This window comes from Pararhizobium sp. A13, assembly GCF_040126305.1.
Classification (GTDB): Bacteria; Pseudomonadota; Alphaproteobacteria; order Rhizobiales; family Rhizobiaceae; genus Pararhizobium.
In genome coordinates, this window is the sequence record NZ_CP149511.1 from 1148756 (window position 1) to 1206426 (window position 57671).

Annotated in this window: 47 protein-coding genes and 4 pseudogenes (1 of these 51 cut by a window edge); 27 read left to right on the top strand and 24 right to left on the bottom strand. The window is 55.5% G+C overall.

Translation table 11 applies throughout. The features are described from left to right. Positions 1 to 383: 383 nt before the first annotated feature. Entirely contained in the window at positions 384 to 734 is a 351-nt protein-coding gene (locus tag WI754_RS27040) for a hypothetical protein (RefSeq protein WP_349438002.1), read from the top strand. A 212-nt stretch (positions 735 to 946) separates the two neighbouring features. Here the strand turns inward: WI754_RS27040 and rfbA are convergent, their stop codons facing one another. From rfbA to rfbC, 4 genes are read right to left on the bottom strand one after another with little or no spacing between them, the layout of a single operon-like run. Beyond that, positions 947 to 1831: a glucose-1-phosphate thymidylyltransferase RfbA gene (gene rfbA, locus WI754_RS27045; protein ID WP_341487065.1), complete on the bottom strand. Its 885-nt coding sequence runs from the start codon at positions 1829 to 1831 to the stop codon at positions 947 to 949. Next, the gene (gene rfbD, locus WI754_RS27050) at positions 1828 to 2760 is read right to left on the bottom strand and encodes a dTDP-4-dehydrorhamnose reductase (RefSeq protein WP_341487066.1); all 933 of its coding nucleotides are present in this window, start codon (positions 2758 to 2760) and stop codon (positions 1828 to 1830) included. The genes rfbA and rfbD overlap by 4 nt, the downstream gene beginning before the upstream one ends. Next, complete coding sequence (rfbB, locus tag WI754_RS27055; protein WP_341487067.1) at positions 2760 to 3824, bottom strand: dTDP-glucose 4,6-dehydratase; 1065 nt, start codon at positions 3822 to 3824, stop codon at positions 2760 to 2762. The genes rfbD and rfbB overlap by 1 nt, the downstream gene beginning before the upstream one ends. A 56-nt stretch (positions 3825 to 3880) precedes the next feature. Continuing rightward, complete coding sequence (gene rfbC, locus WI754_RS27060) at positions 3881 to 4450, bottom strand: dTDP-4-dehydrorhamnose 3,5-epimerase (RefSeq protein ID WP_341487068.1); 570 nt, start codon at positions 4448 to 4450, stop codon at positions 3881 to 3883. Between the two features lie 134 nt (positions 4451 to 4584). On the opposite strand from rfbC, the gene WI754_RS27065 reads away from it, so the two are divergent. From WI754_RS27065 to WI754_RS27115, 11 genes and pseudogenes are all read left to right on the top strand, one after another. Beyond that, positions 4585 to 5412 (top strand): hypothetical protein, encoded by an 828-nt coding sequence (locus tag WI754_RS27065; protein WP_349438005.1) that lies wholly within the window; start codon positions 4585 to 4587, stop codon positions 5410 to 5412. Positions 5413 to 5511: 99 nt separating this feature from the next. Then, positions 5512 to 6519 carry a GSCFA domain-containing protein gene (locus WI754_RS27070; protein WP_349438007.1) on the top strand — a complete coding sequence of 336 codons (1008 nt, stop codon included), beginning with the start codon at positions 5512 to 5514 and terminating at the stop codon, positions 6517 to 6519. A 183-nt stretch (positions 6520 to 6702) separates the two neighbouring features. Continuing rightward, on the top strand, positions 6703 to 7431 hold the full coding sequence (locus WI754_RS27075; RefSeq protein ID WP_341487071.1) for a hypothetical protein: 729 nt from the start codon (positions 6703 to 6705) through the stop codon (positions 7429 to 7431). A 109-nt stretch (positions 7432 to 7540) separates the two neighbouring features. Beyond that, positions 7541 to 8203 carry a class I SAM-dependent methyltransferase gene (locus tag WI754_RS27080; RefSeq protein ID WP_349438009.1) on the top strand — a complete coding sequence of 221 codons (663 nt, stop codon included), beginning with the start codon at positions 7541 to 7543 and terminating at the stop codon, positions 8201 to 8203. A gap of 499 nt (positions 8204 to 8702) precedes the next feature. Next, positions 8703 to 9305, top strand: a pseudogene (gene cysC, locus WI754_RS27085) (adenylyl-sulfate kinase); the annotation flags it as partial. A 383-nt stretch (positions 9306 to 9688) separates the two neighbouring features. Further along, complete coding sequence (locus tag WI754_RS27090) at positions 9689 to 10504, top strand: sulfotransferase domain-containing protein (RefSeq protein ID WP_341487073.1); 816 nt, start codon at positions 9689 to 9691, stop codon at positions 10502 to 10504. A 250-nt stretch (positions 10505 to 10754) separates the two neighbouring features. Further along, positions 10755 to 10922 carry a hypothetical protein gene (locus WI754_RS27095; RefSeq protein ID WP_341488063.1) on the top strand — a complete coding sequence of 56 codons (168 nt, stop codon included), beginning with the start codon at positions 10755 to 10757 and terminating at the stop codon, positions 10920 to 10922. Positions 10923 to 11140: 218 nt separating this feature from the next. Then, positions 11141 to 11551 carry a transposase gene (locus WI754_RS27100; protein ID WP_341487075.1) on the top strand — a complete coding sequence of 137 codons (411 nt, stop codon included), beginning with the start codon at positions 11141 to 11143 and terminating at the stop codon, positions 11549 to 11551. Continuing rightward, positions 11548 to 11934: an IS66 family insertion sequence element accessory protein TnpB gene (gene tnpB, locus WI754_RS27105; protein ID WP_341487076.1), complete on the top strand. Its 387-nt coding sequence runs from the start codon at positions 11548 to 11550 to the stop codon at positions 11932 to 11934. Before WI754_RS27100 ends, tnpB begins: the two co-directional genes overlap by 4 nt. Beyond that, entirely contained in the window at positions 11931 to 13640 is a 1710-nt protein-coding gene (locus tag WI754_RS27110) for an IS66 family transposase (RefSeq protein WP_341486803.1), read from the top strand. Before tnpB ends, WI754_RS27110 begins: the two co-directional genes overlap by 4 nt. A gap of 22 nt (positions 13641 to 13662) precedes the next feature. Next, a complete protein-coding gene (locus WI754_RS27115; protein WP_341486804.1) occupies positions 13663 to 13917 on the top strand; it encodes a hypothetical protein in 255 nt (84 codons plus the stop codon). Between the two features lie 981 nt (positions 13918 to 14898). Here WI754_RS27115 and WI754_RS27120 read toward each other — a convergent pair. From WI754_RS27120 to WI754_RS27155, 8 genes are all read right to left on the bottom strand, one after another. Then, complete coding sequence (locus tag WI754_RS27120) at positions 14899 to 17112, bottom strand: glycosyltransferase (RefSeq protein WP_341487077.1); 2214 nt, start codon at positions 17110 to 17112, stop codon at positions 14899 to 14901. Then, positions 17112 to 18644, bottom strand: a complete 1533-nt coding sequence (locus WI754_RS27125; RefSeq protein WP_341487078.1) for a hypothetical protein — start codon at positions 18642 to 18644, stop codon at positions 17112 to 17114. Before WI754_RS27125 ends, WI754_RS27120 begins: the two co-directional genes overlap by 1 nt. Then, on the bottom strand, positions 18641 to 21133 hold the full coding sequence (locus WI754_RS27130; RefSeq protein ID WP_341487079.1) for a hypothetical protein: 2493 nt from the start codon (positions 21131 to 21133) through the stop codon (positions 18641 to 18643). The genes WI754_RS27125 and WI754_RS27130 overlap by 4 nt, the downstream gene beginning before the upstream one ends. 285 nt (positions 21134 to 21418) lie before the next feature. Then, positions 21419 to 22564 (bottom strand): NAD-dependent epimerase/dehydratase family protein, encoded by a 1146-nt coding sequence (locus WI754_RS27135; RefSeq protein ID WP_341487080.1) that lies wholly within the window; start codon positions 22562 to 22564, stop codon positions 21419 to 21421. Between the two features lie 19 nt (positions 22565 to 22583). Continuing rightward, positions 22584 to 23324 (bottom strand): glycosyltransferase, encoded by a 741-nt coding sequence (locus tag WI754_RS27140; RefSeq protein WP_349438010.1) that lies wholly within the window; start codon positions 23322 to 23324, stop codon positions 22584 to 22586. 265 nt (positions 23325 to 23589) lie between these two features. Then, positions 23590 to 26340 (bottom strand): glycosyltransferase, encoded by a 2751-nt coding sequence (locus WI754_RS27145; protein ID WP_349438011.1) that lies wholly within the window; start codon positions 26338 to 26340, stop codon positions 23590 to 23592. Positions 26341 to 26713: 373 nt separating this feature from the next. Continuing rightward, positions 26714 to 27430, bottom strand: a complete 717-nt coding sequence (locus WI754_RS27150; protein WP_341487083.1) for a hypothetical protein — start codon at positions 27428 to 27430, stop codon at positions 26714 to 26716. Next, positions 27427 to 28569, bottom strand: a complete 1143-nt coding sequence (locus WI754_RS27155) for a glycosyltransferase family 1 protein (RefSeq protein ID WP_349438012.1) — start codon at positions 28567 to 28569, stop codon at positions 27427 to 27429. The genes WI754_RS27150 and WI754_RS27155 overlap by 4 nt, the downstream gene beginning before the upstream one ends. A 251-nt stretch (positions 28570 to 28820) precedes the next feature. Between WI754_RS27155 and WI754_RS27160 the strand changes: the two genes are divergently transcribed. The 5 genes from WI754_RS27160 (at position 28821) to WI754_RS27180 (ending at position 34563) form a co-directional block, all read left to right on the top strand. Then, positions 28821 to 29894, top strand: coding sequence for a polysaccharide pyruvyl transferase family protein (locus WI754_RS27160; RefSeq protein WP_341487086.1), 1074 nt, complete (start codon positions 28821 to 28823; stop codon positions 29892 to 29894). Positions 29895 to 30077: 183 nt separating this feature from the next. Beyond that, positions 30078 to 30956: a polysaccharide pyruvyl transferase family protein gene (locus WI754_RS27165; RefSeq protein ID WP_349438013.1), complete on the top strand. Its 879-nt coding sequence runs from the start codon at positions 30078 to 30080 to the stop codon at positions 30954 to 30956. A gap of 166 nt (positions 30957 to 31122) precedes the next feature. Further along, positions 31123 to 32280 (top strand): polysaccharide biosynthesis/export family protein, encoded by a 1158-nt coding sequence (locus WI754_RS27170; protein ID WP_349438014.1) that lies wholly within the window; start codon positions 31123 to 31125, stop codon positions 32278 to 32280. A 162-nt stretch (positions 32281 to 32442) separates the two neighbouring features. After that, entirely contained in the window at positions 32443 to 33747 is a 1305-nt protein-coding gene (locus WI754_RS27175; protein WP_349438015.1) for a hypothetical protein, read from the top strand. Positions 33748 to 33777: 30 nt separating this feature from the next. Continuing rightward, positions 33778 to 34563: a hypothetical protein gene (locus tag WI754_RS27180; protein ID WP_341487090.1), complete on the top strand. Its 786-nt coding sequence runs from the start codon at positions 33778 to 33780 to the stop codon at positions 34561 to 34563. 131 nt (positions 34564 to 34694) lie between these two features. On the opposite strand, the gene WI754_RS27185 is transcribed toward WI754_RS27180, so the two are convergent. Then, positions 34695 to 36089: a hypothetical protein gene (locus tag WI754_RS27185; RefSeq protein ID WP_341487091.1), complete on the bottom strand. Its 1395-nt coding sequence runs from the start codon at positions 36087 to 36089 to the stop codon at positions 34695 to 34697. Positions 36090 to 36646: 557 nt separating this feature from the next. On the opposite strand from WI754_RS27185, the gene WI754_RS27190 reads away from it, so the two are divergent. Next, positions 36647 to 37978, top strand: coding sequence for a glycosyltransferase family 1 protein (locus WI754_RS27190; protein ID WP_341487092.1), 1332 nt, complete (start codon positions 36647 to 36649; stop codon positions 37976 to 37978). 53 nt (positions 37979 to 38031) lie between these two features. After that, complete coding sequence (locus WI754_RS27195; RefSeq protein WP_341487093.1) at positions 38032 to 38706, top strand: hypothetical protein; 675 nt, start codon at positions 38032 to 38034, stop codon at positions 38704 to 38706. 54 nt (positions 38707 to 38760) lie between these two features. Here the strand turns inward: WI754_RS27195 and WI754_RS27200 are convergent, their stop codons facing one another. The 5 genes and pseudogenes from WI754_RS27200 to WI754_RS27220 form a co-directional block, all read right to left on the bottom strand. Further along, positions 38761 to 39858 (bottom strand): polysaccharide pyruvyl transferase family protein, encoded by a 1098-nt coding sequence (locus tag WI754_RS27200; protein ID WP_341487094.1) that lies wholly within the window; start codon positions 39856 to 39858, stop codon positions 38761 to 38763. Positions 39859 to 40029: 171 nt separating this feature from the next. After that, positions 40030 to 41286 (bottom strand): GSCFA domain-containing protein, encoded by a 1257-nt coding sequence (locus WI754_RS27205; RefSeq protein ID WP_341487095.1) that lies wholly within the window; start codon positions 41284 to 41286, stop codon positions 40030 to 40032. Between the two features lie 303 nt (positions 41287 to 41589). Beyond that, entirely contained in the window at positions 41590 to 42600 is a 1011-nt protein-coding gene (locus WI754_RS27210) for a KpsF/GutQ family sugar-phosphate isomerase (protein WP_341488021.1), read from the bottom strand. A 294-nt stretch (positions 42601 to 42894) separates the two neighbouring features. Continuing rightward, positions 42895 to 44244, bottom strand: a pseudogene (locus WI754_RS27215) (IS701 family transposase). Between the two features lie 105 nt (positions 44245 to 44349). Next, complete coding sequence (locus WI754_RS27220; RefSeq protein WP_341487096.1) at positions 44350 to 44967, bottom strand: DUF4304 domain-containing protein; 618 nt, start codon at positions 44965 to 44967, stop codon at positions 44350 to 44352. 99 nt (positions 44968 to 45066) lie between these two features. Between WI754_RS27220 and WI754_RS27225 the strand changes: the two are divergent. After that, a pseudogene (locus WI754_RS27225) lies at positions 45067 to 45780 on the top strand (IS5 family transposase). On the opposite strand, the gene WI754_RS27230 reads toward WI754_RS27225, so the two are convergent. Both WI754_RS27230 and WI754_RS27235 read right to left on the bottom strand, forming a co-directional pair. Further along, positions 45755 to 46189 carry a hypothetical protein gene (locus tag WI754_RS27230; protein ID WP_341487097.1) on the bottom strand — a complete coding sequence of 145 codons (435 nt, stop codon included), beginning with the start codon at positions 46187 to 46189 and terminating at the stop codon, positions 45755 to 45757. The pseudogene WI754_RS27225 and the gene WI754_RS27230 overlap by 26 nt on opposite strands. 72 nt (positions 46190 to 46261) lie before the next feature. After that, positions 46262 to 47200, bottom strand: a complete 939-nt coding sequence (locus tag WI754_RS27235; RefSeq protein WP_341487098.1) for a LysR family transcriptional regulator — start codon at positions 47198 to 47200, stop codon at positions 46262 to 46264. A gap of 249 nt (positions 47201 to 47449) precedes the next feature. Between WI754_RS27235 and WI754_RS27240 the strand changes: the two genes are divergently transcribed. The 5 genes and pseudogenes from WI754_RS27240 to WI754_RS27260 all read left to right on the top strand — a co-directional run. Beyond that, complete coding sequence (locus tag WI754_RS27240; RefSeq protein WP_341487099.1) at positions 47450 to 48127, top strand: ABC transporter permease subunit; 678 nt, start codon at positions 47450 to 47452, stop codon at positions 48125 to 48127. Beyond that, a complete protein-coding gene (locus WI754_RS27245) occupies positions 48124 to 48906 on the top strand; it encodes an ABC transporter permease (RefSeq protein WP_341487100.1) in 783 nt (260 codons plus the stop codon). Before WI754_RS27240 ends, WI754_RS27245 begins: the two co-directional genes overlap by 4 nt. A gap of 11 nt (positions 48907 to 48917) precedes the next feature. Continuing rightward, positions 48918 to 49766 carry a transporter substrate-binding domain-containing protein gene (locus WI754_RS27250; protein ID WP_341487101.1) on the top strand — a complete coding sequence of 283 codons (849 nt, stop codon included), beginning with the start codon at positions 48918 to 48920 and terminating at the stop codon, positions 49764 to 49766. Between the two features lie 72 nt (positions 49767 to 49838). Further along, positions 49839 to 51122 (top strand): CapA family protein, encoded by a 1284-nt coding sequence (locus tag WI754_RS27255; protein ID WP_341487102.1) that lies wholly within the window; start codon positions 49839 to 49841, stop codon positions 51120 to 51122. A 66-nt stretch (positions 51123 to 51188) separates the two neighbouring features. Next, positions 51189 to 51688: pseudogene (locus WI754_RS27260) on the top strand (IS5 family transposase); the annotation flags it as partial. A gap of 53 nt (positions 51689 to 51741) precedes the next feature. Here the strand turns inward: WI754_RS27260 and WI754_RS27265 are convergent. Beyond that, positions 51742 to 52242: a helix-turn-helix transcriptional regulator gene (locus tag WI754_RS27265; RefSeq protein WP_349438016.1), complete on the bottom strand. Its 501-nt coding sequence runs from the start codon at positions 52240 to 52242 to the stop codon at positions 51742 to 51744. A 135-nt stretch (positions 52243 to 52377) separates the two neighbouring features. Between WI754_RS27265 and WI754_RS27270 the strand changes: the two genes are divergently transcribed. Beyond that, the gene (locus WI754_RS27270) at positions 52378 to 52584 is read left to right on the top strand and encodes a helix-turn-helix transcriptional regulator (RefSeq protein WP_341487104.1); all 207 of its coding nucleotides are present in this window, start codon (positions 52378 to 52380) and stop codon (positions 52582 to 52584) included. A gap of 220 nt (positions 52585 to 52804) precedes the next feature. On the opposite strand, the gene WI754_RS27275 is transcribed toward WI754_RS27270, so the two are convergent. From WI754_RS27275 to WI754_RS27285, 3 genes are all read right to left on the bottom strand, one after another. Beyond that, a complete protein-coding gene (locus tag WI754_RS27275) occupies positions 52805 to 54208 on the bottom strand; it encodes a hypothetical protein (protein ID WP_341487105.1) in 1404 nt (467 codons plus the stop codon). Continuing rightward, on the bottom strand, positions 54205 to 55437 hold the full coding sequence (locus WI754_RS27280; protein ID WP_341487106.1) for an MFS transporter: 1233 nt from the start codon (positions 55435 to 55437) through the stop codon (positions 54205 to 54207). The genes WI754_RS27275 and WI754_RS27280 overlap by 4 nt, the downstream gene beginning before the upstream one ends. 124 nt (positions 55438 to 55561) lie before the next feature. Further along, positions 55562 to 56308 carry an AraC family transcriptional regulator gene (locus WI754_RS27285; protein ID WP_341487107.1) on the bottom strand — a complete coding sequence of 249 codons (747 nt, stop codon included), beginning with the start codon at positions 56306 to 56308 and terminating at the stop codon, positions 55562 to 55564. A gap of 399 nt (positions 56309 to 56707) precedes the next feature. Between WI754_RS27285 and WI754_RS27290 the strand changes: the two genes are divergently transcribed. Continuing rightward, a protein-coding gene (locus WI754_RS27290) for a class I SAM-dependent methyltransferase (protein WP_341487108.1) crosses the window boundary here: on the top strand, positions 56708 to 57671 show its 5' portion. The gene runs 23 nt beyond the window's last position; the window shows 964 of its 987 coding nt (coding positions 1-964); it begins with the start codon at positions 56708 to 56710; the stop codon falls past the right edge of the window.

Consider the following 57671-nt stretch of genomic DNA (forward strand, 5'->3'; position numbering starts at 1 on the left):
GTTCCATCGAGTAATCGAGTAATCGATAGATATCATTTCGATGACCGCGTCGTTGAAGTAGTCGAAGCGACGCAAGAGTTCGTCGAATACGTCCATCATCTGAATGCTCCAATAGGTGTCATGGGCTCTATCCCGCGGGGCATCTGTCCCCAAGCAATCGGCAAGGCGTTGGGCCCAATTGTCGGTGCTATGCCTCTATTCCGCATCGGAAACTCAGGCAAGGAAGCTGAGCAGAGCTGTCCAGCACAAGGTCAACGCGAAAAAGAGGCGATGGTGGGCCCGGAGGGACTTTCCGGCTGTTCCCAACGATTCGCTTGTGCTTAAATTGTCGCGACCGCCCGAGAAGCGCGCGGCGATTTTTTGGGGGATTCATGAAAAGATATTTGCTCTCAGCCGTGGTGGTTGTAGCCGCGGCGACATCCGCAGGTGCCCAGACCGTCAACGCCGGGAAATATACGGTCGAAGGCACGAATTTGGATGGATCCAGTTACGCCGGAACAGCTGAAATTACGCTCGCAAGCGAAACCACCTGCGTTATCGAGTGGGATACGGCAGGCGTGAAATCGACGGGCGTCTGCATGCTCAATGGCAATGCCTTTGCGGCAGCTTATGTCCTGGGAGATGCACTCGGCCTGATCGTCTACAAAGTCAACGGTGATGGCTCGTTGGACGGGACATGGACAATTACAGGCAAGGACGGAAGCGGCACAGAAACGCTGACCGAAGCGAATTAGCGCTGCGAGTTGAAACGGGCCTGCTGTTTATAGCCGGTAGTTTAGAGATGTGGCTTGAGCCTGGGATGGCCAGACAGTGCCGAATAGTATCCTGGGCTCATGGCTCTCGGTTCCGATCCCTTATCTCGCGGTCCTATGCGAGTTCCCGCGCAGATCAGGGTTCAGGTGAAATAGCTGCGTCAGCGATACTGGGCATTCGGGCAGTCTGAACGTCATCCAATCTTAAGAGGTTGCGTATGTACCTTTTGCATTAGGTACTTTCCATAGTCACTTTTGCCATATTTCTTAGCAATTTCAATAAGCTCGTCTCGGGATATGAAGGCTTTATTGAATGCAACCTCCTCTGGGCAGGAAATTTTGAACCCTTGGCGACGCTCAAGAGTTGCAACAAAGTTTCCGGCCTCCATCAGACTATCAGGGGTGCCTGTATCGAGCCAGGCGTAACCACGACCCATGAGCTCGACGCTCAGTTTACCGCGCTCCAGATAAGCGCGGTTCACATCGGTAATCTCAAGTTCGCCGCGCGGCGACGGCTTCAGGTTGGCAGCGATCTCGACGACGTCGGAATCGTAGAAATAAAGGCCAGTTACTGCCCAGTTCGATTTCGGCACAGCAGGCTTTTCCTCAATGGAAACCGCCTTCATATCCTCATCGAAGTCGACCACGCCATATCGCTCCGGGTCGTTGACGTGATAGGCGAAGACCGTCGCGCCCTGCGTCCGGCCGACGGCGCTCTTAAACAGCTCGGTTATGCCATGTCCGTAAAAGATATTGTCGCCCAGAATCAGGCATGAGGGATCCGAGCCAACGAAATCGGCACCGATGATATAGGCCTGCGCCAAGCCGTCCGGCGAGGGCTGTTCGGCATAAGACAGTTCGATGCCCCATTGCGTGCCGTCACCCAAAAGCCGCTGGAAGTGCGGCAAGTCGTGCGGCGTCGAGATAATCAGGATCTGCCTGATCCCCGCCAGCATAAGCGTCGACAGCGGATAATAGATCATTGGCTTGTCATAGACGGGCATAAGTTGCTTGGATGTGACCAGTGTCATCGGATGAAGTCTGGTGCCACTGCCGCCTGCGAGGATGATACCCTTCATGACTGTGTGTCTCCGGTCAGGATTGAAGCAGGGAGCGGCTCTAGCACACGGCTCACCACCATTTTGGTCGACTGAGCCCAGTGCGGCAGTCTTACGCCGTGAACGGCAGCGAGCTTGCTACAATCGAGCTGCGAGTTGGCCGGGCGCCGGGCCGGGGTCGGATACTCCTTTGCAGGAATGCGTCCAACCGCCGCAACGGGTCCGCCAAGACCGGCAGAGACCTTAAAGATCTCCTCCGCGAAATCGGCCCAACTGGCTCTACCCGAATTTGTCAAGTGGAAGACGCCCCTGAGTGCCGGGTCACGGCTTGCCACGAGATTGCGGGCAACCGCAATCACCGCATCGGCGATATCGAGCGCCGATGTCGGCGTGCCGAACTGATCGGCAACGACATTCACCGTGTCGCGGCTTTCAGCCAATCGAAGCATGGTCTTCAGAAAATTCTTTCCGAACGGACTGTGCACCCAGGCAGTGCGCAAAATCACATGATCGCCTGTCGCACATGCGACAGCCTCCTCGCCTGCCAGCTTCGTGCGTCCATAGGCGCTGACCGGAGCGACGGGATCTGTCTCGACATAGGCCGACAGCTTGTTACCGTCGAACACGTAATCGGTGGAAATATGGATGACGGGGATCTGCAGCGCCTGGGCAGCCTCGGCAATCACACCAGCGGCCTGCGCGTTGATGACCCTCGCCAATTCCTCCTCGGTCTCGGCTTGATCGACAGCCGTATAGGCGGCAGCCGAGACGACGACATCGGGGCGGATGTCTTTAATGACAGCCGGGAGCGCTTCGGGAGCGCTTAAGTCAAATTCGGGTCGACCTAGGGCAAGAACCTCGATATCCGGTTGAAGGGCGGCGCGCTCCAGAAGCGAACGTACAACCTGACCTTCACGACCGGTCACCAAAAGCCGTTTTTGTACCGTCATCACGACCCCTTTTGCGCGGGCTGCAGCAGTCCAAGGCGCGATCCATCGTAACCATGGCGCAAGGGCTCCCACCACCAACGGTTTTCGAGATACCATTTCACCGTTTTTTCGATGCCGCTGTCAAAATCCTCCTCAGCCTTCCAGCCAAGTTCGCTTTCCAGCCGCGTCGCGTCGATCGCGTAGCGCGCATCGTGCCCGGGGCGGTCGGTAACGTAAGTGATCAGGCGGGCATGCGGCGCGCCTTGCGGATGATGAATATCCATCAGCTCGCAGATGCGTGCAACGACATCGATATTTCGCCGCTCATTGCGGCCGCCGACATTGTAGGTCTCGCCGATGACGCCGCGTTCGGCGATCAGATCCAGCGCCCTTGCATGGTCCTCGACATAGAGCCAATCGCGAATATTGGCGCCGTTGCCGTAGATCGGAAGCGGCTTGCCTTCGAGCGCGTTGAGGATGACGAGCGGGATGAGTTTTTCCGGGAAGTGATGCGGCCCGTAATTGTTCGAGCAGTTGGACACTACGACCGGCAGGCCATAGGTGCGCGCCCAGGCTTTGGCAAGATGGTCCGACGCGGCCTTCGATGCCGAATAGGGCGAGCTTGGATCATAAGGTGTGGTCTCGGTGAACAGCCCGTCGTCGCCGAGCGAGCCGTAGACCTCGTCGGTTGACACGTGAAGGAAACGAAATGCGTCTCTTTGCTGCCCTTCCAGAGATTGCCAGTAGAGGCGGGCGCAGTCCAACATCGTGAACGTCCCCATCACATTGGTTTGCACGAAATCGGCGGCGCCGGTGATCGACCGATCGACATGGCTTTCCGCCGCCAGATGCATCACACGGTCAGGGCGGAAGCTGTCAAACGCATCTGCGATCGCCTGGCGATCGCAGATGTCGGCCTTCAGGAAACGATGGCCGGATTGATTGTCGAGGCTCGAAAGCGAAGTCAACGTGCCGGCGTAGGTCAGCTTGTCGACCGTCAGGACATCGTAGCCTTTGTTCAAGACGAGATGGCGAACGACGGCTGAACCAATAAAACCAGCCCCTCCGGTAACAAGCACACGCATTTGATTGCCTATCTGGAAATTAAAAGATGTCTGCCAGCTTCTGCACCCGAAGAGGGCTAAATTCGCTTCTGGTAGGTAAAATACGCATCCAGACTGAGAAAATCAGGCTGAATTTTATCCTTGGCGGAGAGGGCCGCGCTTTCGGCGGCTACAGGCCAGGCAATAGCCAGTTCAGGGTCATCCCAGCGCAATCCACGATCATGCTCAGCGCTATAATAATCCGTAACCTTGTAGTTGACTTTCGTCATCGGCTCCAATGTGCAAAATCCGTGGGCAAAGCCTGGGGGAACCCACAGCTGATAGCCGTTCTCGTCTGTCAGTTCAGCGGAAACATGCTTGCCATATGTCGGTGAGCCGACGCGGATATCGACAGCAACGTCGAAAATGGCGCCCGCAACACAGCTTACCAACTTACCCTGCGCACAGGGTAACAGCTGGAAATGAAGACCACGAACGGTGCCGACATCGGCCGAAAGCGATTGGTTGTCCTGGACGAAACGAATCGGACCCGCTTGTTCTTCGAACAGCGATTGGCGGAACGTTTCCATGAAATATCCGCGCGCATCGCCAAATTTCTTAGGCTTGATGAGAAGCACATCTGGGATATCGAAACGTTCAAATATCAAGAGTTTCACCTTTCCAAGTCTGGTCCGCGCATGGTCTGTTACAGCCAGTCATTCTGCAAGGCAATAAAAACTTAGCCACCATCGCGTGCGCCTGGGGGCTTGGACCATGACGACAAAGTGCGGTAATTAGATCTTTGAAGTCTTACCGCTGTCGCAAAGTTTCGCTTGCCGAGCTTTGTCGGGGCGGCCTAAGACTCAGCCGAGCGTGCTGTTGGGAGTGGGAAATGACGAAGCGTAAGGTGTTGATCGTTGGGGACAGTCATGTCTACGCGATCAAGGCCGCCGTGGATAAAATTGCCGATCATAAATCCGAATTTGAATTTGTCGCCTTGCGATTGAGTACCGAAAAGAACGGCGAGAAAATCGGCGATATCGATTTGCCCGACCTGCTAGTTGCAGCCGCGGACCTGCGGAGGGACGATGCCTTGGTTACAACGCTGCGGGGCAACGAATACAACATTATGGGGCTCATGCGGCATCCGCGGCCATTCGATATCATGATCCCGGGCCTTGTCGATTTGCCAGCGGACACTTACGAAGAGCTGATCCCTTACGCAACGGCCTATTCATTCATGTTTGCCAGCCTTAAGCGAGGCCATGGCAAACAGCTTTTGAGGATTGCCAAAGCATCTGCTGCTCCGGTGTTCTGTCTTTCGGCGCCAGCGCCCAAGGAGGATGAAGCGCATATCCTGCGGGGTGCGGACACGTATTTCCGAAACGCCGGAATCTCGGAGATCGGCGTCTCGCCGGCGCCGTTGCGCCTGAAGCTTTGGGAGCTGCAAGACAGGGCTCTGGCAAAGTTCTGCGCCGAGGCGCAGGTAACCTTCCTGCCCAATCCGCCCGGAACGCGCGAGGCCGGCGGCTATCTCGAGCGCGCTTACTATGCCGGCGATGCCACCCACGCCAATGCCGCCTATGGCCGCCTCGTTCTGGACCAAATCGCAGTAACGCTGATGAATTGACCGCAAGTGCTGAGAAAGATAGTGATGACCAAATTCGAACACCCCTACCGCCAGCTCCCCGCCAAGGCCTTTTGGCGGCGCGCCGTTTCTTCGCCGGATATGGCGGATGTCGATCCGGTGGGCAGGTTTACGCTGAAAATCGGCCCGCAAACGCGCGTCGCCACAGCGGGCAGCTGTTTTGCCCAGCACATCGCCCGTCACCTCAAGGCTTCAGGTTTCAACTACTACGTGGGGGAAGCGGGGCACCCATTGATCTCTGAGGAAATCAGGACTGCGCACAATTACGGCACATTCTCAGGGCGATACGGAAATATCTATACCGCCAGACAATTGAGGCAGTTGATCGAGCGCGTCGAAGGACAATTCAGCCCGGTCGAGGCGCCGTGGATCGAAGCGGACGGCACCGTGCGTGACCCCTTTCGGCCTGCAGTCCAGCCGGGCAACTTCACCTCGGTTGCCGAAATGGAAGCAGACCGACGGATGCATCTCAAAGCAGTCAAGCGGATGTTTGAGACGCTGGACGTTTTCGTATTCACCCTCGGGCTGACGGAATGCTGGCGCTCCCGCGAAGACGGAGCCGTGTTTCCCCTCTGCCCAGGCGTCGAGGGCGGCACTTTCGATCCGGACCGTTATGAATTCTACAATCAATCGGTTAGTGAAGTGATTGCGGACATGGAAAGCGTGGTCGCCTATGTCGCCCGAGTCAATCCGAATGCACAAATCGTGTTGACCGTCTCGCCGGTGCCGCTGATGGCAACGGCCGCTGCCGACGAACATGTGTTGACGGCAACCACGTACTCGAAATCCGTGCTTCGCGTTGCGGCGCAGGCACTGAAGGATTCCCATCAGAGCGTTCACTATTTCCCGTCTTTTGAGATAATTACGGGCGCCTACAATCGCGGGCGCTACTACGCCGAGGACCTGCGCAACGTGACGGAGGAAGGTGTATCGCATGTGATGCGCCTGTTCCTGAAACATGCGGCCACTGTGGAGGCCGAAGCGCCGCGTCAGGCGGATGCTCTGGAACCCAATCCTTCGGCGTTCGAACTGGCGGCCGCCCGGTTTGTCGAAGTCGAATGCGAAGAAGCGGCGCTGGACCGGGGATAGCAACAGGCGTAACTGTTCATTCGGAAGAGGTGACTGGTCAGGTTGCTCCACGCCGTGATCTGCGAGAATTCGATTGGGTATTACGTCAATGACCGCGGGTTTTGCAGGCATAAGTGACGTGCCCCGACGGGCATTATCAAAGGCCGCCTGATAGCTGCGATTAGGTTCTATGGGGAACACGTAATGGAACGAAAGATACTTGTGGTCGGCTCAAGCCACACTGCTGTAATAGCCAAAGCGGCGGCTGGTGTGGACAATGTCAATGCACTATGGGTTAAAAATCCAAAACGCGACGACGGGCCGGGCGACATAACAATCCAGCAGGCAAGTGAAGCTGTTGCCGCGCTAACCCCGTCCGATATTCTCGCCATTACATGGGTCGGTACGTATCATAATATCTTCGGCCTGGCCCAGCACGAGCAGCCGTTTGATTTTTTTGAACCAGACAGCAGCGAAGAGCCGGATCTCACCAGGGAGCTAATCCCATACGGAACTCTGCACCGCCAGTTCGCCATGACAACAGGGAGAGACGTGGTTACGCGCAAGATTGGTGGCAACACAAAGGCGAAAGTCGTTTTGCTGGCAACACCTCCCGTCAAGGGAGACGATGATTTCATTCGGGCAAAGCTCAAGCTCAAAAACTACAGAGGGCAAAGCATTGATGAAGTCGGAGTAACGCCGGCTTCAATACGAGCAAAGCTTTGGCGCCTCGAAATGCGGTGCGTTGAGTCATATTGCATCGACATCAACGCGGAATTTCTTCCAGTCCCGGACGCGGCCTTCACAGATGAGGGGTTCTTGCGCACGGATCTGTACGGGAGCGACGCCACACACGCCAACGTCAAGTATGGCGCGATGGTCGTTGAGCAGCTACTTCACCTGAAACGCGGGCAGGCGATCCAATCTGCTTAATGTTGCTAGCCGCCGAATGGGGAAAAACATCCACGGAAGATATTTGACCTCCTCATTCCCGCAAGATAAGAACGCTTTTTTCGGTCGACATGCAGGGAGCAGTGCGTTTATGGACTACCCGACTTTTTACTCCAAGTTCAGCGGTTCATATCGAACTAAGCACCTGAATTCACCCTTCGATACGGTTTTCAAGAGGACGACGGCCAACAAGCGCTCCTACTTCTTGCATTCCAAGACGACAATTCCGGCCGAATTCATGCGGATGGAACCTTGGGAAGGCGAATATCTGTTCATGCTGGCGGCTCGCGCCAAGATTGGCATTGTCGAGGTCGGCCGCTTTAATGGGGGGAGCCTGTTTCTGATGGCGAGCGCCAACGACAAGGTGCCGCTTCATTCCGTCGATATTGCCCCTCAAAATGATAAACTGTTAAAATCCTTGCTCGCCGAAAACGCTATCGGGAGCAACGCAAACATCATTGTCGGAGACTCGCAGAATACAAAGTATGGCGAGATTGGTCCTATTGATCTCCTTTTCATCGATGGCGACCATAGTTACGAGGGTTGCACAAAAGATCTGGAGAACTGGTTCGAGAAGGTCGTTCCGGGCGGCCACATCGTTCTCCATGATTGCTACCACGGATGTCCCGTGCTGGACTCAGTGCTGGATTTTGCTGCAAACCATCCAGTGCGTTTCGTCAACTCTCCCTACATCGGAGCCCAACACTGGCTGGTACCAACGGGCTCGATGGTCCATCTCGTTAAGACGGCTTGAGCCGATAATCTGTTCTTCCCTAACGTTGATCGCTTCGTGATCCGGTCCTTTAAGTGGACCGGACTCTCTTATGTTCATTTGCAAGCTCTTTAGCGCACCTCTTCCTTGAGGGGTGGTTGCGACAGGCTGGACTTCTTCTCTAGCCGAATGCTTTGTGATCCGGCATGGAATCATGGAACGTTGGTACCCCTCCGGCTAACGACTTGGCCGTGTGGGTACGAATGTTGCCTGCCATGTGGAGTGCGCGCCCCTGAGGGTGGACAATGATCAGGGGCGCACTCCAGATATGGGGTCAAGGTTCGATGCTGATTGACAAAATGCTTCTTCTTCACCTTGGCGATCTTCGACTTCACCTTTATCTCGACGTCCATTTTGAAGCGCCTCTAGTGTTGACTACGGCAAAGACGGATACAATTAACGTTGCAGCACCCCAAGCAAGCATTGTAGGACGCGAGGCAGTGATATCAGCAGTGAGCGCTCCGGGTTGGCCCACGATAAAATTTACAGTCGAAGTTTTTCCGTAACTAGGGCCGATCGGGAACGTCTGAACGGTCATCCTAGCGGAGTAATCTGGCTCACGGGCCTCTCAGGTGCGGGGAAGTCCACACTCGCCGACAGTTTGGAACGCAAACTTCACAGGCTCGGTAAGCGTACATATGTGCTCGATGGTGATAATGTCAGGCATGGCCTAAGTAAGGATTTGGACTTTACGGAAGCTGGCCGAGACGAAAACATCCGACGCGTGACCGAGGTGGCCAAGCTGATGATGGATGCCGGGCTGATCGTGATAACCGCCTTCATATCGCCATTCCGCAATGAGCGTGAGATGGCGCGAACTTTGATCGGGCCGGAGAACTTCTTCGAAGTGTACCTCAGCGCGCCGCTTGCCGTATGCGAGGACCGGGATCCCAAGGGGTTATACAAATTGGCGCGCGCGGGGCGCATTCAACAGATGACGGGCATAACGAGTGCATACGAAATCCCGGAGCACCCCGCGTTTATCGCAGATAGCTCTTCCGAAACGGTTGACCACACCAGCGAGCGGTTGCTTGCCTCTCTTGGATGGATTTGTCAAGGCGGCGGCGCGGGACTGGACGACTGAAGTATCTTCCGGGAGATTGGCGCCTTCAACGGGAATTGGCGTGGCGCATATGATGCGCGCGAAAATGTGCTATGAAGGGCTCGCTCTACAAAGGATGATGCGTCTTTCAGCCATCCGTGCTTCACGCCTCGCACGACCAACCGATGGTAATACCGATCCATAATCGTGCAGGGAATCCGCTGCCAAACTCTCGCGCTCCCTCCGGTCGACTTTGACGACGAGTGGGAGCGGGACGAACTTAAACTTGACTCACAAGCGCAGGCGCTGTTGAACGGGGGCAGCTCCCAGCGAGGCGATGATATTGAGCCATGCCACCGAGCGACGGCAGGCAAAAAATCCCGAGATACCTGCAGGAAAATCGGATTTATCGAAAGGAGTAACGTTTGGAAATTACCACGGCCGCCCCTGTATTATTGGCCTCCTACCCAAAATCCGGAAATACATGGTTTAGATTCATCCTGTTTCATCTCTATCATCAACGTATGCCCGTGAACTCCATTGAGCTTGATGACTTCATCAATTCGAAGATCGGCGAAAGGAAACAGGTAAAATTTAAGAAGACGCACGCTTGCTTCACTCATACCGCTTCCCTCGGCATACCCATCAGCGGCGTCATTAATATCGTGCGCCATCCATTGGATGTACTTCAGTCTTCCCTAAATTATGCGCTATTGACCGGAGAAAAGCCTGACTCGATCGAACTGGATACGTGGAAGCGCGACTGGATTGAACGCTATGTGGACCATTTGGGACATCCGGCTTGGAGGGCAGAGCCATATTTCTCGGCGAGTTGGGCGGAAAACGTGACGGGCTGGTTAAAGCAAGACAGATTCCCGATCTTGATGCTGAAGTACGAGGATGCACTCGTAGATCCGAATGATTGCGTAGAAAAAATAGTTGAGTTTCTGGGACTTAAAATCGATTCTGAATTGATCGCGAGATGCGTCACCGAAACCAATTTCGAACGCCTAAAGGAATTCGAGAACGCAGAATTGAGGAAAGCCAAAGAAGAAGGGAAGTCCGTTGGCCGCTTTTCCAGCGGCGCCCGCCTCCAGATGTCGGAGCAAGGTGTGCGCTTCTTCAACAAGGGAAAAAACGGGAGCTACAGAGACGTTCTGCCATTGGACCTCCTTCAAAAGGCTGAAAGCGCATTTGCACCCGCGGCCAGCGCCGTTGGTTACTTCACCTGTCAAGTTTGAATTACCACCGATGAATGTCGGCTGCCCTAAGACGATCCGGCTCGGAACACACGTTCATTTGGCCGAGTGTCAGTGACGGCTTGATGACCTTGGGTCATGCTCAATTCGAGGCGCTGTTTGCGGGCCTCGATTGGCGTCGGGTCCGTGCTGTGGAGACGTGAGCGCCAGCAGCAATCGAATAGGTGGGTCACGATGACTCGGGCGGCAAATTCCGACGGTGAACCGACGCGGAGTTTGATAAACTTCAACCATGTTGGACGCCGCCAATTTTCCCGACGATATTGCTGCCCTGAAGGCGATGCGGATCGCGGCGCAAGCGCGTGAAGACCGCAAGTATGAGCGGATCGAGCGGCTGGAGAAGCTGGTCGCCGCTTTCAATCAGGCGGCTTCGGTCGCAAATCCGGTACCCATCCGGTGACGGCCCCGCCTTGCTGAGGCGGGCTGAAGGCTGCAAGTCAAACACTAGGAGTAGTCCTATGACAAAGCACCAGATTGAGGTGATCACATCGGTCGAGCGGCGTCGGCGCTGGTCTCGCGAGGAGAAGGTGCGTCTGATCGCGGCGACATTCGAGCCGGAGGTACGCATACGCGGAAGGCCGCCTTGAGAGATGTCCGGAAACGTAGCTGACTGTGGGTATGGACATCTATACTGACAGTCATCGTGATAACCGCCTTGAGATCGTCGACACTGGTCGGCGTCGCCGTTTCAGCAAAGAGATAAAGCTACGGATCGTAGCGGAGAGCCTTTTGGAGCCGGGATTGTGCGCAACGACGGCGCGGCGACATGGGATTTCTCGATCGCAGCTCTATGAATGGCGCAAGCTGGCGCGTGCGGGCAAGCTGGGCGACATTGAAGCGATTGACGCAGTTGAGGGGTTTATCCCGGCCGTTATCACGACGGAGCCGTTAGCGAGCCAGGCAAGCTCATCATCAAACGAAGGTCGCATCGAGGTTGTTGCGTTAAACGGCAGGCGGGTGATCGTGGATAGCGCCGTTGATGTCGATGCGCTGCTTCGGATCATGCGCGGACTGGAAACGCTGCGATGATCTCGCTTCCCTCCGGTCAAAATGTGCGGGTGTGGATTGCGACCGGCTATACCGACATGCGCTGTGGGTTTCCATCCCTTGCGCTGCGGGTGCAGGAGGTCTTGAAACTGAGCCCGCTGGATGGAAATCTTTTCGTTTTTCGAGGGCGTAGCGGATCGCTCATAAAAGTGATCTGGAGCGATGGCCAGGGCAGTTGCCTGTTTACAAAGAAATTGGACCGAGGCCGGTTCCTCTGGCCTTCCGCCGAAGGTGGCGCGGTGGCGATCTCGCCTGCGCAACTGTCGTCGACTGGCGCAATCCGCAGGAAACATGGCGTCCGACGAAGGTTGGATAGCATTATTGCATTGAAAATATTGGGTGAATCTGATCGAATGGCTTCATGACTTCGAAGCCTGTCGATCTTCCCGGGGACCTTGCGAGCGCCTATCTGGCGCTGCTTTCCGAGCGTGAGATGTTGCAGGCTGAACGCGATGTCGTTGTTGCCGAACGCGATCTCATCGTCGCCGAGAGGGACATGGCTGTGGCGCAAGCTGCCAATGCGCAGGCCATGTTGTCCGACAGCGAGGCCCTGATCGCCAGTCTGGAACTGGCGATCGAAAAGCTGAAGCGCGAACTCCGCGGCCAGAGATCCGAGCGCACGGCGCGCCTGATCGACCAGATGGAATTGCAGCTCGAAGAGCTGGTGATGGCGGCGACGGAGGATGAGGTTGCGGCGCAGGCGGCTGCCGCCAAGGCCTCGAGCGTGCGTTCGTTCACGCGCAAACGGCCGGTCCGGAAGCCCTGGCCGGAGGATATCGAGCGCGAGCGTGTGGTCATCGATTCTCCAGCCACCTGTGCATGTTGCGGCGGGTCGCGCCTGTCGAAACTGGGGGAAGACGTTACCGAGACGCTGGAGGAGATTTCGCGCCGGTTCAAAGTGATCGAGACGGTGCGGGAGAAATTTACCTGCCGTGACTGCGAGGCGATTACCCAGCCGCCGGCGCCGTTCCATGCCACGCCGCGCGGCTTCATCGGCCCTCATCTGCTGGCGACGATCCTGTTCGACAAGTTCGGAATGCATAGCCCGCTCAACCGCCAGAGCACCCGGTTCAAATGCGAAGGCATCGAGCTTTCGACCTCGACGCTGGCCGATCAGGTCGGGTTTGGTACAGCCGCGCTCATGCCGGTCTTCGATCTGATCGAGAAGCATGTCTTTGCGGCCGAGCGCCTTCACGGCGATGACACCACCATTCCCATTCAGGCCAAAGACAAATGCACGACCGGGCGCATATGGACTTACGTATGCGATGACCGCCCCTATGCAGGTGTGACAGCGCCGGCGGCGATCTACTATGCTTCAAGCGACCGCCGCGGTGAGCACCCGCAGAAACACCTAGCCGGGTATGGCGGCATTCTGCAGAGCGATTGCTACAATGGCTTCGAGCCGCTCAGTGTCGCCGAGAAGAAAGCGGTGCCGATCACCTTTGCCTTTTGCCATGCGCATGCGCGGCGTAAATTCTTTGAACTGGCCGATATCCAGAAAAGTGCGCGTGACCGCAAACGGAGAGGCAAGCCGATCTCGCCGATCGCATTGGAGGCCGTCCAACGGTACGATGCGCTGTTCGAGATCGAGCGCCAGATCAATGGATTGAGCGCCGAAGAACGACTGGCCGCGCGGCAGGAAAAGAGCAAGCCGCTGTTCGATGACATGCACGAGTGGCTGAAACGGGAGCGTGCTACGCTCAGCAGATCGTCCGAGGTGATCGAGCCGATCGACTATATGCTGAAGCGCTGGGATGGTTTTGCCCGTTTCCTTGACGATGGCCGGATTTGCCTCACGAACAATGCCGCCGAGCGGGCGCTGAGAGGTATTGCCCTCGGTCGCCGCAACTGGACCTTCGCCGGTTCCCAGCGTGGGGCAGATCGTGCCGCCATCATGCTCACCTTCATCACGACCTGTCGCCTCAACGACGTCGACCCAAAGGCATGGCTTGCCGATGTGTTCGCCCGCATCGCTGATCTTCCCGCCTCCCGCCTGCACAAACTACTTCCCTGGGAATGGAAAAGACTGCGGCAGGCCGAGAACCCGGCCTCTCAGCAGGCTGCCTGACAACAAAGAAAGGGATCGACGAATGGGATATCGCAGCTCAACACTGTACACGCTGAAATACGTGGCCGAGATGCTCGGTGAAGACGAGGACTTCCTGCACGAGTGCTCCATCGAAATGTTCTCGGAAGACGGCTGCCTCAGTGCCTACGACAACTTTCCGGCCTCCGAACTGAGCGAGCACATTGTCCTCTTCTCCGAAGATGGCATCGACAACCTCAAATATATTATCGAGGCTCGCAGGGACGCTGACGACGCATCACAAAAAACGGTCCCTTGAACCCGCGTGCCAGGCTACCTCAGGCCCACTTCACGCGTGAGACTTTATCCCGCGTCCTTCCTCGGATGCATACAGCCGGAGCGGGGAACCGACCAAATGGTGGCGTCCTTGGTCTGCAGCAAAAGACGTTCACCATGCCGTTTGTAGCGCTTGCCTACGCACGGCAACCGCTGTGGGAACAGAGGATGAAACGGATGCATCACCCGCACTAACTGCGTACTGGCGAGACGCTTGATCAAATCAGCATCCAAAAGGTTTGGGACCCGCCCAACCACGGGTTCCGATGACCGGAGGCTCAATTGCTTTGATGAGCCATTCATCTGGATTACGCCAAGAAATCTCCTTGAAGCTTACTTTGAGCTTTCCGATGTCTTGCCACCAGGCCATCAGGATATCAGGCGACTCCATTTCTTTTGGTTGATATTGAAACGGAACCCCACACGAATTGAGATCGATCAGCTTGGAATACAGGTCCGCGTTGTCCCAAAGCTTGCCTTCGTCAACAAAGGCAATTTCTTGCCGGAGTTCATGCGCGCCCGATATTCGTCTACCCCCCGTGAGAACGATGCAACCCTCTGATAGATGAGAGACATTGAGCGGGGGCGGCTCTGCGTGTTTCCCAAATTCAACCGTGAAAGGAAGTCTCCGTCCTAGTTAGCTCATTGAGGTTCAATACGTTTCCGGTGGAAAAATCCCAATTTATGAAACGGCGTGAACCAAAGCAATCAGCTTGGCCAGAGAATTGAAAGCTACTGCCGCAATCTCACAGCGGTTACCTGAAAACACCGCCGCGCAGCATGACGGCGCATTGGGCCAAATCTCAAAGGCCGCTCGAGCGGACGCTTACGATTAAGTTGGTGAATCCGGAAATAACAACCGGCACTTTGATCTGAACTGGACATGAGTGAACGCTATAAATCTATGGCGGCTTACAGCGAGCCCAGCTGAAACGCCAAAAGCGGTAGAAGGCATGCTCAGCACCTATGACGCTTTGTTGACGCGGGTTCGTTTTAGTGCTTCCGCTTCGGTGAAGAACGCGAGGACCTGGTCACGCAGATTATCCGTGGAATACTCATTCGTTAATTTATCCTGAGCCTTCCTCACCTGCGCATAACGTAAAGCGGGATCGTTCGCCAAACGCTCCATGGCTTCCAACCACTCCTCTTCCGTATCGGCGAGAATACCGCAGCCATCGGCGCAACAAGCGTCATACACCGTATCGGACGTCGCTATCGTCGCGATACCTATGGATGTATATTCCACCCACTTCGTGTTTGCCTTGACGAGGTTGAAGGGAGTCCTTGCTAGGGGGCAGATTCCGATGTCCCAGTTCAGCTTCGAAAAATGGATGAGGAATTCTTCATAGTTTCGTACGGGCTGAACGATGCTGATTCGGTTGCCGAACTCCTCCAGCGCGGCTGGTTTGGGAATGGAGCCGAACAATTCAAACCTTATGTGCCGATGCTTGCGCAGGAAACGAACGAGGGCCGGCAGAACCGTTTCCAGATCATGGGCATGATCGAAACCCATGTACCCGATCTTGGTCACCGGCCTTGCGGTCGGCTCTATGAAGACATTACCCGACGCATAGACCTCACCTGCCTTCACAGGTGCCGTTGCGCCGAGAGTTTCCAGGCGGGCTTTCAACGGCGCGGTCGAGCAGTAAACCAGATCCGGCACCTCGAGCAAATGGCGAACCGTCGCCAGACGTTTCGGATGATTATGATAAGCGTGCTTGGCCTCACCAAGCTCGGCGGGGATATTCAAAAGATCATCGTCGATATGGAAGATGACGGGAATGCCATTTTCGCGCGCACGGTCTGTAAGATAGGCTGCATATGGACCGCTGTAGCGACAAAACACGATCAATGTCGGTTTGAAAGACTTCAGTTTCTCGTCTAGCCAAGGCTGAACGTCCTCGTCGCGCCGGCTCGGTCCGAAATTATCTTTTATTTGCGCTTCGGTAAGAAACTCGGTCTCGATCTTCCCGGCCTCGACCAAGGGCGCCAGCGGCTTCACAAAACTGAGTTGTAGCGTCGGAATGTAGCCATTGGCAACAAAGAGGATACGTCGCTCAGCGTCGGCCGGCGCTGGCGGCAGGCGAAGAGCAGGCGCGACCCGACGGGCTGCCGACCAGAGAAGCTCGGCAAAACGTCTATAGACTTCTGCGCGATCAGTAAGAATCGTTAGCTGCTCCAGAAAACCAGCCTGCCGTTCGACGAAGCGCTCGGGATGAGCCAAGGCTTCCCTTTCAAATTCAAGCCAGCTCGCGAGGTCGCTGACGGTTGTCAGTCCCTGATAGTTGTCCGCATCCATGATACCGGTTCCCTCCCGCCAGACGGCAGTCGGTATACCGGCCAGCACCATATCGATCAGGACTGAGGACGGCGCCGATATGCCATAGGCGTAGCGGGACAAATTCACCTTGTAGATGGGATTATTGTTTAGAATCACGTTCTGCGGCAAGGAAACATCGTTCTTTATCACATACTGACCGCCGGGATGCGGACGCAGAACCACACGCTTGTCGTCTTGTTCAAGAGCCTCGCAGAACTGTCCGAACAAGCTGACGAAATCGGCCTTGAAATCGCCTGCGATGTTGAGCCTGGCGGAATGCAGGTTCTCGCAGACTATCCCTACGGGCTTGCGCTCTTGCCGCGGAGGCTGCTGCAGCACAGCTGTCGGACCTGTCACGCAAAGCTTGTTGCGCTGGGAGGGGGCAAGCGCCGTCAGGCGCTCCGGTTCGCACCAACCGCAAACGATATCCGCCGCAAATGTGATCTCGCGGCCATGAGCGAGATCGTGATCGCGGCTCTGCAGGAAGCCAACACATTCGAAACCATGCTGCAGGGTGATTGCGATGAACGAAGGAGGTTTCAGGCGGAAGATGTTATGGACGATGCGGTGGCCGGAAAGATTGGATTCGCTGGCGGCCACGATCACGCCAGCAAGGCCCTGCAATATCTGCAAGGCATGGCCCTCGTTCTCCACAAAATCGATCGAGGCGCCGATCGTCTCAGCGATTTCGGCAATTTCCGCTTGCCAGCGACCACCCTTGTCCCGCTTGTCGAAATCACGCGTGAGCAGAAAACGTGTATCAAGCCCGAGATCCCGCGCGGCAATATAGGCGAGAGGGCGCAAAATATTGACATCTTGAAGCAGGTTGACGAGCAGGATGACGCAAGGGTTTGACATCAAATGGCTCCCAGAGGTGTTCGAACGTTCTCAGACGAAATCGGCCAAGGTAGGCGCCAGCTTTCTGAAACTATACAAGGAATTCTCGGAAACAACTCTTCCATGACTTGGAGGATCGCCGACATGACCGATGAATAAGCCGCCAGCTTTCCTGCTGGCGATCCGCAATCGGCAAGCTCTCTGCCCTCGCAGGCAAGTGAGGGCACATCGTCCTGCCCGATTTTTCGAAACTCGAAATCGATGATCTTGCCGTATGGCACAGACTTGGCGGCAGCTTGCGGCGTCAGCAGTTGGCACGCAGCCTCCGAAACCAGAAGATCGAGGCCAGTGCGTTGCTCGTTCCAGTCAAAGCGAAGGTCGAAGTTCAATTCCAGGTTCGTCAAAGGGCTGGCGATGGAAAGAGCCAGCATGCGTTTTGCAAATTTATGTGCCGAAGCAGAGCTTTCGACACCGTGAATCAGGGCAGTCGGCGGTCGGGCATTCTCTGAAAGCACACTTGGCGCGGTCTTTCCGAAAATGATTGCCTCCAGAAAGGATGCTAGCCCCCGAGCCTCCACCGCGGGATCAGCGTGAGCCCGTAAGACGCGATCCAGAGACTTGAGCGTCTCCGCCCGCACCCGAGGCCGCCCGGCCTTCAGATCGCTCACGACCTGCGAAGCATCGCGATAGATGAAGTCGGAGAATGGTTCATAGAGGGGAAAGCCGACCGAAAGAACCTGGTTGCCGGAGCAAAGCGCCGTCACAGCCCGGTTCAACGATTTCGCGACACTGAAATTTTGTGCAGAGACCGGCAGGAAGACGACATGTGTCCGTGCGAGCAGATTCTGCTCCTCGGCTTCGTTCCATTCATGTATCTCATAGGCCACCGGTATGGCGCTCAATGCCGCCAGAGCATCCCCAGTCATAGCACGGCTGTTGGTGAGGATGTTGAGACGGACATCAAATCCCCTCCCCTGCATGGCTGCCAATTCGCCGGAGAATGCGACAAGATCGGCGAGACCGACCGGAAAATACGGATTGTCGCCCATGCCGTACCAAGCGACGTTCAGAACACCCTTTGCCCATAGCGTCGCGTTTTTCTTTGCCAAATTTTGGCGCAGGGTTCCGATGTCATGGCGCCCAAATGGGTCGTTCATCACATGGACCGGAAGATCTGGGGCATACTGTTCGGCAATGCGCCGCATAACAGGAGTCGAGCAGAGGACAAAATCAGCGCGTGCCAAGCTACCGACCAGCCAGCCGCGTAGCCGCTGAAATCGACTGTCCTTCGGGTCACTAAAGTAGTCGTCGAACAGATCGACGCCGAGGACCTTGCCGCTTGCCGCGACCATTTGCGCGACAACCAGCGCGGTTGCATCAAAGCACTTGCTTAGCAGATAGACGTCATGGTCGATCTTTTTGAATTTCTCGATCGGCAGTAGCGTCAAGCTGTGGCCAGCCTCCACAAGAGCGGCCGTCATCCGCATATAGCGAATTCTTGCCCCCGCCTGACCGAGATAGCTCTCGCTCGGAACGACAACGCAGATTTTCATGACACAAGCCTCTTTATCGTGAGCGAAAGTCGGCTGGCGTCGGCGACGGGGGGAAGGAATTGCGAAGCCGCGCGATAGCGGGACACGACGCTTTCAGTCACAGGAAGCAGGCTCGCAGAAACCGCCGTTGTGACCACATGGGACCTTCCTTCGGCGATCGACCTCGCCCAGAAGGGCGTGCCGAGCTCCTCCAGCGCCAGGCGTTGGTCCAAAAACCCGCCTATACGCCGCCATTCTTCCTTGCCGACCATGAAAAGCCTGCTGGTATTGACGGCTGCCGGCCAGACCGCACGCGGCAGGTTCAACAGGATTTCGCCGTTTTCGTACGTCACCCCGGCCGCCCCCCCAGCAGGCGCGGCAAACGGAAAGTAGCCCGAAGACACCAGGGCCAGCTTCGTTGTTTTGTTGACAATTTGCGGGCCAATCAGAATGCAAGTCGCCGAAGCAACTCCCGGAGCCTTCATAAGGGACACCAGAGCGGGAACGGTAGATGGATCATGCAGCAGCACCGCGTCGCCGAGCACGAGAATAAGCTCTGCTTCAGCTTGTGCTGCAGCCCGGTTGAGGCGTGCTCCCTCGTCTTCCTCGTCAGGGCAGCCGATAAAATGACCGCGCGAAGGAAAGAAGCGTTGAAGAAGCAACCGGACGCGATCGGCATAACATTCGCTGCCGGCTACCAGGACCTGAAGGGTATCTCCAGACTGCTGCAGGCCGAGAGCCTCCAGGATCGCCGCCAGGACTTTTTCATCTCCGGAAAAATGGTGGATCACGGAGATGGTTGGTGTCGCAATGCGCTCCGAAACGCTATTCTCTCGAGTCGTCTTGATGCCAAGGGGAAACGGAGCGAGTAGCTGCGCCTCATCCGGGTTGACAAGGCGGCACAAGCGAATGGCAGCGATCGGAGGCTCCGCCTCGCCGGATCCGTCGGGAGGGCCATTCAGCGCGGCTTGCACTTCAAAAACCGGGAACGTCCGGATACCCTGGGGCTGCCTGTCGACGCCCGCAGTGGTTGACGACGGAGACAATATGTATTTCGGCACCCCGTCCACAACGGACGCCAGGACGAAGGGGGCGGCGTGCCGCCCTGAGCCGCCAATCCAATCCACCACAAGGCTGTGCAAGGACGGCACAGAATCAGCCGGCAATCGCAACAGCACGTTGTGATCCACTTGGACTGCCGAGGCGGCAGGGCCACAAGTTACTGCTGCAGCGAGATAGGCCAGCACCTCGCCGTCCATGTCCTGTGGCACATGGCCGATGCCGATCGACAAGCCGAGCACCTCACTGAGCCAAAGCCGCAGCGACTTCTCGAAAATGCGTTCCGTCCCCGTTGCAGCATCGAGGTCGACCTCGATACGCCCCGTCCTTGCACGGCCCTCGCGCTTCAAGGCAGCTTGCAGCAGGCTGCCGCCGACATCCTCAAGTGCCTCAAGGTAGGGCTTGCTGCCACCTGAATTCAACAGTTCGCCGAAATGCAACCCGCCCCGGCAAAGCGACGGAAACGGCAGGAGCGCGAACGAAATAATCTGCGCATCTGCCGTGCAGACGGCAAACCCCAGAGGAAAATAAGGATTTGCCGTTGTCACATCGGCGAATGTCGGAATGTCAGTGGAAATTGGTTGCTCCGAAAGGAGCTGCAACCGCTGCAGATCGTCAGGATCATACTGAAAGCAGCGCAATATGACAGACGGGTCATGAAACCCGTTGTCCGGTTTGAAACGCAGCCGGAGAGTCCGGCTGTTGACGAACCAGAGATCACCCAGACCGATCCCTTCACAGGTGTAAAAAGTCAACGGTTCACCCGGTTTCGGTTGCCAAAGCGAGCCGGAACTAGTTGTTGTGGAAGAGCTGTACCCCTCCGCGTCCATTGAGACGACATCGTCGGCAACTCCGGGACGGCTGATTGCATGGAATGCCCGCATGGTCCGGACAATGCCTTCGGCCTGCGGCGTTGCCTCGCGAGGAAGCAAACCGACAGCCTGGCCAGACAGACGCAATACCGACATGCCGTCTTGCTCGGCGCAATCATCGGGGCGAGTCCAGGAGGACAGAACATCTCGCGGATGGAAACGGAACTCGGGCGGTTCGGCTGCCTCCCAGGCAGCTTCACCCGGCACGCTCAACAGAGGGCCCCCTTGCTCCGTGCTTGTCTCCCTCTTCCTCAGTTCCGCGTGCGTGACATCAAGAAAAAATTTGGCGTCCGCATTGCCCGGTTCGATGTCGAGAGCGCGCAAATAGGATTGCTCTGCTTGCTCGAACTGATTGGTCTCGCGAAAGCCATGTCCAAGTTGAATCCAGACGGGCGCCAGGTTTGGCAAGATGGCAAGTGCCTTCTTGTAGTGCTCGATTGCCTGGGGCCACTGTTTGCGCGCATTGTGCGCGTCCCCTTGGGAAACGTGGAATGTACCGAGTCCGCCGGATTTCTTTTTATCGAAAAACCAGTAACGTATTTGCTTGGCAACATGCCGCTTTAAGCCGTTTTTAGTCACGTTTTCGAACCTTCCAGACGAACGCGTTCAACCATGCAGTCTCCGGGCGCGCCTTCACGAGGGTGAGCAAGATACATGATCATTTTTGGGAATCCACGAAGCAGGGCTGATTACGTCTTTTTTCCGGTTCTGGCAGGTCGGCTTATGTTTCCGAAATAGTTTCAAAAACAATGACATAATCACAAACCGCCAACCGGGGGGCCCATCAAAAAATGCAATCAATTTCGATTTGTGTCCTTGCGTGCCGCTGAAGCTAGTCCACGCGCGAAACACCAGGCTGTGGACTTAACCCATCATCTTTCGTCTCGCCAACTCCTCATTCGCCCGTCCGAGCTGGTCTTCCGGCAATGGCTGATTACTCACCCAAATTGCAAAACGCCTCAAACCTTCGGAAAGGCTGACCCCTGGGACGTGACCGAGCCGTTCGCTTAGACGGCTTATGTCAGCCACATTGTGCCGTATGTCTCCAAGCCGGAACTGGCCTGTGACCCGAACGTTTTCGGGAGCGTCGAACGCCTTGCAAAGAGCTCGGGCAATTTCGATAACCGGCGTGGCCACACCAGAACCAACATTGATGACACAGTTCGCAGGCGTTTCAGCCTCTACAGCGGCGACGAAGGCGGCCGCCACATCCGATACGTGAACAAAGTCACGGCTTTCCAAGCCATCTTCGAAAATCGGCAGTTCCACTCCGCGGCGAATACGGGTTGAGAAAATTGAAAGGATCCCGGTGTAGGGATTGTTCAGCGATTGTCCCTCTCCATAGACATTTTGCAGCCGGAAAATGGTGTGCCCTATTCCGGCACTTTCGCAAGTAATTCTGACGAGGTCCTCCTGCATTAGCTTGGTGGCCGCATAAATCGAGGCAGGCGCGGTACGATCGTCCTCACGCGTTGGCACCACTTTCAATGCGGCACCCGTTTTCGGGCATACCGGCTCCCACTGGCCAGCCCGTAACGCCTCCGCCGTCCTGGAAGAGGGCGTAATGCGTGTAGAATCGACCGCTCCGTCGTAGGTATAGGCCCCCTCGCCATAGACGGAGCGCGAAGAGGCAAGCACGACACGCCGCACGCTGGGTGCGGCGCCGTTAGCGAGAAGATGCATCAGAAGTGCCGTACCTTGCACGTTTTCCCGGCAATAGCGGTCGATTTCATACATCGACTGCCCCGTCCCCGTTTCCGCGGCAAGATGTACGACGGCGGTGATTCCGTCGAGACTTGCCGTAAGGTCGGCCTCGCTCGCAACCGAGCCCCGAACGAACTCCACTCCCGGTGTGTTCGCGAGCCAATCGAGAGTATGACCGGGTAACATTCCGTGGATCTGCGATGCCAGCATGTCCAGCACACGGACGCGGATGCCTCTTGCGGCAAGCAACGGAGCGAGGTGCGATCCGATGAATCCAGCGCCGCCGGTAACGAGAACGGTTTGCATTTACAACGACCCCCTGCTCTTACTGGTTCGCCGAAGCCGAATACATATCGCGCTCCGCCGTCCAAAGATCTGCATAGTCGACGTTCTTCCAATTCTCGAACCAGGGACCGCCATTGGTATAATGGATTGCAGCAGGCACCTCGTCGCGACGAGGATACTCGCCTTCGAGGAAGTTCCATTCAAGCGGAAGTGCACCAATCAGATTGTCATCTGAAAGCCACTGGAAGCGGTGCAGGAAGGCCGGCGCAGCAGTGTTTACGATCTCCGGCGTCAGGGCCTTCACCTCGGGATGGGCGTTGTTGAACAGAATGAACGACGACCAATTCTTGCGCGGATAGACGCTCTGTTGTTTGCCATCCATCTTGACGGCATTGGCCGGCGTGTAATCGTGTTGAACCACGTAGACGGCCTTGTCACGGCTAGCGTGCTTCAGGACATCGCGCACGTCTTGGGTGAACAAGAAATCGCAATCGACGAAGATCGTCCAGCCATCATGCGCTCCCAGATAGGGCGTCAGGAATCTCGTGATGGAGAATTCCGTCGTCGCATTATCGGCGCCACGCGTATAAAGCCCCAACTCACGCAATGTCGGCAACTTAAGCGGGTAGATTTCAATATCCGGACCGCTGTGGCGCAGGACGGAATGGCGGCAGACCTGCCATGCGATGTCTTCGCGGCTATCATATCCCACAAAAATTTTGAGATGATCACTCATGGAAATGTGTCCCTTTGTTCTGTCTGTGACCTGATCTTTCGTCAAACCGCAAGTGCTATCGGTCGCGGACGGTCAAGTGATTCTTCCAGGATCGAAGCGGATTTAAACGTCTCTGTTATTGCATTGCAAGCAACGTATTGCATTGCAAACACTGCGTGCATCGCGGCGCATCCGTGCCGAGAATGTGTGACGCCTGTCAAGGAAAAATTGAGTGTAAGGCGCAAGTTTATTCGATCCGTGGCTCTACCTGTGTCAACATCGCTTTAAGCCTCCTTCTGTAACGGGAACAATCTACGGCTCTGAGCAGGACTTAATCCCGGATTGTGAAATCTTCGCGGTCGGCCGTCAGATTGACACTGTAAAATGGGTCCTTATGAATTCGATCGCCCCATTTTCTCAGCATGAAATCAGCCTCTGACCTGTAGCGCCGGGTTTTTTCCGGCGAGGTATCAAGGCCACGCGTTACACTTTCGAGATGAACAAGCGAGGCGTACGGTGTGTAGATGTTGCGATATCCGGCCTTATCCAGTTTCAGACAGAAATCGACATCGTTGAAAGCAACCGTCAGATTTTCGGCATCTAGGCCGCCGACCTCTTTGTATTTTGATTTCTCGACGACAAGGCATGCGGCAGTGACCGCCGAGAACGATTGGGTCATCGCCAGGCGCCCCATATAGCCAGGGTCATCGCCCGAGCGATACTTATGGGGATGTGCCGCCACCAGACCGATCCCGCAGACAACGCCTGCATGCTGTACCTGTCCTGTCGGGTACAATAGTTTGGCTCCCACCGCCCCGATGTCCGGCCGTATGGCGTGCGATACCATTTCCTGAAGCCATTCGCTGTTGATCGCCAGGATATCGTTGTTCACCAAGCCAATGACGCTTCCCTGGGCCTGCTCGACCGCAAGATTATTCAACCAGGAAAAGTTGAAGGGGCCTGGCGCGCTGAGAACACGAACATTGTCCATCGCACGCAGTGCGTCGAAATAACCGAGTGTTTCTGGCTCAACGCTGCCATTGTCGACAACGATGATTTCGAAGGTGGGATAAGCCGTCTTGCTTAGAAGAGACTCTATACATCCTCGGAGAAGAGGAAGGTAGTCACGCGTCGGGATAATCAGCGACACCAGCGGCGCTGGGGTTGGCAGCGGCCAGATCACTCTGCCGAAACCGCCTTTCTCTTCCACTACGGTCGCCCCTTTACCTTGTCGGTTCAGACTGGCACTCAGCGCTTGAAGGCGGCGAGACGTCATCGGATAGGGCAGAATATTTTGGTCGCTTAGGCGCGCCGGCGAACTTCGATGGTAAAGGACATGCGGTATGTGTATGATCTCGTTGGGCAAAAGTATTTCGGTCGCGCGCAAGATGAGATCGTGGATATCGAGATCCGGCAGCGCTAGCAATGGAAGGCAGCATGTTTCGATGAGAGCGGCCTCAAAAGCCACGAACCGACCGAGATAATTGGACGCAAAGAAGTAGTCCGGATCCCAATCCGGCTTGAACAGCGGCGAGTGCCGCGAACCCGCTTCAATGGAATCCTCGTCGCTGTAGATCAGCCGAGCCTCGGGTTTCGCGATGGAACGTTCAGCGATTTCATAAAGCGCCGAGGGTGCCAGAACATCCCCCGCTGTCACAAAAACGATGAAGCGGCCGTCGCATTTGCTCGGCACGCTTTTCATCGTCGGCCGGTCATCATTCCAATGCACAACCATCCGCGCATCGGTTTCAGCGCAGCTCATCAGGTACCGGCACTTTTCTTTCGGAAGAGTGGAAGATGCCGGGATATGCAACTGCCAATTTTCGTAGCTTTGATCTTTCAGCGATCGAAGAGTTGCCTCCAGCTCCGGCAGGAGAAGTTCATCTGTATCGACGATCAGCGAAATCAGAGGCTGCGTCGGCCAACCAACAATAGCTCGTCTTTGTAGCGCAGCTTGTTCGCTGGTTGGCGTATCGTGCAAGGCGATCCAGGCGTGGTAGCGATCGGGACCGGTATATTTCAGGATATCAGCGATATTCCGGGCAAAGCGTTCTCCGCCCTTGTGCGTTATCATAGCACGGAGCGCCTTTTGAGTAGCGTGCCGGTTTTGGCGATACGCTTGGCAAAGGCCCTTTGCCAAGCTGATCTGCCGGAGTTTAAACGCCCGGACGGTGAAAGAGCCCTCGCGGCTAGCGGGGTCCAGTCGAAGACGAAGAACGGGGCTTTCGATAAGGCCGGTCGCGTGAAACTTGCCTTCGCCCATCGGTCTCAGCCGGAACGTCGAAAACGCGGCCCATTCAAACCTGTGCTCTGTATACAGGATGGGATCGAAAGACATGGAAGAGTGTCCGAGAAGATCAATCTCCACTTCGAACCATCCAGGCTGCAAGGAGTAGCCATCAACGAGTACCGCAAATTGCGGATTTCCAGTTGTCGCCACATAGAGATCATCACGAATCACAAGATTCGCTTTCGGATCGAGGCGCGCTTGTACGAAGCATGGCTTCATCAGGCGGCGAAGTTCGATGAATGCCGCAGCAAACGGTAAATTGCGCGTTGTAACTTGCGCCTCGTACTGGCTGTTTTTCTGAGCGATATCCGCCGCACGTTCCTCTTCAAGCCTCCGCAAATGTTCAAAGCCAGAAAGGCAGACATCAAGGCCTGGCCGGGTTTCATTTGAGGCAAAAAGAGCTGGCGTCTTCTGGTCCGTCTGCATTAGCTGAATGCCAAGGCCCGCTATTTCCTGTTCGACATGTGGCGCATCTGGTAGCGCACTTAGAGCCCGAAAAGCCTGAAGCGCTTCCGCACTCCGGCCAAGACGCTTGAGAAGATGCGCAAGATGAAGCCGCGGATCGGGGTCGGCGCCATCGCAATGCACGGCCGACAGATAGGCGCTAACGGCCTCTTCGAACAGTTCGCCTTCTTTCAAGACATGGGCATATTGTGTCCATGTCTGTCCGGAAGAGAGCCTCTGTTCGAGAAGACTTCCATACAACGCTGCCGCCTCCAACCATTGTCCCTGGTCCCGGAGGCGATCTGCCCGATCAATAATTTTTGACAATGTCGCTTGGTCCAAATCCATTTCAGAAAATGCCTGTCTCGACAGTTACCATGAGCACATGAGGGCCGACGACCTGTTCCGCATTGAGTTAATTCAATTTGATTCCGTTATCAAATTTGATCCGCGCCAGGGAGCTGTTCGGTCTGACGACAACCGAAATGCCGGGCTGTCCACGATCGCTGTAGCCTTCATGCACAAGGAGCAGCAAGCGCATTCAACTCGACCAGAGGCGCCTTGCCCGCCGGGCTTCCCTTCCGCGGACAATTGCATCAAAAAAGAATTCTTCGGAATGTTGAGTGGGGCGCAGCGACACGTTTTAAGAAAAAATGTAAAGCCTCCTGGGCACCCGCAAGACAAGGTGCGTTCTTTCGCTTGCTGATGGAGGAAGTGACCTCTATTCCAAGTTCTGGCTTTCGTCGACATCCCCGACAAGTTCAAGCTCGCCATTTCCCGCTCGCAGACGGTCGGCGCCCAGAAGTGTTTCGGCTTCGTCTACAGAGTCCACTTCCAATATTTTGAACTTGTCGACGATGAAGACGTCATTGCAGTATTTTCTGATCAGGTTGGGAGAAGAGCTCAGGATCAGGAAGCCGGCGGACTGCATTCTTTCCGTGACGAGTTCCTCGCACCGTGCCCGGAAGGGACCGCGTCCACCGATCAGACTTTCATCGACGATGTAGGTCTCGAACGGAATGGCGTAGCAGGACGTGAACAGAAGCTTCGTGCGCTCGTCGCGGTTCAAGTTCTTGAACGGCTTGTCGATTGCCTTTCCAATTTCCGTGAAATCCACGACGAAGCGGATGATGGGAACGGGGTCGAAGCCGAACACACGGCATAGGAAGGCTAGATTTTCGCGGCCCGTCAGGGCGCCGTTAAAAACCCCACCGGAGGCCACGGGGAAGGAAACCAGCGATGAGCGTCGCACCCGGCCTATATCGGCGCGCAATTTGCCCGTCGTCAGATTGGCAAGCGTCGTCTTCCCGCTCCCGGGCGGTGCCAGAACGCCGGTCAGCCGGTCGCCGATGAATTCCGCGTCTGCGCCCTCAAGGACCTTGGTCCGCGACGTCTTCTGGCGCAGTGTCTTGTGAACATTGGTGAAGCTGATGCTCAAGATTGGTCTTTCATCTGGTTATTGTGCACATCGCCCGCCCGCGAGACGATCTCGGCCAACCAGCCCGCTCCATCCAGAGGACTCAAAAAGGTCGTGCCGGCCGGCGCAATTTCACGAAACACCGGAATGTCGGAGGCGACGCATGGAACGCCGAGGGCTGCGGCCTCCAATATGGGAATCCCGAGCCCCTCCGCAAAGGAGGGGAACAGAAGCGCCGTTGCATGTTGCAGCATTGTCTGAACTTCAAAATCGGAAAGATCAGCGAATTCGGATACCGTATCCGTTATGGCCGGGCAACGTTCCAGCATGTCTATCACATTTTCATTTTCCCAGCCCCGCTTTCCGATAATGCATAGGCGCGGCGGGTTTTCACGTTGAGACAGTTCTCGCCAAATCTGGAGCAACAGAAGATGGTTTTTTCGAGGTTCGATCGTCCCAAGAATGACGAAATAGGGACTGCCGTTTTCTAGAAATGCGCTGACAGGTGGCGTCAGAGGCGTGGCAGGCATCCGTTTGAAATCCAGCGTTGGCACGATGACATCGGTGGCTGCGAGTTGCCAGGCATTCTCCGCCGCGAATTTCTTGACGCGCCGATCGGTATCGTTCGAATTGCTGACGGCGATCACAGGCGTATCCGTCAGTTCTTTCAAAAAGCTCGAAAACTGCTGTTTCGCCTCCGGCCGTTGATACTCCGGATACTCGAAGGGGATCAGATCGTGGATGTATATCAGACGCTGCATTTTCCGGTGCGGATCGAGGCCGCTCATCCCTCCCGCGATCTTGCCCACACCCGAATGGGAGGCCACAACATAGGTTGTTTGCGGAGACACGATTCTGTCGCTCGGCGGCGGGAAATGGCTGCGGATACGTGGCTCGTACTTGAGCCGGAGCTTGATCAACACACTTGCCTGCCCCACTGAAGAAGGATCGTCGTTCCACAAATGCTGAAGGTGTATGAGTACCGCCTTTCCAAGGTCCTGTGGCAGGATGCAGACACCATATCGGCCTGCATGTACGAAATGACATTCAGAGCCAAATCGCTTCAACAAGTCCAGGCCGATCGCCAGATCGATTCGGTCCACGCCGGTGCCGAAAGACTGCTCGTAACTGCGCACAAGGCGTGAAATGTCAAAAAGCACCCGAGGTGTTTCGATCGAAAGGGACCTCATTGAAAGACGGTACATCTATGCCTACAAGTCTAGAAACAGCCATTTGCAACAACTGGAAGAGGACTGCGTACTTAACCCAACCGTTCGTTTTTTTGCACCCACAAGCGCCACTTTCGCACATTAAATCGATATGGTATACGCCGCCGCAACTGAAACGGCGGTGCATTCTGTGGGAATATCAACGTCCCAGTTCTATCCGGAAAAGCCGAAAATGGTGAAAATTGTCGCAAGAACTCCTTGAAATCGTTCGCTCCAGAAAGTCGATTCCCCTTTCATGGGTTACGACCAGCAGTGATCAGAATTATCTCAATCTGGGCGACGCCTTGTCACCTGTCATCGTATCAATGATGTCCGGATTGCCCGTCAATCATACCGCGGCCAAATCAGATATGGTGAGGCTGGCGGCCGTCGGCACGATCGGTCACATGTTTTCGGGCGGAAACGTATCGTTTTGGGGCACGGGTACATCACCCAGTGCCAACCCGAATCAAACCAATGAGCCAAAAGTCCCATACGTCCGGCCGGCAGATACCAGGATCCAGACCTACGCCACCCGTGGGCCGTTCAGCCGGCGGATCCTGGCGCCGGATGCGACTGGTCCGGCCGTCTACGGTGATCCCCTTTGGCTTCTGCCTCGCTTCCACGAGGCGCCGAAGAAGAAAACCTATGAACTGGGCGTCATTCTTCATTTGTCGGAACTAGCGGACCGTGAACATGATGCGCACCCAAGAGCCGATTCGAGGCGTCACGATATTGCCACCGAGGATCGCCACGCGATCAAGTTGATCAATACCGTGACTCCAGTTTCGATCGCTGGTCTAAGAGAGCGTCTAGACGAAATTCTAGCTTGTAAACGCATTGTCTCCACAAGCCTGCATGGAATGGTATTCGCGGAATCCTACGGTATCCCCTGCCTCTATTTCTCGCCGAGAGCGCAAACATCAGGGCTCGGGCGCATCGATCTGATGAGCGAAGAAGGGCTGGATCTGCGATTTGTCGATCTCTATCGCGGTTTAGGCCAGAATCATCTCCATGTCTGGTACCAGCCGCGCACCGAAGAAACGAATTGGGATGCTCTGATCCGGACCATCGACGAGGTCTGGGAGCCTAAATATCTCTCCGAAGATCCGCTCATCGAATCGTTTCCGCTTCCTTTGTCCATGCTGGAAAAAGGTGCGACCGGCAGCGCATTCGATCATCCGTTAATTCGTTCCGTTCCGACGAAAAGAGAAGCGGAGCTGGTCGTGCGTGCCAGGAACGGCCTGCTTTCACGCATTTTTCGGCGGGCACGATAGAGGATGGTGGTTTCGGTGGGTCTGGGTGCTGCAAGACGGCTGTTTCGCCGCAAGATCACGTGGCCCGCGGCGGGCGTTCTTTCGAAGGACAACGAAACAAAGAGCGAGCGGATCCGTCTCTCCTGGGTCTGGACCACCGGTCAGCATCCCGATGCAAACCTCGGCGATGCGCTCAGTGCGGTGATGGTATCGGCCATTTCGGGATTGAAGATAGAGCCTGCCGCTTTCAATCACGACAACGAGAGAATGACGGCGGTCGGAACCATCGGCCATGCCCAGTATGGGGCCAAGGTCCACGTCTGGGGCACCGGCTTCGATTTGAAGCGAGGACCGACGGGCGCCATCGGCGAGTATAGGGTCCCCGACAACACGCAACTCGTAGTCCATGCGGTCCGGGGGAAGCAGACGGCGGCCGGATTGCGGAAGCTCGGCGTGGAAGTTCCCGACATTTTTGGCGATCCGGTCTGGTTTCTGCCACGTGTGTTTCCGTTTGCCGGTCTCAAGAAGGAATTCGAACTGGGCGTGATCGTCCACATTTCCGAACTGGACGAGGCTACGGCGCGTGCATCCGTGCGCAAGAGCCTCCAACGCTACAGGATTCCACCGGAACTTTCCCAAAACATCAAGATAATCAACACATACACCGGCGCTGATATCGCTGGAATGCGCGACAAGATTCAGGAAATCGTCTCCTGCCGGCGTATTCTTTCCACCAGTCTTCACGGTTTGGTCATTGCTGAGACGTACAACATCCCCTGCGCGTGGTTTTCAACCAATCATGGCGCGTCCGGGTTTTTGCCCATCGACGGATCGCGGTCGATCGATCATCGCATGATCGATTTCTACGGTGGCGCCGATCGGGATTCGGTCTTGAGTTATCTTCACCCGCTTCATCAGGAAACGGATTGGGAAAAGGCAATGGCGTTCATCGACAATCATTGGCAGCCGCTGAGCTACACGGGAGAAGCGCTGTTCAATGCGTTCCCTCTGCCTCGCGCGGTTCAGTTCAAGAACAAGGTATGGCGGTGCTCACCAGAGGTGTTGCAAGGAAACCGCTATTGATCACAATGACATACGGTGTCGCGTCGCTTTTGACTCAAAACTGTTGTTTTCTTGAGCTGCGGCCTTGATGTCATTGTTTACGCGCTGGTGTTGATATATCCAATGCGGCACCGGAATTTGATGATGAAAATGGGCTTGCCAGCAAGTCAGGCGATACAGGGTTCATATGCAGTTTTTGGATAAATTCGCCAAACTTTCATTGGCTGCGGTTTGTGTTGCCATGTCGTCGTGCACGATGCCGAGCTCAGGCCCCAGCGCAAACAAGATCCAGGCTGAAGCCAAAGACCAATACGCGCCCTACACGCTCATCAACGTGACCCCCAGTGTCGTCTCTACTCTGGCCCAGGGCTTTGACCGGCAGCTCGCGGCATCGTTTGGAAATACCAAGAAACGCAGCTCCGCACTGATCGGCGTCGGCGACACGGTCATTATTTCCATCTGGGAAGCATCGCCAGACGGCTTGTTTTCAAGTTCTGGCCGCGGCGGCGGAACCCAGATACCCGAGCAGCCGGTTTCGGAAGCTGGCACGATCTCCGTTCCTTATGCCGGCGTCATAAAGGCTGCAAACCGGACGCCGGAACAGGTTAAGGAATCGATCGAGCAGGCGCTCGTGCGGATGGCGGTTCAGCCTCAAGTTCTTGTCAGTGTCGTCAAGAACGTGTCCAACACGGTCACGGTGACGGGCGAAGTGGCAAGTAGCGGGCGAATTCCGCTTTCCCCGCGTGGTGAAAAACTGCTCGACGTTATTGCGATGGCCGGTGGGCCCCGTATCGAATCCCATCAGCTTTCTGCCCAGATCACGCGTGGCCGCCGCACCGAGACCATTCCGATGGAGCGCTTGATTTCCGATCCGAATGAAAACATTTACGTTCAGCCGGATGATGTCATCGCGCTCATCCGTCAGCCGAGGAGCTTCACCGTTTTTGGCGCGTCGATCGCCAATGCATCGATCCAGTTCGACGAATCCCAGCTTTATCTGAACCAGGCGCTGGCGAAAGTCGGCGGCCTGAACGACGAGCGTGCAAATGCGAAGGGCATCTTCATTTATCGGACGGAATCGACGGACTTGCTGCGTCAGCTCATGCCCGAGAAGAATTTCTCCACCTATGGGCCAACCGCAAATGTCATTTACCAGGTCGATCTGACCGATCCGAGTGGCTTCTTCCTGTTGAAGAGTTTCAATCTGCGCAATCGTGACCTCATCTACATAGCAAACTCGTCCCTTGCCGAGGTTCGCAAGTTTGCAACACTTGTCAGCTCGACTGCGGCGCCGATTGCTCAGGCTGCGTCTGTTTCGAATACGCTGACTGATTTGAACAATTAGCGCTTGAGAGACGGATCTGTCTCAAAGCTGCCAACTTGCTAAGCTTAATGCGCCATCGGTAAACGTCGCTGGCGCCTTTGATCCGCCGCGCTTTTCCCAATGGTGGAACTGTGTTATGAGGCTCCCTTGCGGCGGGGATTGCGCCTAGTTTAGGAGACGACGTTGAAGGACACGAACCGGTCGGCGACGCGCGAAAAATCACAGGCTCGCTCGGATGAGACAGGCGCATTGGTGTTGCGGCTCGACGAAGTCAGGCCTGTCCGTCAGCAGCCGGCGACTGCACCCGCGATTGTTCCCAAGCCGTTTCCTCGCAAAACGACAGTTATATATCGGTCCGCGCGGGTTACGGATATGGTTGCCAAAGCGAGAGGCGGCCTTTCTGGTGCATCGATATCTTTTTTCCTGATGGTCGTCGTGCCAACGATCATCGGTGCCCTTTACTTCGCCTTCGTCGCGTCTCCGCAGTATATGTCCGAATTCCGCTTCTCCGTTCGGCCAACGGATGGCGCCTATCTATCTTCCTCCTCCTCCTCCGTCGCGGCAGATACGGCCGTTGCCATGTCCAACAGCTATATTGTCGCCGATTACGCGCTTAGCCGGGATGCGGTCGAGGCGCTGGAGAAGAGTGTCGGTTTGCGCCGGATCTATTCGATGGATGGCATCGATGGGTGGTCGCGTCTTCCTGAAGACGTCTCGCTCGAGCGTCTGGTGGATTACTGGCGCAAGCGGATTTCGACGAGCTACGATATCATGACGGGTATCAACACGATCGAGGTCACGGCGTTTTCACCGCAGGATGCACTCAAAGTAACTACCGCCCTGCAGGCTCTATGCGAAAAGCTCGTCAACGACATTTCCGAAAAGGCGCGCCAGAGTCAGATGGCTTTCGCCAAAAATGAGCTGGACCGCGCCGAGGCGCGTCTCAAGGAGGTTCGTCAGCACGAAATGGAACTGCGCTCCGGCCAGAAGAGTATTGACGTGCGCAAGGACGCCGAAGGCAAGATGCTTCTGAACAACAAGCTGCGGGGCGATTTATCGGCACTGGAAGCGCAATATTCCGCGCTTTCGAGCGATATGGATCCGACGTCTCCGCGGCTTACCGTCCTCAAGAATCAGATTGCCGCTGCAAAAGAACAGATTGAAATTTTGCAATCGCAGGTCACCGACGCCGATGCATCGAAGCCCGGCACATTGGACGACGCGCAACGTGTCACGAAATACGATCAGTTGCAGACGGATGTCGAGATCACGACAAAACTCTATGAGTCCTCTCTGACGAACTATGAAAATGCCCGTATGCGGGCCAGCAACAACCAGACCTACCTCGCCACCTATGTTCAGCCAGGATTGCCCCAGATTGCGTCCTACCCCCGCACCTTCATCGACACGCTCCTGGTATTCCTGTCCGCGTTCGGCGCGTGGGTGGTGTTGACGCTGATCTATTACAGCATCCGTGACCATGCTTGATAAGTTTAGTCAGCTGGAGCCTATCTTTCGATGAATGTATTGGCGCTCGGCTTGTCCCGGCAAATGAGAATCGTAAGCGCGCTTACGATACGCGAAATCAGACTGCGCAACAGCAAGCACGCATTCATGCAGTTGTTTGATCTGCTAGAGGCGCTTTTTTTTATCGTCGGACACTGGATCATTTTCACATATCTTCATCGAAGCCTACTTATCGGCGATAGCCTGCTGTTGTTTATAGCCACAGGCATTTTTCCCATTCTCTTCTTTCGGACTATTAGTATTAAAGCAGCATCTGCGCTTGAGGCATCCAAAGCAGTTACAAGTATCCCGTTCATTGAGGCGCTCGACTATTCAATCGCGCGCAGTTTCGTGGAATTTTTATCGTTTACGCTCGCCTTTCTTACTTTCTTCGCAATGATTGCCGTTTTAGGCCTTTCACGTTATGCGATACCCTATAATCCGGTTGCGATAGTGCAGTTTCTAGTAATGCTTACGTTGTTGGCCTTTGGTGTTGGTCTCATCAATTCATTCCTGACCTACCTGATTCCACTCTGGAAATTTTGCTGGTCGATTTTTGCACGTACTCAGATATTTTTCAGCGGGGTGTTTTTCATTCCTGAATACATGCCGCCGGCGGTCAAGGACATTCTGGCTTACAACCCGATCATGCATTTCGTCGCGCTGTTCCGAACAGCGTTCTTTCCCACTTATCCTACCCATTTGATGTCGATGAATTACATGCTTGGCTGGACGTTCGCAGTGCTAATGCTGGGTCTGGCGTTCGAACGAGCTCTGAGAAATCACAGGGCCCACTAAAGCCGTTCCGGCGAATCTCCGCGGATTAATTGAGCTTTCGTCCATTAATGGCGAATTCCGAGTAACGTGCCACGACGAGTTCGGCCCACGCGGTGATGGCGCTGCGGGCATTGGCCTTCGCCTCGACCGGTTCAATGGCGAACAGCCGCTTTGACCACAAACCTTTTCAGCGCCGAAATGTTGCCGAGGACATAGCCTCTCGTGCCAGCCGCGACGAACTTATCCTGGATCGAATAATTCACACCCTGCTGAAGTTCCGATCTTACGCACGCAAGGCCACCTGTGCCAGGATCAAGAAAATTGCGCTTGAAGACATTATCCCGGCACGCATAGCCCGTCGCGTCGTCTCCTATGTCGATGCAAGCCCGAGCATCCCGCCCAGCTCGAATGCCGAAGCAGTAGTTATGCTCAATGACGTTGCCATGCACGTCGCCTCCATTAGAGGTGCCCCTCAAGGTGAGGTGATAGCGTTTAACATCTTCCCCGCGATTGTGATGAACATGATTTCGAGAGGCGCCGTGAATGATCTTCACCACAGCGTCAACATCGATGCCGTGGTTGTTTGATATCTCGTTGTCGCAACCAAAGCAGTCTACCAGCTCACCGATGTTTTCTCCGTAGGTGTCATGTATATGATGCCCGACACTCACCATATTCAGGATGCTGACGCCATCTGTCTGCCAACCGAGCGCGGCGAGAAGCGTCGCGCCTTTTTTGAGATTCAGGATGTGGTTCCAGCCAATCTCGATGCCAGAGGAGCGTTGGTTGTTGACATCGCCGTCATCGATGGAAATCCCGGTAGACTGAGACGTCTGCTTGTCGCCGCCATATGCGGCGTCAGAATACCAGTCGCGAATGGTGTTCCGTAGGATTTTGGAGTTTCCCGTGATTTTATCGCCGTAGATGCCGGTGCCGACAGCGAAATCGTAGATCTCCAGGTCCGTCACCTGAAAGTTGATCACGTTGCGAGCGCCGACGATGACGGTGCGGCGATCCTCTGGTCCACCTCCGTCAACCTGAAAGCCGCTGATACGAATGCCATCCAGCGGTGCGAACGACCCGCTCTGCTCGCCCTGGCATAGGATAATACAGCCCGTCGCGCCAAGTTCGCTGGCACGCGTGTTGTTGGTGAAATACGCCATATCCGGGAGGAAGACGTTCGACTTGTCTCCATCGAGGACAAATCCGCCATCTTCGATAAGCAGTTGACGATTGAACCTATAGCGGCGCCAGCCATCCAGCCACAGACGGGTATTGCCTTGGTTGGCAGCCTTCTGGAAAGCGGCCCAATCGATTTCATCGGTCAACGCTTGTGCGTGCGGATAAACGACTTGAGCCGCGGGTAGCGTCGGGAAGAACTCCGAAAGCGGGTGACTCGCGCCGTCACCGATTGCGCCGTACGCCTGTGGACTTTCAAATTGACGCGCTGAGGCTGATGCAGCAAAGGCCACACGGATACCTCCGACCCGGCTACCTTCAAGTACGGCGGCAACCAACCCCGCCCTGAGAAAAGTCCGACGTTTCATAGGAACTCCTGTCGCTATCGCTATCGCTATCGCTATCGCTATTCGAAACCACAGGAATTTGATGGCACTTGCAAGGCGCTATCCACGATTTCTCGTTCCCAGCTTGTTCCTTTCTCTCCTGCTCCTGCCTGTAGGATTGCCAGACTGGCCTAGCTTCCATGGTCTGTTTTCCTATCATCCGGCATAGAATGTCTACTCTACGCTGACAAACCATATAGATGGACTACGCGGACGTGTCATCCACCTCCGTCCCTCGAGCAACGCACGCACCGGATTGCACTGTTGGCTGACAAGATGGGGATGTGCCTGTTTGGCGCATACCTGCGCACGACATGCGCTGTCCAGCCAGCCGTCATGCTCTCTGACGCGGTTCTGCAGCATTCCCGGCGACAGCATTAAGGTTGCTTCCAAAATGGCAATCGCATAGATAGCGGGTCGTATCGTCTTCTGCCGGCACTGACGGTTCCGTCATCTGAGAACTAAAAACGAACAACCTCGCTCGGCCGGTCTCCGCACATTCAGGCCGACAAAGCAAACAGCAAGTGGATCTACGTTTCATGCCTAAAGCTCGTGTCATGGTCGATGGCTACAATCTCGCTTTGGAGAAGGGCACGGGGATTGCCACCTACGCCCGAAACCTGAGTGCACAGCTGTCGGCGCTGGGGCATCAGGTGGACTTGATGTATGGAATACGGTCATCAGCCGGCAAAAACGAACTCCTTGCGGAGGTGAGCTTCTTTGACCCGTCTGTCAAACCGATGAAGACGAAAGAAATTGTCAAGCGCCTGATAACATCACCATTTGGGGTCACCGCCAATCGTGTCCCGATCACTGGCAAGGTCATCGCGCGGAACACACCCGGCGGCCTTCCTGCGCATGACCGAATTTTCAATTCACGTAATCTGTACACGGTCTCCCGCTGGCATTTTCGGACCTATGGTCAATTTCTGAACGTCGAATATCCCGGCAGCGCCGATATCGCCCACTGGACCTATCCACTGGCGGTCACACTCAAGAATGCAGCCAATCTTTATACCATCCATGATCTCGTTCCGCTGCGGCTGCCTTACGCAACGCTCGACAACAAGAGGGAGTTTTTGAAGAAGGTTCGGCGCATCAGCGAAAAAGCCGATCACATCGTTACGGTTTCGGAGGCGTCCAAGCGGGATATCGTCGAACTTCTGGGCGTTGATGAAAGCCGCGTAACGAATACCTATCAAGCCGTCAATCTACCGAGCCGTATTCTGAACCGGAACGCGGACGAGGTCCGCGAAGAGGTGTCGTCGATCTTCGGTCTCGAACATAAGCAGTATTTTCTCTTCTTCGGCGCGATCGAGCCGAAGAAGAATGTTGGCCGAATTATCGAAGCCTATCTCGCCAGCCAGAGCCGGCTTCCGCTGGTGATCGTCGGTCAGCTGGTCTGGAAAAACGCCAATGAGCTCCGTCTTCTCGGCGTTCCGCAGGACTTGGGGAAATCGACGCGCCAGCAACCGTTCATGGATCCGACGATCAGCCATGTCTCGAAGACCTCTTCGGTCATTCGACTGGAATATTTGCCCCTCAATCTGCTGACGTCATTGATCCGATGTGCCAGGGCAGTTGTGTTTCCTTCCCTGTACGAAGGGTTCGGCTTGCCGATCCTCGAGGCGATGCAGCTGGGCACAGCGGTGATCACCGGCAGTGAAGGCGCAAATCCGGAAGTTGCCGGCGACAGCGCATTGATCGTTGATCCGTACAATGTTAACTCGATCACGCAAGCGATCAAAGACATAGAGCATGACGACGGATTGATGGAGCACTATCAGACGGTGGGTCAAGAGCGCGCTAAGCTGTTTTCTCCAGAGAAGTACGCCGAGCGGCTTCAGGATCTCTACGCCAAGTTCAAGTGATACGTTTTGGGGATCGCACGGCGCACTCTCGTAATGAAGAAATCAAACCACCGATGACCGACCAGAAACCTTCACTGAATGATCTGCTCGCAAGAGCGAATGATGCAGCGCAGACGATGGCCGATCAAAAGGCAGCAGCACTTCTTCTCGAAGTTTGTTCCGCAGCGTCCGCCTTAATTGCAAAACAGGACGAAATCCGGAAAGAGGCATTTCGGGACGGTATTCGGGGAGCCGCCAAGGTGATCCGGAACCGGCAAGCCGCACCCGGTTCAGCGCTCTCCGAGCTGTTCACGGGCGAAGGGACCAATCCAGATGTCTTCGCGGACGAATTGTCTGGGATAGCCAGCACTAATGCCGTCACGGTCAACGACCTGCGCAAACTTCGACAGAAAATAAACACCGCGCCTGAGGGTAATGACGACATCGATAACGATATCAGGCGCGTCTATTACTCGGTGATGAGCGATCGTAATCCGACATCCGCCGATATTCTGCCGCCGGGCTCTCCGTCGCGCTCGCTCGACGTCGCCACATTCGTCATCGAAAAGATCCTGCGTGAGGGCTGGTGGACGTTGGGCAATAGCGGCGTTAATGCAAATGACAAACCAGTCGGGAAAGTCGGCCTTACGCCAACGCAAAGCTCCAAACCCCAGACGGCCGCGACGACGCCTTTGACACTGCTTTCCGCGCTTGTGCTGACGTTGATTGAAAGCAGCAAATCGCGCTGAAGCCACCGTTGCAACATGCTGAAAAGCGTTTTCGAGAGCGGGCTTTCGAATTCTCTACGCGCGCAGTTTGTCCATGCGCTTCAACTCGTTGACGTCATGCTGCAGAACCAGATTTTGCAGGATCGGGTGATCCCAGATCGTTCGGCCGGCCGGCGACGTTAACGGAGCAAGATCGAGCGGAAAGGCATCGAGAAGTGCCTGCGCATTGAAGGTCTTCGGCACCCAGGCGCTATCGATCCCAGCCATCAGGTCACCCCAATCGGTCACATTGTTGCGGTCCTGAGCGTAAACCGGCAATTCCGTCATTCCCAGTCCTCGGTAAAGGTCGATGACACGCAGATCGAGATCGCAGTTGGCGTCGAGGTTCCGGACATGAAGCCCCTGCTTCGGACCGTGCAGCGGAAAATGCAGGCACGGAATACCGTAACTTTCGGCAAAGACCATGCCATGAAGGCTCGTAGACACGATCCGATCGCAGGACAAAATCTCATCGATCTTGTCTTTGATCGACGTCATGCTGATCGGCGTCACCGTATTGATCAGGTGGATGTGATCCTTCAGGCTCTCTGGGATCGAATAGCGCTGGAGTTCGGACTTGACGTGCGTCTCGGGATTGCGATCCGTCAATTCGGACAGATGGACGATAACGCCCAACTTCCATTTCTTGACCGGCGCCGGCGCATAGAAACGCGGCAGCAACCACACCGGATCGCCATAGACACCGACAGATCCCTCCGGCCTGCCCGTCAGCAGATGCTCCGACACCGGGCCGCGTGTTGCGGTCACCGTAAAACCTTTTTCTCCGGCGCCGCTGAAGCTTTGCCAGTCGTTGCGCGGTGCGGATGGATTTTTCCACATCGACGCGCCCGTCCCCCAGAACCATACTTCTCCACCGGCAAATCCATGGCCGATCGTCCCGACGCATGCCATGCGCAGTGAATTCGATTTTGAGGGGACGCGCTCGATATCGCGGCCCGACAGAAGTGCCACCATAACAGCGCTGAGAGCATCGCCGATGTTGAGATAGTCCATGTTGGATGTGGAGCCGGCCCAGGACAGGGGAACCTTACCATGACGGCGCACATATTCGGCCAGCGCGTTTGATTTTCCGCCTGCTGCATGTGCTCTTAACGCCTTAAAGATCGACTTCACTGAGCTTCTCCTGAGATGCTGCCTCATACCCGCTTCGTACGAGCCCTTTCGCTTTTCTGCAAGACAGTCGAATGCCATCAAGAACCTGATGAGCGGTTTTGACGCCGTCTGAGGGGCGCGGCGACTCCACAAGGAGGCCCTTGTGCTGGCACCGGTCTGAACTTGACCTAGTTACGGCACGGCAACGGCCAAAATCGTCCAATCAAAGACGAGAGCCAAGGCCCCCTGCAGTGCCAGAAGGCCCACAGCGATCCTCGCTGTTACCGTCGCCACTATGCCGCCTTTAGATCGAACCTGGTCCTTCCGCTCCGCTATCTTCAGTTGTCGCTCAGCCGCCCTAGAATTGATCCTCTCCTGTATTCGGACCTGACGGCGCTTTTCACGCTTCTCCTCCGACCTAAGGCGGCGTATCTCTGAGTACGTCAGTCCCTCGCTTTCGTGACCGTTCATTCCAATCTTCAGATCCTCCTCCGTGGCGGATCTGAAGGTCTCCGCTAGTTGCTCCGAGGTCAGCCCGGGATTACAGAAAAATGTCTCAAACATCTGCATGTTGAAGCGTAGGACATGGGGATGAATGTGACGACGGTCTACTGTCCACTGGTTGTTGAACAGCCGGGTAACCGCCTCGTAACTCGGCATGTAGTGGAGGCACTCGTCTTTATCATTGTTTCTCAGGAACTCGTCCAAGGCTCCTCGGATTATAGCCTTGGATACCGCATCGGCGGTGAGACACGAAACAGGCCGAAAGGTCGCGGTAAGGGGGATAGGTGAGACTGAGAAGAGGATGTGGGCATCCGGGCGGAACTTGCGGATTATGCTGCGGATAGCTTCCAGATTGGCGAGGGTCTCTGCATGGGTTGCCACTCTAAACTTGTGGCGGCTCGGGTCATACTTGTCCTTTGGAACAGCCCTCCAGAAGACTTCCCCAGACACCTCATCGTACCATATCTCAGAGAGTCCCAGAGTGATGACGAAGAGGCCCGCGCTGTCCAGCAGCGCCTTGGTGTCCAGCCTGACGCTCTCCTCGTAGCCGAACTCCTGAGCTTTATACCCGTGCCAGAGGTCTCCCTCGGGGGCTTTATTCAGCCACGCCCATTCGAACTGCTGGAGGATCGCCGAGGTGTTCACGATCCCATCACCCATTCGAGTGATGTAAGCGCGGTTATCCTTCTTGGTGAGAACGTTGTAGCCTCGACTGTGCAGGTAGTTGCTGATGTTGGCGGCAAAACAAGACCCGAAGGCCACAATTGGCGTGTCTTTGGTGACGAACTTCGACGATGGCTCCCAGCCCTTCATCAGGTAGTCAGAAAGGAAGTTTGGCTGCGAAAATGAGTCGTTGGTGGGATGAAAATTCGTGCTCTCCCCCCTGAAGAAGGTACCAGATGCCTTCTTAACCTCACCATCCTGAACATATTCGAATAACGACAAGACCATATCTCCGGTTGCGCCAGCACATTATTCACCGAAGCGGCATAGTCAATGGAGAAACAATACGAAACGATCCGTGACACACAGATACGTGGATGAAGAGGAGGATGCTTTGTACGACAGCGTTCCCTACCGGAGACGACCAGTCAGGAATGCACCCGCTCAAGTATATGAGCCACAGCTTCTGCGGCGCCAATGAGAATTAAGCGAATGATCACGCTGATCGCCCGATAGTGGGTGACCCGCCGTCGGTCATGACGCCTAGGGAAGTGAGCGCTTTGTTACCGAAGTGATGTGCGCTGCTTATGCAACGCCGGCGCGGAGCAGGTCGTGGACGTTCAATATGCCGCTCGGGACCCCAAGGTCATCGATCAAAAACAGGACAGTGACCTTCTGCGCCTGCATGAATTCCATCGCTGCACTTGCCAGAACGCTGCCCTGGATGACCCGCGGATTGTGAGACATGACCGCGTCGACCGTTTCGAGCAGCAGATCACGCGACATGTGGCGGCGCAAATCTCCGTCTGTGATGACGCCGACCAATTTTCCAGCTTCGTCGGTGATACCAACGACACCGAAGCCCTTGGACGACATCTGGATGACCGCGTCGCCCATGGGACTGCCGAGCGGCAGGAGGGGGATCGCCTCACCCGCGTGCGCAAGCTCCTGCACCAGAAGCAGCTGCGAGCCCAGTTTGCCGCCCGGATGAAACGTCTTGAAGTCCTGGGCCGAAAAGCCGCGACGCTCGAGAAGCGCGATTGCCAGCGCATCGCCGACGGCAAGTTGCAGCATAGCCGATGTCGTCGGCGCCAACCCGTGCGGGCAGGCTTCCTGCACCTTCGGCAGGGTGATGGCGACGCTGGAATTGCGCGCCAGCAGGCTCTCGCAATTGGATGTCACCGAAATAATTGGAACGTTGAACCGCTTGGCATAGGTCAGCATGTTGCCAAGCTCGACGGTCTCGCCCGACCAGGAAAGGAGAATGAGCAGGTCTTCCGACGTGATCATGCCGAGATCACCGTGGCTCGCCTCCGTCGGATGCACGAAATAAGCCGAGGTTCCGGTAGAAGCCATGGTCGCGGCGATCTTGCGGCCGATATGCCCGCTTTTCCCGACCCCGGAAACAACGACGCGGCCGTTGCGGCGGGCGATCAATTCAACGGCATCGACGAGACTGCGCGACAGGGCCTGGTCGGCAGTGAAGTGGGCGGCAAGCGCATTGATACCATCGACGGCTGTGGCAATGGAACGTCCGATCGATTCGGCGACAGCGCGTTCCTTCGGGGTATTCACGTCAACTTGCCTGAGACCCATCATTAACGCTCCACGACCAAAAAGTAAGCATCGATTATATCGAGAGCGCTCTCAGATCAAACCAAATGGTCGAGATTTCGAAGAATTCGTGGAAAATCCTCGCGTCTTGTCCTGGGCTCCTTTGATTACTCCGGGGTAGTGGCCTCTGCGCGGCGGGCACGTGTGCTGTCACGCCTGTTCGGCCTCGTTGAAAACAGCTCTTGCGGCTACAGCGAATGACGCAATCGCGGGATTCGGCGCCGCGTTTCCTTAAAGCATAGCCATTCACCTTGCTTGCCAAGGCGTTCGCCTAGACTAGACTAGCACTACTTTGGCAGAATGTATTTTGGCGTTCTGAACCGGATTCGGCAGTGCGGACATCGTTGTGGGGCTGACGCTGATAAGAGGGTGTTTATGACCGCGCGTCGGATGGCTGGCAGTGTCGGTTTAGGCGGGCCGTGCCTCTTGGTTTTTTTCCCGCTTGGCCTTGTTTAGGCGCTGATGCTGCAGGAAGGCATAAGCGATCATTGTCATCAGTGCGTGTCGATGCAGACCTTGCCATGATCGGCCTTCAAAGTGATCGAGGCCAAGTTCTTCTTTCATTTGTTGATGCGCCTGCTCGCAGACCCATCGGGCTTTGATGGCAGCCGCCAGCTGCTTGAATGTCGCCTCGGCTGGGAGGTTGGACAGATAGTATTTGCGTTCATCGTTTGAGCGCCACTCGCCAACCAGCCAGGCTTCCTCGCCCGGCATATGCTGCTGTCCTTTGTCGAGGATACGTTGCGGATTGCCATCGGCAATTCGAACACGCAGGGCAGCAAAGCGCGCGGTCAAGCGACCTTTGGTGCCACGACGCCAGCTGAGCGTCTTCCATGTCGATGCCGCCAGCATCGTTTCGGCTGCCGTCGACAGCGTATCGGGGATTGAATGCTTGCGCGGTCGTCCATGACCAGCAACAGGAAAGATCAATGCGACATCATGGGGATAGACCTTTTGATGTTTGGGAACCCCGACAGCCCAGGTCAGGCCGCGTGCGCTCAATCCCTGGCGAAACGCCGCCGATAGACCGTAGCCTGCGTCAGCCAGCACAGTGCCAAACCGCATGCCTGTTGCGATCAGCCGATCAATCTCTTCGAGCGCAATCTCAGGCTTGGTGCGCGGTTTGCGCATCGGCTCGGGAACGCCAGCTCTTGCCATTCGATCCTTGTCACTGGTCCAACTCTCGGGCAGGAACAGCCGCAAGCCCACCGGGACGGGAACCTCGTCGCGTGCCAACGTCAAGGACACCAGTGTCTGGCAATTGGCGCGCTTGCCAAGCATCGACGCGTATTGCGGCGCGACCCCAACGGAATGGTCGCCCTTCTTCGGCAGGCCTGTGTCGTCGATCACCAGAAAGGCATCCGAAGCCCCGACGGTCCTGTCGGCCTGCACGGCCAATTCCGTCTCAAGGGGACCGGCATCCCAAATGCCATCCGAGATGAAATGATGCAGGCGGTCGTAGCGATCGGGCGCAAAGCGTTCGGCCATCGGCTCGATGCTCTTGCGATCACCCGGACCGATGAGCCCCGAAATGTAGACCGGACACATCTGCCGCCGCTTCTTGTGACCAAGCTTCTCAACGAACGGCTTCAGCCATTCCGTCAGTGCAACATCCTGCTCTGCCATCCTTCGCACCCCTGTTGAAGTGCCAAAGATGGCCGATCATCGTTAACCGAGGATTAATCTGCCAAAGTAGTTCTAGGTCCTGTTGACAAATTGACGTTCACTTTATCAATTCTGTGCTCGTTGAATGAGGCTTTGTAGCTCGGAGTACGCTTGCCAGGATGGGCCGCCGTTGGCCAAAGCCATCTTTGCAAAGCGAACAGCTTCATCGGCCTTATTGGCGACCAGTCTCATGTGTGCCAGGGCGCGGAACAGACGCGCCTCCGAAGTCCTAAGGTCTGCTGCGTAGCCATGAGGTATGGAACTGTCCGGTGCGATTTCGCGCAGCTCGTTGTCGGATGAGGTAAACCGCTCAAAGAAGCTCCTTCCCACCTTCTGGTACATTCGAGCCGCCTCGTCTACTGCGCGATCCAGCGTTGTCTGATCAGAATAGTCCCACCAGTGATCAACTCCCTCATCTGATAGTCTCCGGCCGAACTCGCAGGAACTCTCCACAATTTTCTTGGGGTCTGTGATGGCACCCGTAACGCTCGGAACCGCAATAGGCTGCACTCCCAGATTGACTGCAAACCTCCCACCAAAAACGCTGCCTTGAACATTGACCACGCAGATCATATCGCCAACAGTCGCCCGAAAAATTCTTCCCGAGCCTTTGAAGCCATCCCTCCGGAGAACTGGCGCAAAATGGTTTCTGATACTGGCTTCCAAAGACAACGCCTTTTCCAAAGTGCACTCCCCGGTTTGGTCCGCTTCGAGCAGTATTGCAGCTGTGAAAGATTCACAACTCAGCTGAAAAATGATTCAAGGTTGCTTTTAGGAGCAGTCATGATCCGGTCATTGATGTCAGATGAGGAATGGGCCTTTTTTCAGCCATTTGTTTCTCGACAAGGCGCTGGACGACGGCCCCGCGATCATCGTCTAGTCTTAGACGGTATCTTCTGGATCGCTCGCACAGGAGCGCAATGGCGCGATTTGCCGGTGGGACTTGCTGCTAGAAACACTAAATGATGCCACAGGTGTGGGCGAGACGGTCCAGATGGTCGATTCCACGATTGTCCGGGCGCACCACTGCGCCGCTGGCGCAAAAGGAGGAGTCAAAATCAGGGTTTGGGACGGTCGAGAGGCGGTTACTCGACCAAGATTCACCTACGCACAAATGCCTGCGGATTACCGATTTGCGCCGAGCTGACTGGTGGCGAAACGTCTGACTACATTGGGTTCGACATGGTAATGGCGGCTGGTGGACCTGCCGCCAAAGTCATCATCGCCGATAGAGGCTATGACTCGGATAAGATTAGGTGAAATATGGACGCCAAACGAATTGCGACTGTCATTCCTATGCGGAAAAGCCGGAAGGTCACCATTAACGTTGATGGCTACATTTATGCGATGCGCAATCGTATTGAACGGTGCTTCAACAAGTTGAAGAACTTTCGTCGGCTCGCTACGCGTTATGACAAGACCAGAGACAGCTACCTCGCATTTGTCCAGCTCGCCGCTATTCGCCTTTGGCTCAGGGAGTTTCCGATACTGCACTAGGCTGAAGCACCTTCGCCAGCGGGCCATCCTTGACGGCGAGGCGTGACCAACCCGGTGCTATCCCTTGTCGTAGTATTGCGAAAAGTTGTCCTCGCACCGAAAGGTGCGCCTCAATCGGCGGATTGGCACGTTGCTTCCAGTGGATGGAAACTTCACAGGCGCTACTTATTGGCTCGAAGATGATATCGCTTACATATTCTGCCGGGTTTGAGAACGGCAACTTCGAAGGATCGCCCCAATCTGTTGTCTTAGGAGCGGGACCGCGATTATATAACCATACGTCGCTTACGATCACCTTTGCGGCATCCATCAGATATGCATAGGCCTTGTGGCCGTCATCTTCGATAATGACCGAGAAACCTGTGCTTTCATCCAAAAGCTGCACCCAAACGTCGTCCCGTATTTCCAACCTGCTTCTCCGAATGCGTTTCTCGGCTTCCGCAAATACCTCCACGGAAAGCCTATTTGTCAACAGAACCTACTAGGCTGTTGTGGCCAGCCCGTTGGTGGTGCTTTCAGGTGCGTTGAACGCCACGACCATTTGCTCCGCAGCCCTGCGGACCCCTTCGCTCAGCGATCGGGCCTTTTGCCAGAAGACGACATAATGGTATACCGCCCCGGGCTCGAACAGGCGAAACTCCAAACCAAAATGGTTATATTCCCGCGCAACGATTTCGTTCGTGATGGATATTCCGACGCCGGCCGCGACGAACCCGGCATCGTGCCCGTTCGCATCATACTCGACAGCAATGTCAGGTTTGACCCCCATGTATCGGAGAGCATTGACGTTCATCTGGTGGGCGGAGAACTGCGGCTCGATATCGATGAGGGCTTCTCCAAGAAGGTCCTCCGGTGTTATAATCTGCTTCGACAGGAACCTGTGATCCGGCGGAAACAGACAAACATTTCTGGCCATGCCAACCGGCGTCCATTCGAAGATCCGGTCGTCCAATGGCAATCGAGAGATACCAAGGTCGGCCCGGCCGGTGAGGACGTGATCTGCAACCTCGGAATAACTACCGGATTTCAGCTGTATCGAACACGCTGGATAGATCTCGCGAATTGTCTTGACGGCACGAGGAACAACGCCCAGCGAGAATATGCCTGGCGCGGCAATGCCGATGACGTGCGAGTCGTTCCCCTTGAGGGCGGCGATGGATTTTTCTACCCGATCCAGTCCTACAAACACCGCATCGACGATCCGCAACAACTCCCAGGCCTTTTCGGTTGGGATCAGGCGGCTGTTGTCCCGCCGGAACAGCGTGAATTCGATTGCCGCCTCGAGTTGCTTGATATTCTGACTGATCGCGGGTTGGCTCACGCGCAACGCACGCGCAGCAAGCCGCATGGACCCAGAGCGCACAACCTCACGTAACATCTGCAGCTGACGCAGCTTGAGGCCCGAGCCATCACTGTCCACGTGAAAACCTCCTTGCTGGCTGCTCTTCAACAAACGCCGTCGGACGCTGCACGATAAGCTGCGCTTATCAGAATCTTTTTCCATCTTATAAATTGACGGCGCCATTGCAACGTATATTTTCTAAATAACAGATGAATAACTACCGATTATCGACGATTTGATTTGCATCCTATGGTTATATATTTGCAATGACGACCTATTTGGTTAGATTTTACTCGAAATAGAAACACAAATACATGAGGGGTAAACTTGAGCGCGCTTTTTGATCAATTTCTCTACGGCCTCCTGAACACGGTTTCTGTTTTTTTCTTGAGCGGCATCCTGGGAACGGTCCTGGGATTGTTGACGGCAATTGTAAACGCATCCGAAAAAGGCATCGGATCGCGTGTCGGCCGTGGCTACACCAGCCTGGTTCGAGGTATCCCAGAGTTGCTGATTATCCTGGTATTCTATTTCGGCGGCACCGCCGCCATAAGCGCCGTTGTCGGAAGTTATGTTGAAATCGATGCGCTTGCCGCAGGCGTCATCGCCCTAACAATCGTGTTTGGGGGCTATTCGGCTGAAGTCTTTCGCGGGGCAATCAACGCAATCCCGGCAGGCCAGACAGAGGCCGCGGGGTCCTTGGGTTTATCGCCCTGGCAGGTCTGGACTCTCGTCATCATCCCACAGATGATCCCTACCGCCCTTCCGGGTTACGCTAACCTTTGCATATCCTTGATCAAGGACACGTCGCTGATCTCTGTCGTCGGGCTCACCGACGTCATGCGTGTCGCCTACGTCGGTGCCGGATCACTACGCGCTCCCCTTCCATTTTACCTCGCAGCGTCGGCCATCTATCTCGCCCTCACGAGCCTTTGCCTTCTCTCTTTTGCCCTCATGGAGCGGCGGTTTTCTAGCCAGTATGCAACGGGGGGCGCGGAGTCATGAACCTCGCTGTCATCTACGAGGCGCTGGCGACGCTTCCCTCTGGCCTGGCTCTCACCTTCACCCTGACAGCCGCATCGCTCATTGCCGGGTTTTCGCTATCGGTACCGCTGGCAATCCTGCGTGTGTCAAGAAGAAAGTGGCTGTCCTTTCCGGTGCTTGCCTATACGTATGCCTTTCGCGGCACGCCGCTGCTGGTCCAGCTTTTCCTTGTCTACTACGGCGCCGGACAAATATCGTTTGTTCGGCACGGCGTTCTTTGGCCTCTGATGCGTGAACCATTCTGGTGCGCGCTGCTCGCCTTCACGTTAAACAGCACCGCCCATGCGACGGAGGTCTTTCGGGGTGGAATTCAGGCCGTACCACGCGGGCAGATCGAGGCTGCAAAGGCTCTTGGTCTGACCCGGCTTCAGACTTTCCGACTGATCACATTTCCACTGATGATGCGGATCACACTGCCCGCTTATACGAATGAAGTCATTGGCATGCTGAAGGCAAGCTCGCTCGCAAGCACGATCACCTTGCTCGAGATCACCGGTTTGGCGCGAAAACTGGTTTCGGCAACCTTCGCCCCATACGAAGTATTCCTCGTAGCTGGCGCGCTTTACGTCGGTCTCACATTCGTTGTCGCGACGCTCTCGGGCGCGCTTGAACGACACTGGAACGTCGCGAATTACGCATCTGGCACTCAGGTGCGCGGCCGTGACGCCGATATCACGGTTCCCAAGCGCCTACAGGACGGACGATTGCGCATGACGAACTCTCAATCCATCAATCAATAAAGGGAACTGACATGAGAAAATCAGTCGCGATTTCTGCAATCCTCTATCTTTCGCTCGGCATCACAAGTCTTACTGCCGCAGAAAGAAAATCACTCACCATTGCATCGGAAGGAGCATCGCCGCCGTGGAACGCGATCGGATCCTCGGGTGAGCTTACCGGTTTCGACATAGATGTCGGAAAAGAGCTTTGCCGACGGATGTCACTGGACTGCGAATTCGTGCCGCAAGACTGGGATGGTATCATCCCTGCCCTGACGGTTGGAAAATTCGATGCAATCATGTCGGGAATGGCGATAACAGAGAGGCGGAAGAAATCGATCGCTTTCTCGCAGCCCTATGCCGGCGGTTTCAATCAACTCGTGGTGCGCAAAGATCTCAACCTTCCGCCAACTGACACATCGCAGAAACTGGACCTTACTGAGATTGACGCCGGAAAGAAGCAGACCCTGGACCAGTTGAAAGCAGCTCTCAGTGGAAAGACTTTTGGCGTTCTGCGGTCCTCCAACTCCGAGGTTGTTCTCAACGCGTTGTTCGGCTCAGTTGCGACGGTCAGAGGCTATGATTCCCAAGACAATTTGCATCTCGACCTTAGCGCAGAACGGATCGACGGTGGTCTTGCGGACTATTTCACCTGGAAAACATTCCTGGACAGCGAGGACGGCGATATTGCCGCGTTCTATGGTCCGCAACTCTCCGGGGGAGCGTGGGGACCGGGCGTAGGCGTGGGCACACGCCTAGGGGATCCCGATCTTGTTGCCGCATTCGATGCCGCTATTGCGGCAGCCAGAGCCGACGGAACGCTCAAGCGGCTGAGCGTTCAATGGTTTGGTATCGACGTCTCCCCGTCATCATTCCGGTGACCGCTGACCTTCGCTAACAGTATGCCGTGAAATACCATCCGGCATTTCACTTTCAAGCTTACGGGATCTAAAATGGGTTCTTCGTTTACGGTAGCCGTGACTGGCCAATCGCTCATCCGCCACGACCTTCGCGCTGTCGTCGATCCCCGGTTCTTGGCCGTTATCGACATCATCAAGGCGGCCGAAGTCTCCATCACAAACTTTGAGATGACAGTCTATGGCCGACACGGCGGCTGGCCGATGAAGGGTTCTTATTTTGGCTGTGCCCCGCCCGAGGTCATGGCAGCGCTGAAGTTCATCGGTTTCAATACCGTGGCCCTTGCAAATAATCATGCCTTCGACCTCGGTCCATCCGGGGTCCTGTCGACCCTGGAAGAGGCAAGCGCGAATGAATTTCTTCATGCCGGGATAGGAATAGACAGACAGCACGCCGGCAGGGTGATCGACAAAACATTCCCCGGCAACAACATCGGATTGATCGCTATGGATGCCGGACCCGGGCTTTCTATCATGTATGCAGACGATTCAGGAAAGGGACGCCCTGCACGACCGGGCGTCAATCAACTCAAAGTTTCACGACTGTTTGAAGTCGAGCCGCCGGTCTTCAACTTCCTGAGAGATTTGCAGGAGAACTTTCAAAGCAGCTATCTTGAGCGTGCAAACTACGCTCAGCCAGAAGATCCGCCAAATGTTGCCGGGGCCAAGGAAATCGACTTCTATGGAACGATTTTCCGGCGGTCCGACCGAAATTTACGGCGCATCCTAGTCGATCCGCGCAGTGCACTGACCCAGCTCGCAGAAATCAGGAGGTCGGCCGCGCGAGGCACCTTTGTGATCGCTTATCTTCACCATCACCATTGGGAGCCGGACTGGCGCATTGTCCCAACCTGGGTCCAGGAATTTGCCCGTTTGTGTATCGATGCTGGTGCTCGGATGTTCGTCAGCCACGGAGCACCTGTTCTTCAAGCGATCGAGATTTACAGAAAAGCCCCGATCTTTTATGGTCTGGGCAATTTCCTCTTCCATGCAGAAAATGATGAAGAGGAGTGGAGTCCGCGAGAAGTTTGGGAAAGCGTCATCGCCTCGTGTGTGTTTGATAGGGACGGCGCGCTACGAAGTATTGACCTTCACCCGATCGTCATTGGAGGAACGGAGGCGCTTAACGATCGGCAAAAAACGCGCCTCCCCTTTCCCATTCTGGTTCACGGCGCAACAGCTCAAGACATTTTGGTTGGGCTTGCTGATCGTTGCCGGATGTTCCAAACGCATCTCACTCGTGATGGAAACCTTGGCCAAATCAATGTTGCGGACATGGAAGAAAGAGGATGGTCTGGGTCCTCCGAGTCACCTTGCTAACCTAGGGTCAGGACCTATTAATTTCGTTTGAAATGTGATTCAGAGTCTCCATTGAAGGAGGTCCTGATGGGTGATTTGTTCCTGCTAAGCGAGCGCCAAATGGCTCGAATATCTCCGCATTTTCCGCTTTCTCATGGGGTTGCGCGGATGGACGACCGGCGCGTCGTCAGTGGCATCGTCTATGTGATCCGCAATGGTCTGCACTGGAAGGATGCACCTTCGCACTATGGGCCACATAAGACGCTCTAAAACCGCTTCATTCGCTGGAGCCGGCTCGGCGTGTTCGACAGGATTTTCGCCGCTTTGGCCGGGGAAGGCCCCCAGCCTGAGCGCATCATGATCGACGCAACACATCTGAAGGCCCACCGCACCGCGGCAGGCCTTCTAAAAAAGGGGATGTTCCCCGTCGTATCGGGCGAACCAAGGGCGGACTGAACTCGAAGCTCCATGCCGTCTGCGATGATCACGGCCGGCCGATCATCATGCTGCTCTCTGAAGGCCAGATCAGCGACCACAAGGGCGCCCGGATCGTGCTCAACGCATTGCCCAAAGCAGATTGCCTCATTGCAGCTACGACAGCACCTGGTCCGCCAAGAGCTTCTCGCCACGGGAATCGAGACTAGCTGCCCACTTCACCTGGAACACGCAGTTGCTCTTCCAGCTCTTCCTCGGCGATCGAGTTCACAAGGGCTATGACCCGGCTGCGAACGCGCTGCGGCAACTGAAGAACATTCTCAATCAACCGACGGCCTTCCGCGGTTGAGATGTAGGCGATGCGCTCATCAATGTTGCTGACCACGGGCCCCGCATTTTCGCCCTCCGGTTCTGGAAGGCCCTCAAACAGCTTGGCCACGGGCATTTTCAGGCAACTCGCGACTTCATAGAGCATGGAGGCGCTGACCCGGTTCTTGCCGTTTTCGTATTTCTGGACCTGTTGAAAGCTGACGCCGATCCCGGCTGCGAGATCACTTTGCGACACATTGGTTTGGATCCTGCGGATGCGGATCTGCTGACCGACATGCCTATCTACAGGGTGTTTTAGATTATCTATTTCGCGTGTTTGACGCGACATGGCGGACTTTTGCGGCCTGAACTGAGCTTTTGGTCCTCGACGATCCATCTCCTGCCTTCCTCCAGTTCTCACTTCTTGAGCATCACAGCACCTGCGGCTTCTTAGCTACAAAGCTCTATGCTATGCCCTATTGTAGAGTATACTCCGTAGCTAAATACTCATCAAGCCGCTGTTCTCTCGACTATGGAAATTCGAGAGGTGTTTGCGCGAAATTTGAAAGCTATGCGGGAGGCTAGAGGCTTCTCGCAGGAGGAACTCGCTCATCGAGCTGGGATTGACCGCACGTATGTCAGTTCATTGGAGCGATGCGTTTACAACGCAAGCATTGACGTAGTGGACCGCCTTGCCCGGGCTCTTGACAGGGAAGCAGCGGAACTACTCAAGCGCTAACCGTAGCGGGTAAGTGAGGATCTTTTCTGAGGGGCGTATACGAGCAAAAGCAACGTGCCCGGTTCTTCGAGGAGCGCAAATGGTTCGGCAGCCGAAGAAATTTCCGCACGAGATTTGTCACAAGATTCAATGACTTCACTGTGAGGGTAGACTGCAGCGTCGAGGGTTAATCGACGACAGGCTCGGCCCGCCATACTGGAGAACGAAGCTCAGCGTGAAATCAAGATAAGGCCCAATAGGCAGACGCTGGACTTGCTTTGCCTGACGCAAAGGCTTCTGCTAACCCAGCCCACAGTGGATCCTGCGTAAAGCCCGATAATGGGCCACAAGCCTCTTCCAGATTTAACCCACCATAGTCATCGAGCAGTGCGGAAATCCCAGCCTCCTCGATCAATGAGAACGGTTCGGCCGCCGCAGAGATGACCCGATGCCCCCATGCACCTGGCCTGACGTCCCGGGAAAGCGTCACCAAAAGCGAGCGATCCGCCCCATTCTTCCGCAGCGCATTGCAGACGGCATATCGCATCAACGGATAATAAACCACATGGCGACTTCCCCCGAGAACGCGTACGCCGGGCAACATGGACGTTACGATGAACATCAGTAGGAGATTCGGCACGATCGTGCGGCTTCGCAAGGCGTCAACAAGACTCGTTGCCGAAAACGGGATTACCAATTTTGCTTGCGTCGAAGCCCGAAGAAACGCGCCGTCCAACCAAAGAGGAAACAGCTTGCCGTCGTCACAGCCCCAAAAGAAGTGCGTTGAATTTTTCAGCCATCCGCGCCAAGCGGTCCCGGCCAACTGGTCGATTGAGGCGAGCACCTCCGACGCGAGCGTTCTGTCCTCGATCAGGCGTAGGCGCAACCAGGATTGCTCATCGCAAAGATGAGCAATGACGAGATCGGCGACGTCGTCATCGTCAAGCTGAAGAAAATCCGCGCACCCTTTGAAATAGTGATCCCAAAGGCAGCGGTTCGCATTCTTGATCGCTTCAGCAGCCGACGGAAAGTCCGAACTGGGCAGAATGCGCATGAGACGTACAATGGCCTCGGGCGCGTGGCCAGGCAGATCGGCATTTTGCAGACGAAACCCATAGCGATCGTTCTTGGCAAGAATGCTGTATGGGATCATCTTACGGCGCGAAAGGCCAAAGACGTTGATCGCCTGCCCATCAAGATTCAGCCACGCAGGCCCCTTACGGCCGCGCTCGACAAACTTAACAGTCGAACAAGCATAAGAAATGTAAGATTGCCTTCTGTGAGCGTTCAGGCCCATCAAGCTGAAAAGGTGGGTATAAAATGCGTCAGGTTCGATCAGCAGATGAAGGTGAGGACCGGTCTGCATGACCGGAAAGGCCATGATTTCAGTTTCAAACCGTGAAACCTGCGGCTCGGCAAAACCCCTAAGGCGCGCAGCCCGTCCAATCCAAGAACGGAGTAAGGACATCGCGTGATGACGTATGGTGCAGTCCGGACTCAATGGAGCCACATCAAACGCTGCCTTTGCATAATCGCGGACCGGAGTCTGCTGATACGAGCGTGCCCAAGGGAATAACTCGAACATAAGCGCGAGGATATCTCCTTTGGAAACCGCGTCCCCCTCGGATAGTGGCTGCTGGTTCATGTTGAAATGGGCCGATCCACCACCGGCGCTCCTCTTTTCAACGTCAAGAGAATGATTGCGAGAGCGACGGCAAGCATGAGGAGGCCGAAGAACCCGAAAACGGCCGAAGGCCGGACCGCATTCCCCAGAAGCGTAATGAGACCATATACGAAAAGCCCGACGGCCACACACACGGTGTGTATTTGGCTACGAGCGCGGCCCAATTCACGATTGGGGACCACATGTTGCACCTCGGCATCGATCAAAACCCGCGCGACGTTGTAGCTTACGCCCAAGATCGTCATCTGCACCAGCGCGAGGATGATATTCGGGAGGAACAAAAAGCCGGCGAGGACAATCCCTGACAGGCATAAATGGACTGCGATACCGAGCCCCTTCCCGCATGCGCTGTAAATCGCGAGAAGGACGCAGCCCGCAATCGACCCTGCGGCCCATGCCGCCTCGAGGTAACCAAATTGTAGCGCAGTGCCGTTCAGTTCTTGGAGGACAAAGGCCGACCCCAGAACGCTGACGAGCATGCCCATCGCGTATATTAACGCGTAACAGAGGGCGCTCATTCTCAGCGGTCCAAGCGGCAGAATGGCAGGCAGGGCGCGTCCTTGCTGAAGACAGTCGCCATGCACCGCGGGGGTGGCGAACGCCCGAGGCACTTGAAAAGTGTACAGCGCCAACATTCCCGAGAGGGAAAGTGCAAAGCAAGCCAACGCAAAAAGGAAGCAGTGTTCTCGGGTCGTCATGCTGAGGAGCAACCCCGCGGCGAGTGCTGCAAGCAGATTGCCGAACTGCATACCGATATATAAGAGCGAGTTGAACGCGATCAGATGGCTACGCTCCGTAAGCGAGGGAACGAGGGCCTGTAGGGAGGTGAGATATGTTCTATCCAGAACCGCGTAGAGAACCCACGATATAAAGAGGATACCCAGCGGATCGGCGTAATGGAGCCCCAAGCTGCTGGCTGCCATCAGCACGAGGCGCAAAAAATCGCAGGCTATACAAATGATCTTCCGGTCGAACCGGTCAACCAACGCGCCGCCAAGATTCGTTGTGAGAAGTTCTGCCATACTTCCAAGCCCTAGAAGTATGGCGACGGCGCTTGGGCCATGACTGGAGTCCGCGGCTATCCAAGCGGCGACTACGAAGTAAGCATTGCGGCCAGCGGCGCCTGAGGTAACGCAGAGAAAAAAAAGCTGGCGTTCGGAGCTTCGTCGAGCAATAGCGGCATACGTCATGAAATCAGGTCCATTAGTTGCCTCAAGTGATATCGAGCGGTACCAAACGCCGCCTGCGTTAGATTAGCGCTCGCCTAATGGACTCGGCTTTCACAATCTTGCTGTTGTTTGAGACAAAGGCGACCTATTCCCTCCATGCCTTTCGATATGCGATCGGGGGAACGCCAAGTTGGCGATTGAAACTTGTGGACATATGGCTAGCACTTGAATAGCCGCAAGCCAGCGCGATTTCCGTTATTGAAATGTCGGTCGTCCGGAGTAAATCGCTTACGCGCTGAAGCCTGCTGCGGTTGAGGTAGGCGTGGGGGGAGTGGCCGGTAGATTGCTTGAACGCACGGCAAAAATGGAAAAGACTGAGACCAGCATCCTCGGAAAGCTCCGTAAGAGTGATCGCCTGATCGGTCGAGAGGTTGATCTTATCCACGATGCGCTTAAGCACCGTCGGCGCCAGCCCTCCCTTTGAGATCTTGTGTGTGATGTTCGACCGGCGCAACAACTGTGCGAACATCGCCGAGACATGGCTTTCAACCATCAGCCCGCTTGCCGGGTCATCCTGCTTAAGTTCGGAAGCGATCTTACGCGCGGCGAACTGGATTGATAGATCCTTGAAGCCGAGATCAGGCCGCAGTGGCCCAGCCCTTGGCATTTTTTCAAACAGACTGTGAACAAAGTCTCTCTCGACCGAGATCAGAAGAAAAGACGCAGTCTGATCGCCCTCATCCCATCCGCTCCAGGTGCACCCCGGCGGAATATAGGAAAGCGATCCTTCTGGCCGCTGAATGAAGCCGACGCGCCTGCCATCAAGATAGCTCTCACCAATCCTGGCAACGCCCTTGATATTGAGAAAGATCGAATGCTGGTCGACGGCCACCTGTGTTTCTTGCCGCTTAAGATCTGCCCGGCGAAAGAGGTCCGCGCGCACATTGTTCCATGTTGCGTGGTTGTGAAGGACAAGGTGACCGTCCGAATATCTCATCAGGTTCGATGAAGGGGGGCTCAACATGTGGCGACTGCTCTTTCAGATCGAAACCGACCATACCATGCGTGCGATAACCAGAAGTTGCCAATTACGTCAGCGTTAACTGTCGGTAGCGATATTGTAGCAATTTTGTGAAAGTGCAGCAAAAGCGTGAATGCGCGCGGCTGATGCGTTCGCCTAGTTGTGTCGGTGCGTCATTGCTCAAAGGCTGCGCGCCCAGTTCGCTGCGGGGCCCGCGTCAACTTCAACCCAATATCCGCAATGATGCATGTGAGAAGGATTGAACTTCACATGCAAGATTTTTCCAGCTTCATCGAGGAATGCGAGCGCGGGCCTCGCCTGAACGAACTTAGCGATTTCTTTTCTGCAACGGCTGCTGGACAGTCCGGGGTGCCCCTTCGTCGACCGCGTCTCGACCGACGCCTGTTGCCGAAGGACGGTACCCTTGTCCAATTTGCCGCCGTTCACGACGTACGGCAAGGTCCTTTTGATCAGCACTACCTCAGCAGCATTCCGTATCGGCTTGAAGAAGAGTGCCGTATCGGATGCGCCGTCATAAAATATGCTCGAAAGAAGAGAACAACCCTGAAGCTCTATTCGCTCGGAACAGCTGAGGGCACCATGGCTCGAACCATCTCCGAAATCGGCGGCGGAAAAATCCAAACGCTCTCCTGCAGTCCTAACGTCGAGAACCTACGGAGCTTCTACGCTTATGGCGTCCCTCCCCATGCCAACTTCTTCCATGGACCATTTCACCATCTTACTCCTGAACGCATCCAGAGCAGCGAAGATCTCAAAAAATTCGCGGATGGGTTCGACATCATCTTGGAAGACACGACTTTTCAAATGTACTCGTCCAATCGCCACGACCAGATCCGGTTTGTCTCGCAGCACCTCAAGAAGGACGGATTGTTCTTGTTCGTCGAAAAATTCAAGCATGAGGATGAGACTGAGTATCGCCGCCGAGAAAACCAGAAGGACTACGGGTTTAAAACACGCTTTTTCAGCAGTGACGACATCAAGGCGAAGGAAGATGTGGTCTTGACGCAAATGGACAAAAACGAGGTCACGTTGCGCGAAATCGCGAAAACGATGCGCGCCTTCTTTGATCATTGCGTGGTGACGTGGAACAGCGGAAACTTCTACACCCTTGTTGCCAGCAATAGCGCTGAGAATGTCGATCGTTTTTTGGCCATGTTGCCCGCCCCGGCCATACCAGACGAGTACGTCTACGGACACATTCCGTACCGACTTA

Excerpts from the sequence above, each read along its gene's own strand:
- rfbA (WP_341487065.1), bottom strand. The coding sequence starts at position 1,831 with ATGAAGGGTATCATCCTCGCAGGCGGCAGTGGCACCAGACTTCATCCG.
- rfbD (WP_341487066.1), bottom strand. The coding sequence starts at position 2,760 with ATGACGGTACAAAAACGGCTTTTGGTGACCGGTCGTGAAGGTCAGGTT.
- rfbB (WP_341487067.1), bottom strand. The coding sequence starts at position 3,824 with ATGCGTGTGCTTGTTACCGGAGGGGCTGGTTTTATTGGTTCAGCCGTC.
- WI754_RS27070 (WP_349438007.1), top strand. The coding sequence starts at position 5,512 with ATGGCGGATGTCGATCCGGTGGGCAGGTTTACGCTGAAAATCGGCCCG.
- WI754_RS27075 (WP_341487071.1), top strand. The coding sequence starts at position 6,703 with ATGGAACGAAAGATACTTGTGGTCGGCTCAAGCCACACTGCTGTAATA.
- WI754_RS27080 (WP_349438009.1), top strand. The coding sequence starts at position 7,541 with ATGGACTACCCGACTTTTTACTCCAAGTTCAGCGGTTCATATCGAACT.
- WI754_RS27095 (WP_341488063.1), top strand. The coding sequence starts at position 10,755 with ATGTTGGACGCCGCCAATTTTCCCGACGATATTGCTGCCCTGAAGGCG.
- WI754_RS27100 (WP_341487075.1), top strand. The coding sequence starts at position 11,141 with ATGGACATCTATACTGACAGTCATCGTGATAACCGCCTTGAGATCGTC.
- tnpB (WP_341487076.1), top strand. The coding sequence starts at position 11,548 with ATGATCTCGCTTCCCTCCGGTCAAAATGTGCGGGTGTGGATTGCGACC.
- WI754_RS27110 (WP_341486803.1), top strand. The coding sequence starts at position 11,931 with ATGACTTCGAAGCCTGTCGATCTTCCCGGGGACCTTGCGAGCGCCTAT.
- WI754_RS27115 (WP_341486804.1), top strand. The coding sequence starts at position 13,663 with ATGGGATATCGCAGCTCAACACTGTACACGCTGAAATACGTGGCCGAG.
- WI754_RS27120 (WP_341487077.1), bottom strand. The coding sequence starts at position 17,112 with ATGTCAAACCCTTGCGTCATCCTGCTCGTCAACCTGCTTCAAGATGTC.
- WI754_RS27125 (WP_341487078.1), bottom strand. The coding sequence starts at position 18,644 with ATGAAAATCTGCGTTGTCGTTCCGAGCGAGAGCTATCTCGGTCAGGCG.
- WI754_RS27135 (WP_341487080.1), bottom strand. The coding sequence starts at position 22,564 with ATGCAAACCGTTCTCGTTACCGGCGGCGCTGGATTCATCGGATCGCAC.
- WI754_RS27145 (WP_349438011.1), bottom strand. The coding sequence starts at position 26,340 with ATGGATTTGGACCAAGCGACATTGTCAAAAATTATTGATCGGGCAGAT.
- WI754_RS27165 (WP_349438013.1), top strand. The coding sequence starts at position 30,078 with ATGGTATCGGCCATTTCGGGATTGAAGATAGAGCCTGCCGCTTTCAAT.
- WI754_RS27170 (WP_349438014.1), top strand. The coding sequence starts at position 31,123 with ATGCAGTTTTTGGATAAATTCGCCAAACTTTCATTGGCTGCGGTTTGT.
- WI754_RS27180 (WP_341487090.1), top strand. The coding sequence starts at position 33,778 with ATGAATGTATTGGCGCTCGGCTTGTCCCGGCAAATGAGAATCGTAAGC.
- WI754_RS27185 (WP_341487091.1), bottom strand. The coding sequence starts at position 36,089 with ATGAAACGTCGGACTTTTCTCAGGGCGGGGTTGGTTGCCGCCGTACTT.
- WI754_RS27190 (WP_341487092.1), top strand. The coding sequence starts at position 36,647 with ATGCCTAAAGCTCGTGTCATGGTCGATGGCTACAATCTCGCTTTGGAG.
- WI754_RS27195 (WP_341487093.1), top strand. The coding sequence starts at position 38,032 with ATGACCGACCAGAAACCTTCACTGAATGATCTGCTCGCAAGAGCGAAT.
- WI754_RS27210 (WP_341488021.1), bottom strand. The coding sequence starts at position 42,600 with ATGGGTCTCAGGCAAGTTGACGTGAATACCCCGAAGGAACGCGCTGTC.
- WI754_RS27245 (WP_341487100.1), top strand. The coding sequence starts at position 48,124 with ATGAACCTCGCTGTCATCTACGAGGCGCTGGCGACGCTTCCCTCTGGC.
- WI754_RS27250 (WP_341487101.1), top strand. The coding sequence starts at position 48,918 with ATGAGAAAATCAGTCGCGATTTCTGCAATCCTCTATCTTTCGCTCGGC.
- WI754_RS27255 (WP_341487102.1), top strand. The coding sequence starts at position 49,839 with ATGGGTTCTTCGTTTACGGTAGCCGTGACTGGCCAATCGCTCATCCGC.
- WI754_RS27265 (WP_349438016.1), bottom strand. The coding sequence starts at position 52,242 with ATGGATCGTCGAGGACCAAAAGCTCAGTTCAGGCCGCAAAAGTCCGCC.
- WI754_RS27270 (WP_341487104.1), top strand. The coding sequence starts at position 52,378 with ATGGAAATTCGAGAGGTGTTTGCGCGAAATTTGAAAGCTATGCGGGAG.
- WI754_RS27275 (WP_341487105.1), bottom strand. The coding sequence starts at position 54,208 with ATGAACCAGCAGCCACTATCCGAGGGGGACGCGGTTTCCAAAGGAGAT.
- WI754_RS27280 (WP_341487106.1), bottom strand. The coding sequence starts at position 55,437 with ATGACGTATGCCGCTATTGCTCGACGAAGCTCCGAACGCCAGCTTTTT.